Origin of the sequence: Streptococcus parasanguinis CC87K, assembly GCF_000507765.1 — a bacterium.
GTDB lineage: Bacteria > Bacillota > Bacilli > Lactobacillales > Streptococcaceae > Streptococcus > Streptococcus parasanguinis_J.
On the sequence record NZ_KI669404.1, the window covers coordinates 1 to 57,153 of the forward strand.

A 57,153-nucleotide genomic window follows, 5' to 3' on the forward strand; every position below is an offset into this window, starting at 1 on the left:
GCTTTAGATCGGGAAGTAGCTCAGCTTGGTAGAGTACTTGGTTTGGGACCAAGGTGTCGCAGGTTCGAATCCTGTCTTCCCGATATTATGGCGGTGTAGCTCAGCTGGCTAGAGCGTCCGGTTCATACCCGGGAGGTCGGGGGTTCGATCCCCTTCGCCGCTATATTGTTGATCTTGTTGGACCTTTAGCTCAGCTGGTTAGAGCTCTCGGCTCATAACCGAGTGGTCGTAGGTTCAAGTCCTACAAGGTCCATTGTTATATTGGAGGATTACCCAAGTCCGGCTGAAGGGAACGGTCTTGAAAACCGTCAGGCGTGTAAAAGCGTGCGTGGGTTCGAATCCCACATCCTCCTTTTTTAAAATTAACGCGGGATGGAGCAGCTCGGTAGCTCGTCGGGCTCATAACCCGAAGGTCGTAGGTTCAAATCCTGCTCCCGCAATTTGGCTCGGTAGCTCAGTTGGTAGAGCAATGGATTGAAGCTCCATGTGTCGGCGGTTCGATTCCGTCTCGCGCCATTTCTTTTATTAATAAGCGGGTGTAGTTTAGTGGTAAAACTACAGCCTTCCAAGCTGTTGTCGCGAGTTCGATTCTCGTCACCCGCTTTGAACATTAGTTCATTACCAAGTTTTTAACTTGGGCGCGTAGCTCAGGTGGTTAGAGCGCACGCCTGATAAGCGTGAGGTCGGTGGTTCGAGTCCACTCGTGCCCATTTTGGAGAATTACTCAAGAGGCTGAAGAGGACGGTTTGCTAAATCGTTAGGTCGGGTAACTGGCGCGGGGGTTCGAATCCCCCATTCTCCGTATAATTTCGAAGTTTGAGATGTCATCTCAAACTATTTTTTATATTTTTGAAGGTTTTGTCTATGTTCTTGAATCGTTTCTTAAAAGTTTTTAGTTTGGTGTTTGTTTTGACTGTTTCAGGAATTTTATTTCTATTCCCATCTGTTAGAAATGCGATTGTTTCAAATTCTTCCGATCTATTAGCTATTGTTGATAAGGCTGTATCGGTACCATTTGTTCTTGTTGAATCTAAGGCAAATGATTTAAAAAATTTATCTGAATTAAATGATGAAAACCGCTCTTTAAAGTCACGTCTTTATCAAAAGGATATTGACCAGTCAAAACTTAGTCGTTTGGAATCAGAAAATAAGGAATTGAAAGACTTGATCTCAATCAAAAATTCTGCATCTGGTTCTAAACATGTTGTTAGTGAGATTATTGACCGTAATTATAGTTCTTGGGATCAGGAATTTGTAATTGATAAAGGTAGTTTAGATGGAATTACTGATTCTATGTTTGTTCTCTCATCTGGCGGGGTCATCGGTGTAGTAGATAGTACTGAGAAAAATTCTAGTAAAGTGAAATTATTGGTTGAAGATACTATTTCTTCACAACACCTAACGTTTAAAATCGAGAGTCAAGGTCAATCTATTTTTGCTTTATTAAATGGTTATGACGAGAAGACAGGTGAGTTTCGGTTGTTGCAAATTGGAGATCCAGTTGAAATTAAAAAAGGATCTCTGGTTTCAACAAGTGGTTTAGGAAAATATAAGAGTAGTGACTTACCTCTTGGTACAGTGACTTCTACTCAAAAGGCATCTGATCAGTTAGGGCAAGAAATTCGTGTGAAACCAAAGGCTAATTTAGATGTCAATCGTTATGTACTATTGATTGGAGAGTAGTGTGAAAGTAATACGTAAGTACCATTTTTTCCCTTTAATCTTATTCTTATCTTTATTTGTTGATGGGCAGATCTCTTTTCTTATTACTCGTTTTTGTCCAAGCTCCTTTGAACCTACTTCATTTTTATTTCTATATGGTTTTATGTTACTGAGCCTCTATTTCTCGGAGGTAGCTAGTATTTGGTTGGGAATCCTCTTTGGTTTTTGTTTTGATGTGTATTTTTTACGCACTATAGGAATTGCCTTTCTAGTCTTCCCTTTGTTACAGGTTATTTTTTATCGGTGTAATCAGATTATTTTGGTCAATCGATTGACTCGTTTTTTTACATTTTTATTAACGATTCTAATATTTCAGATTTCAACCAATCTTCTTCTGATTATTTTTATTGGTATAAAATTCAACTGGATTACTCTCATTATCCATCAAATTGCGCCTAGTTTAATTTTGAATGTGCTTCTAATGATCGTATTACAGCCTTTACTTGAAAAGATTTATTTATAAACTCGAAATAAAAATGTAACAATAGCGTAATATAAATTTTCAAAAAATTTGTTATACTAGTTAGTGTCTTATTAGAAAGGGAAAATTTATCTAATGAAGAAAAAATTATTTGCCACAATCTTATTGAGTACAGTTGCTTTATCACAAGGTGCTGTTGTAGCAGGTGTATCAGCTGACTCAACAGATGATAAGATTGCTGCTCAAGATAACAAAATCAATAGTATTAATCAACAACAACAAAGTGCACAAGCTCAGGTAGATCAAATCCAAGGTCAAGTATCTGAAATTAAACAACAACAAGAAAATCTTCAAGCTGAAAATGACCGTTTGAATGAAGAATCTGAACGATTGTCAGCTGAGATCGATGAGTTGTCAAAAAATATTGTTGCTCGTCAAGAATCACTTGCAAATCAAGCACGTAGTGCTCAAACAACTGGGACTGCAACAAGCTATATTAATGCGATTGTTAGCTCTGGATCTTTGACAGAAGCTATCTCACGTATTTCTGCTATGAATGAAATTGCAGATGCTAACAACAAAATGTTGCAAGAGCAAAAACGTGATAAAGAAGACATTGCACAAAAACAAAAAGAAAACAACGACGCTATCAATACTGTTATTGCAAATAAACAGCAATTAGAAGATGATGCGCAAGCTTTGTCAACTAAAGAAGCTGAGTTGAAAGTGGCACAATTGAATTTGGCAGCTGAAAAATCATCTGCTGAAAACGAAAAGAACGCTTTGTTGCAACAAAAAGCTGAAGCTGAAAAAGCGGCAGCGGCAGCAGCGGCAGCCGAAGCAGCTTACCGTGCAAAACAAAAGGAACAACAAGCAGCTGTGAAAGCTTCTGCAAATACTACCCTTCAAGCACAAGTTCAGGCAGCAGCACAAACACCTGCTGCAACACCAGCGGCTGCACAAACTCAAGCAGCAGCTCAACCTGCTGTTCAAACTCAAGCAGCAGCAGCACCAGTAGCAACTACTTCTCGTCCAACTTATAGTACATCTGCATCATCTTATCCAGTTGGTGAATGTACTTGGGGTGCAAAAGTCTTAGCTCCATGGGCTGGCGATTACTGGGGTAACGGTGCTCAATGGGCAGCAAGTGCAGCGGCTGCTGGATTCCGTACAGGATCTCAACCACAAGTTGGTGCTATTGCATGTTGGAATGATGGTGGATATGGACACGTAGCAGTCGTCACAGCTGTTCAATCTACAACAAGCATCCAAGTTTCTGAATCTAACTATTTAGGAGTTCGTAGTATTGGAAACTACCGTGGATGGTTTAACCCAGTCAATGCTCAAGGTACTGTTACTTATATCTATCCAAACTAAAAATCATCATGAAGCGGGACAAAGGTTCTGCTTCTTTTATTTTTCAGATTTTTTCTTTTGTATTTTCCATAAATTAATATTTGAATATTTGCTTAAAAAGCGATAAAATGATTACAGGAGAAATTTGTGCTGACTGTACAATATGGTTTTTAGATTTTACTGGAGGAAATCATGTCATTTTCTGATTTAATGCTCTTTGCTTTGTCGTCAAATCAAGAATTGGCTCAACGTGTGTCTCGTGAAATGGGGCTACCGCTTGGAAAGTCAACGGTTCGTCAATTTTCTGATGGAGAAATTCAGGTTAATATTGAAGAATCAATTCGTGGGAAAGATGTTTATATTTTGCAATCCACTAGCTCACCGGTTAACGATAATCTAATGGAAATTTTGATTATGGTAGATGCGTTGAAACGGGCTAGTGCGCAATCCATTAATGTGGTGATGCCATATTACGGCTATGCTCGTCAAGACCGGAAAGCTCGAGCTCGTGAACCAATCACTTCTAAGTTGGTAGCCAATATGCTTGAGGTTGCTGGTGTTGATCGCCTCTTGACAATTGATTTGCACGCCGCTCAGATTCAAGGTTTCTTTGATATTCCTGTTGACCACTTGATGGGTGCGCCTTTGATCGCCGACTATTTTGAACGTCGTGGGATGATTGGGAAAGACTATGTTGTTGTCAGTCCAGACCATGGTGGTGTGACTCGTGCTCGAAAATTAGCTGAATTTTTGAAGACACCGATTGCGATTATTGATAAACGTCGAAGTGTCGATAAGATGAATACGAGTGAAGTGATGAATATCATTGGGAGTGTTGAAGGCAAGACTTGTATTTTGATTGATGATATGATTGATACAGCTGGTACAATCTGTCATGCTGCGGATGCCCTTGCAGAAGCAGGTGCTGTTGAAGTTTATGCGAGCTGTACTCACCCTGTATTATCAGGCCCAGCGATGGACAACATCCAAAAATCAGCCATTAAGAAGTTGGTCGTGTTGGATACGATTTATCTACCAGAAGATCGATTGATTGATAAGATTGAGCAAATTTCGATTGCGAAACTTCTTGCAGAGGCCATTGTTCGCATTCACGAAAATCGTCCGCTTTCCCCTCTGTTTGAAATCGGAAATGCCAAAAAATGTTAACAATAAGGAGGCTGGAGACCAGCCTCTTTTGTATAGGAGGAAATACAGATGGAAATTAGAAAATGGTTGGAAAATCTAAAAAAAGAAAAAAAACGGGGAAAATTGGTTCAAGCAGCTCAAAAATTAGAAAGTAAGGCAGATCCAAGTTTGCCAAAAAAGACTCTGCCCAAAAATCGTGCGGTAAAATAGGAAATGATTGGAGAGGAAAAGAAGAGGGGATTGGTTAAATTAGGGAAGTTCGGTGTATTTCATAGAGAAACGATTGAGTAAAAGTATCCAAAAACTGAATAATTCTAATAGATGAGTATAATATGTTACTAAATCGTAATTTTAGGGATCAAATAGGAAGAAATCTTAAACTTTTTTTAAAAAATTGAAGAAAAACTCTTGACATAGGGAGAATATCCTAGTATACTTATCATAGTTACGAAGTAACGAATATTTTTAAAAATAAAAAGGAGATAAAACAATGAAAAAAGTTTTATTATCATCAGTAGCAGCACTTGCTGTATTTGCAGCAGCAACACCAGTTTTCGCTAACAACCAAGGTTATGTTCATACAGGAGATCTTGACAACAACAAACCTGTTGAAGGAAAAGACTTCTTCGTAGATGACGCATCTAAAGAATTTAGCAATGAACTTACTCCAGCAGCTAAAAACGGTCTTAACAATGTTGATGCTGACTCAACTAAAGATAAAATTAAAGCAGCTGGTGAAACAGTTAAACCTAAATTGGATGAAAATGGTAAACCAATTCCAGGTGAATTCGTAGTTGAAGGTGCAGCTAAAGCTGATGCTAAAGCTGATGCTAAAACTGAAGAAAACAAAGATGCTAAAAAAGACGCTAAAGCTCCAGCAGCTGCAGGTCAAAAAGCTCTTCCAAAAACAAGCGCAGTTAAATAATTTGATTATTAATTAGCTCATAAAAATATCACTGAGTCCTTGGGCTCAGTGATATTTTTTAGAGAAAATATCTAATAGGAGAGTTTATTTTATGAAACGTTCTGCAAAAAAAACATCTTCAGGTGGGAAGATTGTTGGGCTATTTGTCGCTCTTTTAGCAGTTGTTGTGGTGGTTGCCGGATTTTTATTCTTTAATCCATTTGGTGGAAAGGCCTCTAATACGGCTAAGAAAACAAATGGTTCTTCAACCAGTGCTTCATCACAGACTGTAAAGTATGAACCTAGCCAAGAAGAAAAAGATTACCTAAAAAATCGGTTTGAACAATTGACGGCCGTAAACCCTGAAACGATTGCCTATGTTTATGCTCCTGGTACTCAGTTGGATGAGCCGGTAGTACAAACTGGTGATAATGCCACTTATTTGGATAAGACCTTTGATGGTGGCTATCAACCATATTTGGGAACAGTCTTCATGGATACTGATAACAAGAAGAATTTTAGTGACCGTTTGACCTGGCTCTTTGGCCATGCTCGTGGTAGTAAGGTTGCTGATCACCGGATGTTTAATGATGTGAATTTTTATGATAAGCAAGAATTCTTTGATCAACATCCATATGTTGTCATTGAAACACCTGAGCGTAAGTATTATTATGAAGCTATGTGCTTGGTCATTGTTCCTGAAACAACTGCTTTTTATCGTACTAGCTTTAAAGACGATAAAGACTTTACAACTCAGTTGAAGAAGGTTTATGAGGATGGTCAAACCAAGAATCCTAATATTAAGATCAAGGCATCTGATAAGTATTTAGTATTGTCAACTTGTCGTGAAGAGGATGAAACGATTCGTTCTAACCTCTACCTTCGTCAAATTCCTGATTCAGAAATGAAGGATTTTGTGGCAAAACATGCGGATCAATTGAAATATGTGGCAACACGTGGTCAAGAATAATGACTTGAAAGACTTAGCATTGCTAAGTCTTTTTTGCATGGAAGGATTTTTGAAAAGTCCTTTGGAGGTAAGCAAAAGGTGGGGACCTGGCTGTTCTTTTGCGATGGGGTACTATTTATAGTATAATGAATATAAGTGTTTTTGGAGGTGTTCTATGGACTTAACGAAACGTTTTAATAAAAATCTGAATCGGATTGAAGTATCTTTGATTCGTCAGTTCGATCAATCAATTTCTTCCATTCCTGGTGTCTTGCGTTTGACTTTAGGGGAACCGGATTTTACAACTCCTGAACATATAAAAGAAGCAGGAAAGACTGCTATTGATGCGAATTTTAGCCATTACACTGGGATGAGTGGGTTGCTGGCTTTGCGTGAGGCTGCGAGTCAGTTTGTGGCTGATAAATATGGTATTCACTACCGTCCTGAGGATGAGATATTGGTGACGATTGGTGCGACTGAAGCCTTGTCTGCCACCTTGACAGCAATCTTGGAGCCTGGTGATGTAGTGCTATTACCTGCTCCGGCTTATCCTGGTTATGAACCGATTATAAATTTGGTGGGAGCAGATGTTGTTGAAATTGATACGACAGCAGATCGTTTTGTCTTGACGCCTGAAAAGTTGGAAAAGGCGATTTTAGAGCAGGGTGAAAAATTGAAGGCTGTTATCCTTAACTATCCAGCTAATCCAACGGGTGTCACTTATTCGCGCAAACAGATGTCAGAATTGGCTGCTGTCTTGAAAAAATATGAGATTTTTGTCATCTGTGATGAAGTGTATTCAGAGCTGACTTATACAGGGGAAGCACATGTTTCCATGGCAACATTTATCCCTGAGCAGACCATTGTTATTAATGGCTTGTCTAAATCTCATGCCATGACAGGCTGGCGACTTGGCTTTATCTTTGCTCCGGCTGTATTGACAGCTCAACTCATCAAGAGTCATCAGTATTTGGTAACAGCTGCTGGAACGATGAACCAGTATGCTGCGATTGAGGCCTTGACTGCTGGTCGGGATGATGCAGAGCCGATGAAGAAGGAATATGTGAAACGTCGGGATTATATCATCGAAAAGATGTCTGCGCTTGGATTTGAGATGATTAAGCCAGATGGAGCCTTTTATATTTTTGCTAAAATCCCAGCTGGTTATAATCAAGATTCCTTTGCTTTCTTACAAGATTTTGCGCGTGAAAAAGCGGTTGCTTTCATTCCTGGTGCTGCTTTTGGACAATATGGTGAAGGTTATGTGCGCTTGTCGTATGCAGCCAGCATGGAGGTTATCAAGGAAGCTATGAAACGCTTGAAGGAGTATATGGAAGAACATGCTGGAGTCAATTGAGACCCGGGGAATTGTACTGTATAATCGGGAGTTTCGTGAGGATGACAAGCTGGTCAAAATCTTCACGGAGAAGTCAGGTAAGCGGATGTTTTTTGTGAAACATGCGGGGAAATCACGGTTGAATCCCATGTTACAACCATTGGTAACGGCGGATATGTTGCTGAAAATCAATGATGATGGGTTGAGTTATATTGATGATTTTCAAGATGTGCAGGTTTATAAGAAAATCAATGCAGATCTTTTTGCCCTTTCTTATGCGACCTATGTTTTGGCGCTTGCGGATGCCAGTATTCAGGATAATCAGGTGGATCCGGCCTTGTTTACTTTTTTGGAAAAGACCCTGTCTTTGATGGAAGAAGGCTTGGATTATGAGGTTTTGACCAATATTTTTGAGATTCAGATTCTATCGCGGTTTGGGGTTGTCTTGAATCTGCATGAATGCTGTTTCTGCCATCGGGTTGGCCTTCCTTTTGACTATTCCTTCCGGTATAGTGGGGTCCTTTGTCCGGATCATTATGATCAGGATGAGAGACGCGCTCACTGGCATCCAAATGTTCTCTATTTATTGGATCAGTTTCAAGCAGTGCGATTCAGTGAGCTAGAGACGATTTCTCTACAAGCGGAGATGAAAGCAGCTCTACGTCAGGCAATTGATCAGTTGTATGAGGAGTATGTAGGGATCCATTTAAAAGCTAAAAAGTTTATCGATTCCTTAAGTGATTGGGGAGCGATTATGAAAGATTCATCTGGAGGTGAAACATGAAAAAAATTGCAGTAGATGCAATGGGGGGCGATAATGCACCTCAAGCCTTGGTAGAAGGTGTGAATCAAGCTATTCGTGATTTTGATGATATTGAGATTGTCTTGTATGGTGATGAGGCAAAAATTAAAAACTATTTAACCGCTACAGAGCGTGTATCAATTGTTCATACGGAGGAAAAAATCGATTCAGATGATGAGCCGGCACGTGCTATTCGTCGGAAGAAACAGGCCTCTATGGTCTTGGCTGCCAAGGATGTGAAGGCTGGTGAGGTCGATGCCATGCTTTCTGCAGGGAATACAGGTGCTTTGTTGGCAGCAGGCTTCTTTATCGTTGGCCGTATCAAAGGAGTGGAACGCCCTGGATTGATGTCCACACTTCCGACAGTTGATGGTCGCGGGTATGACATGTTGGACTTAGGTGCCAATGCGGAAAATACACCAGAGCACTTGCATCAGTATGCTGTGATGGGGTCTTACTATGCGGAAAACGTTCGTGGGATTCAAAAACCACGTGTGGGTCTATTGAATAATGGGACAGAAGCTAGTAAGGGAGATCCTTTGCGCAAGGAAGCTTACCAATTGTTATCTGAGGATGCGTCGATTCATTTTGTTGGAAATGTGGAAGCGCGTGATTTGATGGATGGTGTTGCAGATGTTGTTGTGGCGGATGGTTTCACGGGAAACGCTGTTTTGAAAACGATGGAAGGAACAGCTTTTGGAATCTTGAAGCAACTGAAACAAGCGATTGCTACTGGAAACTGGAAGGCGAAACTAGGAGCTTTTCTCCTCAAGGACCGGTTGAAATCATTGAAACAAACCTTGGATTTCTCAGATGTTGGAGGAGCGGTTTTATTTGGCCTTCAAGCACCTGTTGTTAAAACGCATGGTTCGAGTGATGCAAAAGCAGTCTATAGTACCATTCGTCAGATTCGGACTATGTTAGAGACAGATGTTGTTGGAAAATCAGTGAAGGAATTATCGAAGGAAGGATAATGTATGAGTAAACAAAACGAAATTTTAGCTACAATTGAGGAATTTCTCAAAGACCGCAAGGGACCTGATTTCCAAGTTTCTTTGAAATCAGATTTGCGTAAGGATTTACAAGCCGACTCTGTTGAATTGATGGAATTTATTATCAATCTTGAGGATGAATACCAATTGGAGATTCCAGACAAGGCTATTGATGACTTTAACACGGTAGGAGATGTCGTTGACTATATCGAAAAACGAACTGCTAGTAACTAGTTTAAAAGGGATCGTTCAGAGATTGTTCTGGATGATCTTTTTTTCTGTCCTTTTCATTCGGTTTCTGCCTATATTGTACGGAAATTTATTGAAAATCCACTTTGTATGTGATAGAATGAAGGTGATAAAATACGAAAGGCGAACAAAGTCATGACCAATCAACTGATTTATACTGGAAAAGCTAAGGATATCTATACTACTGAGGACGAAAATGTGATTAAGTCGGTCTATAAGGATCAGGCAACCATGCTAAATGGGGCTCGTAAGGAGACTATTAAGGGAAAAGGTGTGCTAAATAATCAGATTTCGTCTCTTATTTTTGAAAAATTGAATGCTGCGGGAGTAGCGACGCACTTTATCGAACGTATCTCTGATACCGAACAACTCAACAAGAAAGTGAAAATCATTCCTTTGGAAGTTGTTCTTCGTAATGTTACTGCGGGTTCTTTTTCTAAACGTTTTGGCGTTGAAGAAGGTTTGGATTTGGAAACTCCAATCGTTGAATTTTACTATAAAAACGATGAGTTGGACGATCCATTCATCAATGACGAGCATGTGAAGTTTTTGGATATTGCCAATGATGAACAAATTGCTTATATTAAGGAAGAAACGCGTCGTATCAATGAATTGCTGAAAGATTGGTTTGCACAAATTGGTCTTCGTTTGATTGACTTCAAATTGGAATTTGGTTTTGATAAGGATGGCAAGATTATCTTGGCAGACGAATTCTCTCCAGATAACTGCCGCCTTTGGGATGCGGAAGGGCACCACATGGACAAGGATGTTTTCCGTAGAGATTTGGGCAGTCTAACGGATGTATATCAGGTTGTGTTGGAGAAATTACAAGGCTTGAAGTAATCTTTTTGAAACGGAAAACCTTCGTCTTTCAAGTAAAAGGACTCAGGCTGACAAGGACTACTAGACCTTTTCACTCCGTCGTGATCTTGGTAGCTTGACAGATGTTTATGAAGTTGTATTGGAAAAATTGCAAGGATTGAAGTAGCCTTTTACAAATAGAATACTTGGTCTTCACTACAATCTTTAAGTAGAAATAGATAAAGGAAATAAAATGGATAAACGTATTTTCGTTGAGAAAAAAGCTGATTTTCGTGTGAAATCGGACTCTTTAGTAAAAGAATTACAGCATAATCTTCAGTTGAAAACCTTGAAGGATCTTCGGATTGTTCAGGTTTACGATGTTTTTGGTTTGGCAGAGGACTTGTTTGCGCGTGCGGAAAAACATATCTTCTCTGAGCAGGTGACCGATACTGTTTTGGATGAAGCTGAGGTTAAGGCTGATCTTGAGAAGCATGCTTTCTTTGCCATTGAAAGTTTGCCTGGTCAATTTGACCAACGTGCGGCATCTTCACAAGAAGCTTTGCTTTTGTTGGGTAGTTCAAATGATGTAACGGTGAATACAGCACAACTCTACTTGGTTAACAAGGATATTGATACGAATGAGTTGGAAGCTGTCAAAAACTACCTCTTGAACCCAGTGGATTCTCGTTTCAAAGATATCACTCTTGACATTGCGAAACAGGATTTCTCTGAGTCTGATAAGACCATTCCAAGCTTGGATTTCTTTGAAACTTATACGGCAGAAGATTTTGCACAGTATAAGGCTGAGCAAGGATTGGCAATGGAAGTGGATGACCTTCTCTTCATTCAAGATTACTTCAAATCTATTGGACGTGTACCAACTGAGACTGAGCTTAAGGTGTTGGATACTTACTGGTCTGACCACTGCCGTCATACAACTTTCGAGACTGAGTTGAAGAATATCGACTTCTCAGCTTCTAAATTTGAAAAACAATTGCAAGCGACATATGACAAGTATATTGCCATGCGTGATGAGTTGGGGCGTACCGAAAAACCTCAAACCTTGATGGATATGGCGACTATTTTTGGCCGTTATGAGCGTGCTAATGGTCGTTTGGATGACATGGAAGTGTCTGATGAAATCAATGCCTGCTCAGTTGAAATTGAAGTGGATGTCAATGGTGTCAAAGAACCATGGCTTCTTATGTTCAAGAATGAAACGCACAACCACCCAACGGAAATCGAACCATTTGGTGGAGCGGCTACTTGTATCGGTGGTGCCATTCGTGACCCATTGTCAGGTCGTTCCTACGTTTACCAAGCCATGCGTATCTCAGGTGCTGGTGATATCACGGCTCCAATTTCAGAAACTCGCGCTGGTAAATTGCCACAACAAGTGATTTCTAAAACAGCGGCTCACGGTTATTCTTCATACGGTAACCAAATTGGTTTGGCGACAACTTATGTTCGTGAATACTTCCACCCAGGTTTTGTTGCTAAGCGTATGGAGCTAGGTGCAGTTGTCGGTGCGGCTCCTAAAGAAAATGTGGTTCGTGAAAAACCTGAAGCAGGTGATGTGATTATCTTGCTTGGTGGTAAGACTGGACGTGACGGTGTCGGTGGTGCGACAGGTTCTTCTAAAGTTCAAACGGTTGAATCTGTTGAAACAGCTGGTGCTGAGGTTCAAAAAGGGAATGCCATCGAAGAACGTAAGATTCAACGTCTTTTCCGTAATGGAGAAGTGACCCGTCTGATCAAGAAATCAAATGACTTTGGTGCCGGTGGTGTCTGTGTGGCGATCGGTGAATTGGCAGATGGTCTTGAAATTGATCTAGACAAAGTGCCATTGAAATACCAAGGTTTGAACGGTACAGAAATTGCTATCTCAGAATCTCAAGAACGGATGGCTGTAGTGGTTCGTCCAGAAGATGTAGATGCTTTCGTTGCTGAATGTAACAAAGAAAATATTGATGCTGTTGTCGTTGCAACAGTAACTGAAAAACCAAATCTTGTCATGCACTGGAATGGTGAAACCATCGTTGATTTGGAACGTCGTTTCCTTGATACAAACGGTGTACGTGTGGTTGTAGATGCTAAGGTGGTTGACAAGGATGTCAAGCTTCCAGAAGAACGTCAAACATCTGCTGAAACCCTTGAAGCGGATACTCTTGAAGTCTTGGCTGACCTGAACCATGCCAGTCAAAAAGGTTTACAAACCATCTTTGATAGCTCGGTTGGTCGTTCAACAGTCAATCACCCACTTGGTGGTCGCTACCAAATCACACCAACGGAAGCTTCTGTACAGAAATTGCCAGTCCAACATGGCGTGACAACAACTGCATCTGTTATGGCGCAAGGATTCAACCCTTATGTAGCAGAATGGTCTCCATATCATGGCGCTGCTTATGCGGTCATCGAAGCCACAGCTCGTTTGGTTGCTGCTGGTGCAAACTGGTCTAAGGCTCGTTTCTCTTATCAGGAATACTTCGAGCGTATGGATAAACGAGCAGAGCGTTTTGGTCAACCAGTCTCAGCTCTCCTTGGATCAATCGAAGCTCAGATTCAACTTGGTTTGCCATCTATCGGTGGAAAAGACTCTATGTCTGGTACCTTTGAAGAATTGACAGTACCACCAACCTTGGTTGCTTTTGGGGTAACAACTGCGGATAGCCGTAAGGTTCTTTCTCCAGAATTTAAAGCTGCTGGTGAAAATATATATTACATCCCAGGTCAAGCTTTGGCACAAGAAATTGACTTTGATCTCATCAAGTCTAACTTTGCTCAATTTGAAGCCATCCAAACTAACCACAAAGTGACAGCAACATCAGCTGTTAAATATGGTGGTGTGGTTGAAGCTCTTGCCCTTGCAACATTTGGGAACCATATCGGAGCTAATGTTGAATTAGATAATCTTGACACTAGCTTGACAGCCCAATTGGGTGGATTCGTTTTCACTTCGCCTGAAGAAATTGCAGGTGTTGCTACGATCGGAAAAACAGCAGCTGACTTTACACTTACTGTCAATGGTGTAACGCTTGATGGACATAAACTTGACAGTGCTTTCCAAGGTAAATTGGAAGAAGTTTACCCAACGGAATTTGCACAGGCAACTGAGTTGGAAGAAGTACCAGCTGTGGCATCAGATGCTGTGATCAAAGCTAAAGAAACAGTTGATACACCAGTGGTTTACATCCCAGTATTCCCAGGTACTAACTCTGAGTACGATTCAGCTAAGGCCTTTGAAAAAGAAGGTGCAAAAGTCAACTTGGTACCATTTGTCACACTGAATGAAGAAGCTATTGTCAAGTCTGTTGACACTATGGTTGACAATATCGAAAAAGCTAACATTATCTTCTTTGCAGGTGGCTTCTCAGCAGCGGATGAACCAGATGGATCCGCTAAATTCATCGTGAACATCTTGCTCAATGAAAAAGTACGTGCAGCCATTGATAGCTTCATCGAACGAGGTGGTTTGATCATCGGTATCTGTAATGGATTCCAAGCTCTTGTTAAATCAGGTCTTCTTCCATACGGTAACTTTGAAGATGCAAGTAGCACCAGTCCAACCCTCTTCTACAATGATGCCAACCAACACGTGGCTAAGATGGTTGAAACACGGATTGCCAACACCAACTCACCATGGCTTGCCGGAGTAGAAGTTGGTGACATCCATGCCATTCCAGTATCACACGGTGAAGGGAAGTTTGTCGTGACAGCTGAGGAATTCGCAGAGCTTCGTGACAATGGTCAAATCTTTACCCAATATGTTGACTTCGAAGGTAAACCAAGCATGGATTCAAAATACAATCCTAATGGATCTGTCAATGCGATTGAAGGTATCACCAGCAAGAACGGTCAAATTATTGGTAAGATGGGACACTCAGAACGTTTCGAAGACGGACTCTTCCAAAATATTCCAGGAAATAAAGATCAACATCTCTTTGCATCAGCAGTTCAATACTTTACTGGAAAATAAAAGGTATACAAAATGACATACGAAGTTAAATCTCTTAATGAAGAATGTGGTATTTTTGGGATCTGGGGACACCCAGATGCTGCAAAACTGACTTATTTCGGATTACACAGTCTTCAACACCGTGGTCAAGAAGGGGCAGGGATCCTTTCAAATGATGCGGGTCAACTAAAACGGTATCGTGACACGGGGCTTCTCTCAGAAGTATTTCGAAATCCTGCTAACTTGGATAAGTTGACGGGGACGGGAGCGATTGGCCATGTTCGCTATGCGACAGCTGGGGAAGCTTCGGTGGATAACATCCAGCCCTTCCTCTTTCGCTTTCATGATACCCAGTTTGGACTGGCTCACAACGGGAATTTGACCAATGCCAAGTCCCTCAAACGGGAGTTGGAAAATAACGGGGCGATCTTTAGCTCAACTTCTGACTCAGAAATTTTGGCCCACTTGATTCGTCGGAGCCACAACCCTTCTTTCATGGGTAAGGTGAAAGAAGCCCTGAATACGGTGAAAGGTGGATTTGCTTACCTTCTCATGCTGGAAGATAAGCTGATTGCGGCCTTGGATCCAAATGGTTTCCGTCCTCTTTCGATTGGGAAAATGGCCAATGGCGCTATCGTAGTTTCCTCTGAAACCTGTGCCTTTGAAGTGGTTGGTGCTGAGTGGATCCGCGATGTGAATCCGGGTGAAGTCGTGATCATCGATGATAACGGCATCACTTACGATAACTATACAACGGACACCCAATTGGCTGTTTGCTCAATGGAGTATATCTACTTTGCCCGCCCAGACTCCAATATCCAAGGGGTCAATGTCCATACAGCCCGTAAACGTATGGGGGCTCAATTGGCACGTGAATTCAAACATGAAGCAGATATTGTGGTCGGTGTACCTAATTCATCACTTAGCGCAGCCATGGGATTTGCGGAAGAATCTGGCCTACCAAATGAAATGGGCTTGATTAAAAACCAATATACCCAACGGACCTTTATTCAACCAACACAAGAACTACGAGAGCAAGGGGTTCGGATGAAGCTCTCTGCCGTATCCGGTGTCGTGAAAGGCAAACGGGTTGTCATGATCGATGATTCTATCGTACGTGGGACAACATCACGTCGAATTGTGAAGTTATTGAAAGAAGCAGGAGCTACAGAGGTCCACGTAGCAATCGGTAGCCCAGCCCTTGCCTACCCATGTTTCTACGGGATCGATATTCAAACACGTAAGGAATTGATTGCTGCCAATCACACAGTAGAGGAAACACGCGATATCATTGGTGCAGATAGCTTGACGTATTTGTCAATCGATGGCTTGATTGATTCTATTGGAATTGATACAGATGCTCCAAATGGCGGTCTTTGTGTGGCTTACTTTGATGGAAAATATCCAACGCCTTTGTATGACTACGAAGAACGCTATGTGGAAAGTTTGAAAGAACATACTTCTTTCTATTAAGAGCAGTGCAAAAGAAAAGGAATGAAACAAATGACAAATAAAAATGCTTATGCTCCACGTCTCACTACTGACTAAAAGCTAAAGCATTTGTCAGTAGACGCTTTGCCCTATGGGACCAAAGCTAGAGACCTGACTAGTATTTTTAGATAAAAAAATTGTTTATCAAAAAATACGTCGCACTCTTTCTCAAAAAAAGAAAAGGATTAAAAAATGACAAATAAGAATGCATACGCTCAATCTGGCGTAGACGTTGAAGCGGGTTATGAAGTTGTTGAACGGATCAAAAAACACGTTGCTCGTACGGAACGTGCGGGTGTCATGGGAGCTCTTGGTGGTTTTGGTGGCATGTTTGACCTTTCAAAAACAGGTGTCAAAGAGCCCGTTTTGATCTCAGGTACAGATGGTGTCGGTACTAAGCTGATGCTTGCCATCAAGTACGACAAACACGATACCATCGGTCAAGATTGTGTCGCTATGTGTGTTAACGATATCATCGCTGCAGGTGCGGAGCCCCTTTACTTCCTTGACTATATCGCAACTGGTAAAAATGAACCTGCTAAATTAGAGCAAGTCGTTGCTGGTGTTGCAGAAGGTTGTGTGCAGGCTGGTGCAGCCCTTATCGGTGGGGAAACAGCTGAAATGCCTGGCATGTATGGTGAAGATGACTATGATTTGGCTGGGTTTGCTGTCGGTGTTGCAGAAAAATCTCAAATCATCGACGGTTCAAAAGTAGCTAAAGGGGATGTGATTCTTGGACTTGCTTCAAGCGGAATCCACTCAAATGGTTACTCACTTGTTCGTCGTGTCTTTGCAGATTACACAGGTGAAGAAGTTCTCCCAGAATTGGAAGGGAAGAAACTTAAAGACGTTCTTTTGGAACCAACTCGTATCTACGTCAAAGCAGCTTTGCCACTCATCAAAGAAGAATTGGTGAATGGGATTGCTCACATCACAGGTGGTGGTTTCATCGAAAATGTACCACGTATGTTCTCAGATGACTTGGCTGCTGAAATTGATGAAAGCAAAGTGCCAGTTCTTCCAATTTTCAAAGCCCTTGAAAAATATGGCCAAATCAAACATGAAGAAATGTTTGAAATTTTCAACATGGGGATTGGTCTCATGCTTGCAGTGAAACCAGAAAATGTGGAACGTGTCAAAGAACTTCTTGACGAACCTGTTTATGAAATTGGTCGGATTGTGAAGAAAGATGGCGCAAGTGTGGTGATTAAATAATGGTGCTATCACCATTTTATACGGAGAAATTGTAGAAAGGAGTGTTTAGTTAGCTAGCCTAACTGAACACGGGACTCATTTTCTAGGAAAAAAGAGAAATCATTTTGTGTGCAAGCACCCAGCAATGATTTCCTATTTTTCTACGAAACTGTTCGGCTAGCCGAAACGTCCCTTTGTATCGAATATGAAAATTGCTGTTTTTGCCTCTGGCAACGGCTCAAACTTTCAGGTGATTGCGGAACAATTTCCAGTAGAATTTGTCTTTTCCGATCACCGGGATGCCTATGTCTTAGAACGTGCCAAAAACCTTGGCGTGGTGAGCCATGCCTTTGAACTCAAGGAATTTGATAATAAAGCAGCTTATGAAGAAGCTATCGTTAAACTCTTGAATGAACACCAGATTGACTTGGTTTGTTTGGCGGGTTATATGAAAATCGTTGGCCCAACCTTGCTAGCAGCTTATGAAGGCCGTATCATCAATATTCACCCGGCTTATCTCCCTGAATTCCCTGGTGCTCATGGTATTGAGGATGCTTGGAATGCAGGCGTTGCTGAGAGCGGTGTGACCATTCATTGGGTGGATTCTGGCGTTGATACTGGGAAGGTCATCAAACAAATCCGTGTGCCACGCCTTGAAGGGGATACCCTTGATACTTTTGAAACCCGCATCCACGAAACAGAGTACAAACTCTATCCAGAAGTCTTGGAACGTTTGGGAGTGGAGAGGAGATAAAATATGGATTTTAAAGAAAAGTTGAAAAACTGGGATAAAAATGTCAGTGACTATAATCCATGGAAAAATAATAAAGGTATAAGGTTGATTAATGAATTTCTTGAATGTTTAACAAAACCGAATAATGAATTTTCTTGGATTGAACCTAATAGAAAAAAATACAAACCTGCAACAAGATACATAATCCCTACACATGTTCAAGGAGATTATGAAAACGCGAATTTATATATTTGTTTGTTTAATCCTGGGGTTGCTAAGGCTGTTTGGGATTTGGATAAAATTAATTTTAATAGTTTTGTTAAATCTGCACAAAAAGAAAAGTACATTAAACGAATGTTTCAGGGTAGTGAGACATGGGAAGAAGATGATGTAATTAAGAAAATTGTGCAGAATGAGAATATAATCGATCAAGAAATTAAGATAATCTATAATAATTTTGAAAAGAGACCAAATTTTAAAGAACTAAAACAGTTTATTAATTCGGAGTGTTATTATATTAGAAAATATTATGCAGAATTATTAGGTAAAAATAGGCCTGAGAATTTATTGGTAGATAAAGCTGTTGCTTTCTTGGTAGAAAACTTAGATTGGGAAAATAAAGAAAAGTACCTAAAGTTAGATATATGTAATTTAGAATTGGTTCCTTTTGCTTCGCTGAATAAGAAAGATATTAAATTATCGGATGTCGATGAAAAATTTACGAACTTCACAGTGAGTATTATTTTGAAACGAATTTCAAATTATTTGAAGAATGGTGGAGAAAAACCAGTTTTTGTTTTTAGAAGTAGAAATGAATGGTTTGAAAGGATTAATATATTTATTAATTCAGAATTTGGAATGAAAGAGACTTTTGATATTGAAAATAGTGAATTAATAGATTATTTTTATGAGTTTTCAAGTCAAAATGCAGTTTTATCAAGAAATAATATTCTAAAAGCTAGACGAAAGATAAGAGAAGATGAATTTAACTCAGATTTCCTAAGTCTATTCAAATAAGTAAGGAGAACAAATGACTAAACGCGCACTAATTAGTGTTTCAGACAAAGCGGGTATTGTTGAATTTGCCCAAGAACTCAAAAAAATTGGTTGGGACATTATCTCAACAGGTGGGACTAAAGTTGCCCTTGATAATGCTGGAGTAGACACTATTGCCATTGACGATGTGACTGGTTTCCCAGAAATGATGGACGGTCGTGTGAAGACTCTCCACCCAAATATCCACGGTGGTCTCCTCGCTCGTCGTGACCTCGATAGCCACCTAGAGGCTGCTAAGGACAACAAGATTGAGTTGATCGACCTTGTGGTGGTCAACCTTTACCCATTCAAGGAAACTATCCTTAAACCAGACGTGACTTACGCGGATGCGGTTGAAAATATCGATATTGGTGGGCCATCTATGCTTCGTTCAGCAGCTAAAAACCACGCTAGCGTAACAGTTGTGGTAGATCCGGCTGACTATGCTGTTGTGCTTGACGAATTGGCAGCAAACGGCGAAACAAGTTACGAAACTCGTCAACGGTTGGCAGCGAAAGTCTTCCGCCACACAGCAGCCTATGATGCTTTGATCGCAGAATACTTCACAGCTCAAGTGGGTGAAAGTAAGCCTGAAAAACTTACTTTGACTTATGACCTCAAACAAGCTATGCGTTACGGTGAAAATCCTCAACAAGACGCTGATTTCTACCAAAAAGCCTTGCCAACGGACTATTCGATTGCATCCGCTAAACAGCTCAACGGAAAAGAATTATCCTTCAACAATATCCGTGATGCGGATGCTGCGATTCGTATCATTCGCGATTTCAAAGACCGTCCAACCGTTGTGGCGTTGAAACATATGAACCCATGTGGAATCGGTCAAGCTGACGATATCGAAACGGCTTGGGACTATGCTTATGAATCTGACCCAGTATCGATTTTCGGTGGTATCGTCGTTCTTAACCGTGAAGTGGATGCTGCGACAGCTCAAAAAATGCACGGTGTCTTCCTTGAAATCATCATTGCACCAAGCTACACAGATGAAGCGCTTGAAATTTTGACAACCAAGAAGAAAAACTTGCGGATTCTTGAATTGCCATTTGACGCTCAAGATGCTAGTGAAGTGGAAGCAGAATACACTGGTGTTGTTGGTGGTCTCCTCGTTCAAAACCAAGACGTTGTTAAAGAAAGCCCAGCTGACTGGCAAGTGGTGACCAAGCGTCAACCAACGGAGACAGAAGCAACAGCTCTTGAGTTTGCTTGGAAAGCCATCAAGTATGTCAAATCAAATGGAATTATCGTGACTAATGACCACATGACACTTGGTGTTGGCCCTGGTCAAACAAACCGTGTGGCTTCAGTTCGTATTGCTATTGACCAAGCTAAAGACCGTCTTGACGGCGCTGTTCTTGCGTCAGATGCCTTCTTCCCATTTGCGGATAACGTGGAAGAAATCGCCAAAGCAGGGATTAAAGCGATCATCCAGCCGGGTGGATCAGTCCGTGACCAAGAGTCAATCGAAGCGGCTGATAAATATGGCTTGACTATGGTTTTCACAGGCGTGAGACATTTTAGACATTGATGGGTATTTAAAAATTAGCTCGTTATCAACTATCATGAATGACTGATAGCTAACAAAAAGAGAAGATACAAGTGGTCTTCTCTTTTTGTATGGCTAAAATAATAAGCATTTTAGTTTTAGAAATCATTTTTTCACTTAACTATCCTTCATTCGTTTTATGGTATTCAATGCTGTAGTGACTAACTCGTTAACAGGCATTGTCTGATAATCTCCTTTTAACCATTCATCAAAAATATTGTAGAAACCGCCGGTAATGAATCGACTATCATAAGTGATTTGTTTTTGATTAGTGTTTGTGATGTGCCAAGGTGCCATAACAGTGGTATAAATAGCAGGAAGCTTATCATAAGCCCTTTGCAAGATAAGCACGAGCAGGTTTGCATTCTGCAAGATTTTTAATGACTCAGTGTACTGGCTCCAATAGCGAAAGAAAAAGTTTACTAAATCCTCAAAATTACTCAGTTTTTCTGTTTGAAGTTCAATGATATAGTCTTGGATTAAGCGGTCTAAATAGTTCGTAAGAACCTCCTCTTTTGAATGATAATAACGATAAAACGTGCGCCTAGCAATCTGAGCATGCTCACTGAGTTCTGCAATGCTGATATTATGCAGGGATTTCTTAGTTGCTAATAAATCGAACAAGGCTTCCTCTAGCCATTGCCGTGTTTGATATTCCAAAGTAGTTCTCCTTTCCTGTCACACTTTTGTTCAAACTGTGCCAATTTCACTGAACCTCTTGTTTTTGTAACAGTTTGTCTTTATACTAAAAGTGTTGCGCGCGATGTATGATTATCATTGATGTTTAACATTGTACAATTGTTAGTTGTTATTAAGGAGGTAAAGATATGGGCATTCTTTTTGATGTTTGGATGCTACCTATTTTATTTATTTTACACGATTTTGAAGAAATGATCTTTATGCCCTTGTGGAAAAAACGGTATCGTCAAAAGTTGGTGACTTTTAAGAAATCGTTCTTTGGTTCTGTTACGCAGGGCTCTGCCTTTGCAGTAGGTGTTTTAGAGGAGTTTGTCATTTTGCTGTTTATTTCTGGTCTTTGTCAGATGACTCATAACACAGTACTCTATTTAGCTTTTGTAATAGCTTATACATCTCATTTCATGATCCATTATATCATGTGTCTGCAATTTAGAGGCTATGTTCCCGGGGTCGTCACAGTAACTCTAGAATTGCCCATTGTTTTAATGATTATTTTCCACTATTGGCCTTCTGAGGGTTCTCTGCTGTCAGTCATTGCATATCTTTTCGTAGCGATGGCATTAGCCTATACGAATCTTAAAGTCATGCACCAAATCATGCCGAAAATTCAAATAAGCTTAGAAAAGTATATGAAATAAAAATGATGAATTGAGACCCATTTTTAGCTTCTGAAAGAACAAAATTAAGAAGTGACCAAGAGTCAATCGAAGCGGCTGATAAATATGGTTTGACCATGATCTTTACAGGGGTTCGTCACTTCCGTCATTAATCAAAAACGGCACGCATCAATGGATGGGTGCCGTTTCTGCTGGTCATGAAGCCCTTAATCGGGATAGATATAGGTGACTGTTCCCCAGACGGGATTGGTCGGGTCGAACCAGCCACGGAAGTTGTCGATATAGCGATGGCCGTTGTAGTTAGCCTCCTGGATCTGAATTTTTTGGTCATGTTCGACGTCCGTAACCAAGGCGACATGGCCATATCCCCCATTGTCCCAACAAGCGATGGCACCGACCTCTGGAGTGTCTCCTGTCCGGAATCCCGCAGCGCGTGCACTAGCTGCCCACATGCCGCCATTTCCCCACCAGTTGTGGGCCCAAGGGGCTAATTCTTTGGCTCCCCAGGTGCATTCACCGATCGGATAGGTGTTTCCCGGATGTGTCGCGAGTGGAGTAAGTTTTGGCTTTGCTTTTTCTACTTGAAAGGTAGTGGGGAATAGCCCTTTTAGTTGTCCCTGGCTTTTCTGATAGACATGTAGGTGAAATAACCCGCTTCCCTTGTGTTTTTGAGCCTGAAAGCGCAGTTGGAAGTGTCCAGGTGCAATCTTCTTTGCGGGATACCAGACCAGATCATCCTGCCCATTTTCTTCAGACCAGATGGGGAAGACAATCTCGTCAACGTCTTCGAACAACTTTAGGTCTACCTCAAATTCTTGTGAGGAGATGGGTGTGATCGTGATCTTGGGTTGGGAGGAGGCGAGGTCTTTTTGCTGGACGCTGGTCGTGAGAGGGTAAAGACCGGTTAGCTGTTCATTTGCCTCCACTCCATAGACATGGACATGATAAAGTCCGGCTTGATCAGAATGGTTGGTCAATGGCACTTGTAGGTCAAATCCCTTGTCACTGCGTTCCACAGGATACCAAATGAGGTCATCTTGGCCATTTTGGTCAGACCAGACGGGAACTTGGATCTTTTGATACTTATCCGGGACGTTTCCGAGATGAATCACCAGTTGCCCTTTTTCGGCATAGATAGCATTGGTCGCTTGATCTGCATGGGCAATAGAGGCTTGCATCCCCCATGTCGCACAAGTCAGTACGACAAATTTTTTGATCGTTTGCATAATACTCCTTTTCGTCAATTAGTAGGTCTCACCTATACTATTCGGAAAAAAATGAGAAATAGGAGAAAATAGCAAAAAATGTTTGGATTCTACTGAAAATAGGAGACTTTTGCTGAAATCATTAGAATAAAACGAACGATTATGATATAATTTAATAAAATAATTCGCAAAAGAGGTTCGAGATGAAACTTTTGGTTGTTGGATCTGGTGGTCGTGAGCATGCGATTGCCAAGAAATTGTTGGAGTCTACAGACGTTGAGCAGGTTTTTGTGGCTCCTGGTAATGACGGGATGCTATTAGACGGTCTGGATTTGATCAATATCGGAATTTCCGAACATTCTAAGCTGATTGACTTCGCAAAAGTCAATGATATTGCTTGGACCTTTATCGGTCCAGATGATGCCCTTGCGGCTGGTATCGTGGATGATTTCAATGCAGCTGGTCTTAAGGCTTTTGGTCCGACCAAGGCTGCAGCTGAGCTTGAGTGGTCTAAGGATTTTGCTAAGGAAATCATGGTCAAATACAATGTTCCGACAGCAGCCTATGGCACATTTTCAGATTTCGAAGAAGCCAAGGCCTACATCGAAGAAAAAGGCGCTCCAATTGTCGTCAAGGCAGACGGCTTGGCCCTTGGGAAAGGTGTCGTCGTTGCGGAGACAGTTGAGCAAGCCGTCGAAGCCGCTCACGAGATGCTTTTGGACAATAAATTCGGTGATTCAGGTGCGCGTGTGGTCATCGAGGAATTTCTTGACGGGGAAGAATTCTCACTCTTTGCCTTTGTCAATGGGGATAAGTTCTACATTATGCCAACAGCTCAGGACCACAAACGTGCCTACGATGGTGACAAGGGTCCCAACACTGGTGGGATGGGTGCCTATGCGCCAGTTCCTCACTTGCCACAGAGCGTGGTTGACACAGCGGTTGACACCATTGTCAAGCCAGTTCTTGAAGGCATGATCAAAGAAGGGCGTCCCTACCTTGGTGTCCTTTACGCGGGGCTAATCTTGACAGCTGATGGACCGAAAGTCATCGAGTTCAACTCTCGTTTTGGAGATCCTGAAACGCAAATCATCTTGCCTCGTTTGACATCTGACTTTGCACAAAACATCACTGATATTTTGGATGGCAAAGAGCCAGCCATCACGTGGACGAACAAGGGTGTGACACTAGGCGTGGTTGTGGCCTCAAACGGCTATCCACTCGCTTATGAGAAGGGTGTCAAACTTCCAGCCAAGACAGATGGTGACATCATCACTTACTATGCTGGTGCCAAATTCGCTGAAAACGGGCAAGACCTCCTCTCAAACGGAGGGCGCGTTTATATGCTAGTCACAACAGCAGATACTGTCAAAGACGGCCAAAACATCATCTACAACGAACTCAACAAACAAAACACAGAAGGCTTGTTCTACCGAAACGACATTGGTAGTAAGGCAATAAAGTAGAAGTACAAGAATAGCGCGACGAAGTCGCCAATCCGATAATGGTCGCCGTGGTGAAAAGACCAGAACAGTTTCTGTTCTGGTCGGGGGAAACATTGAGACCTTAGGCTCAATGTTTAGGAATGAAACCGAAGGTTTGCTTCCGTCCCCACCACCTAAGACCATTATCAAAAAAGGAGAAAAAATGAAACCAGTAATTTCCATTATCATGGGCTCAAAATCCGACTGGGCAACCATGCAAAAAGCCGCTGAAGTCCTCGACAACTTCGGTGTCGCTTACGAAAAGAAAGTTGTTTCCGCACATCGGACGCCGGACCTCATGTTCAAACATGCCGAAGAAGCACGTAGCCGTGGCATCAAGGTCATCATCGCAGGTGCGGGTGGCGCTGCTCACTTGCCAGGTATGGTTGCTGCTAAAACAACTCTTCCAGTCATCGGGGTACCTGTCAAGTCTCGTGCCCTTAGCGGTGTGGATTCTCTTTATTCTATCGTTCAGATGCCAGGTGGGGTGCCTGTCGCAACCATGGCGATCGGTGAAGCAGGTGCGACCAACGCTGCCCTCTTTGCCCTCCGTCTTCTTTCAGTAGAGGACCAGGCTATTGCGACAGCGTTAGCGGATTTCGCAGAAGAACAAGGAAAAATCGCAGAGGAGTCTACAAATGAGCTCAACTAAAACCATTGGGATCATCGGTGGTGGCCAGCTCGGTCAGATGATGGCAATCTCAGCTATCTACATGGGCCACAAGGTTATCGCCTTGGATCCAGCAGCGGATTGCCCAGCCTCTCGTGTGGCGGAAATCATCGTGGCCCCTTACGACGACGTAGACGCCCTTCGTCAGTTGGCTGATCGCTGTGATGTTCTCACTTATGAATTTGAAAATGTCGATGCTGACGGTTTGGACGCTGTTATCAAAGAAGGACAGCTCCCACAAGGAACTGACCTGCTTCGCATCTCCCAAAACCGGATCTTTGAGAAGGACTTTCTTTCCAACAAAGCACAAATCACTGTGGCCCCTTACAAGGTCGTAACTTCTAGCAAAGACTTGGCAGATATCGACCTCTCGAAAAATTATGTCCTTAAGACAGCGACCGGTGGTTACGATGGCCATGGTCAGAAGGTTATTCGTTCCGAAGCCGATTTGGAAGAAGCCTATGCACTGGCTGATTCAGCAGACTGTGTCTTGGAAGAATTTGTTAACTTTGACCTGGAGATTTCTGTTATTGTGTCTGGTAATGGCAAGGACGTGACGGTTTTCCCCGTTCAGGAAAATATCCACCGCAACAACATTCTTTCAAAAACCATTGTACCCGCTCGCATTTCAGAAAGTCTAGCTGAAAAAGCCAAGGCCATGGCAGTGCGAATCGCAGAACAACTGAACTTGTCTGGTACACTTTGTGTAGAAATGTTTGCGACAGCTGATGATATCATCGTCAACGAAATCGCGCCACGCCCACATAATTCAGGGCACTACTCAATCGAAGCTTGCGACTTTTCACAGTTTGATACCCATATTCTAGGAGTTCTCGGAGCACCACTTCCTGCTATTCACCTCCATGCGCCTGCTGTCATGCTCAATGTACTCGGCCAACACGTCGAAGCTGCTGAAACATATGTGACAGAAAATCCAAGCGCTCACCTCCACTTATATGGTAAACTAGAAGCAAAGCACAACCGCAAAATGGGACATGTGACCTTGTTTAGTGATGTGCCAGATGAGGTTGAAGAGTTTGGGAAAGGGATTGATTTTTAAGTGAAAATAGCGATTCTAGGACTTGGAGTCATCGGGACTACTTATGCCTACGCCTTTCAAAAAGCAGGCCATCAAGTGGAACACGTACTGAGAGATAGTAAGAAAAGCACTGCTCCGAAGGAGTTGTCGGTTGATCTACTAGATGGTCGCTATCATTCCAAAGGTGAAAACAAACACGACACCTATGAGGTTCATGTGGCGGAAGCTGATTCGGAATATGATTTTATTTTTCTAAGTGTACGTCATGGTTTTGTCAAAGAAGCCGTGGAAACCTTGCGAAAAAATAATATCAAAGGCACCCTCGTTTTCTTCTGCAATTTCTGGAATACACGAAAAGATGTCCAAGAGTGGGCAGGAGATTATGACTATATTCTGGCCTTTCCGACAGCTGGAGGTCACATGCAGGAGGACCATTTGGATGGTGTCTTGTTCGACCATTTAATGCTAGAAGGTGAGCAAAAAGCACACATTTCTAACTATTCTGATTTGACGACTTTACTGACTTCTGCAGATTTGAAGTGGGAAGTGCCTCATGATATGGTCGAGTGGATTTGGATTCACATGGCGATTAATGCGGGTGTTACTTCGACAGCTGCACGTTCGGGAAATCTGGAAAATCCAGAAGAATTGGCTTTGAACTTGATGAATAGTTCATCGGAATTATCATTGGCTATCAAGGCCATTCGAGAAGCCTTGAAAGTTGTAGAAGCGCGTGGCGTGAATTTGAAGCTTTACAAAGCCGAACTCTTGCCCTACAAAATTCCCGCTTGGATAGCTGGCAAAGCCATGAAAGTCATGTTTGCGAAAAATGAGCTGACCCGAAAAATCATGACCTTACACAATGATAAACAGGACATCTTCTATTGTTGTCAAAGTGTTTATCAGACTGGTCAGGAGTTAGGTGTGAAGATGCCTTTTCTGGAAGCAAATATGAAGGGCATTTCGATTTAGGAGGTTTTATGATTCAACTCATTGTCAACGCATTTGTCGAAAAAGAGAAGACTGGGGCAGTCGTCGAAGTCTTGTATGCTAGTAGCGATCACGAAAAAGTGAAAGCTAAGTATGAAGAGCTGACTGCTCAATATCCTGAAAACTATTTAGCCATCTATGATCTGCCGCTGGATACGGATTTGAATACACTGGATCATTATCCGTCAGTGTGGATTGGGAAAGAAGAATTTGAATAAAGTGATTGCCAGTTGCTAACTGATGTAAAACATCAAAAGAAAGGAAAATAAAAACATGATCGAACGTTACTCTCGCCCAGAAATGGCGAACATTTGGACTGAAGAAAATAAATACCGTGCTTGGCTTGAGGTGGAAATCTTGGCTGACGAAGCCTGGGCTGAGTTGGGGGAAATCCCTAAGGAAGATGTGGCTTTGATTCGCGAAAAAGCGGACTTTGACATCGACCGTATTTTGGAAATCGAGCAGCAAACTCGTCACGATGTGGTGGCCTTTACACGTGCGGTTTCTGAAACGCTTGGTGAAGAGCGCAAGTGGGTTCATTATGGTTTGACTTCTACTGACGTGGTAGACACGGCCTATGGTTACCTCTACAAACAAGCCAACGATATCATCCGCAAGGATCTTGAAAACTTCCTCAACATCATCGCTGACAAAGCCAAAGAACACAAGTTCACTATCATGATGGGTCGTACTCATGGTGTGCACGCTGAGCCGACAACTTTTGGTCTTAAATTGGCAACTTGGTACAGCGAAATGAAACGCAACATTGAGCGTTTTGAGCATGCTGCTGCTGGTGTGGAAGCTGGGAAGATTTCTGGTGCGGTTGGTAACTTTGCTAACATCCCACCATTTGTTGAAAAATACGTCTGCGATAAATTGGGTATCCGTGCTCAAGAAATCTCTACACAGGTGCTCCCTCGTGACCTTCACGCTGAGTACTTTGCAGTTCTTGCGAGCATCGCAACTTCGATCGAGCGGATGGCGACTGAAATCCGTGGTCTTCAAAAATCTGAACAACGTGAAGTGGAAGAATTCTTTGCTAAAGGTCAAAAAGGATCTTCAGCAATGCCGCACAAACGTAACCCAATCGGTTCTGAAAACATGACAGGTCTTGCGCGTGTTATCCGTGGTCACATGGTCACAGCTTATGAAAACGTAGCCCTTTGGCACGAACGTGATATCTCTCACTCATCAGCTGAGCGCATCATCGCACCAGACACAACCATCTTGATTGACTACATGCTCAACCGTTTCGGAAACATCGTTAAGAACTTGACAGTCTTCCCAGAAAACATGATTCGCAACATGAACTCTACATTTGGTTTGATCTTCAGCCAACGTGCCATGTTGACTTTGATTGAAAAAGGGATGACACGTGAGCAAGCTTACGACCTTGTTCAACCGAAGACTGCCCAATCATGGGATAACCAAGTAGACTTCAAACCACTTCTTGAAGCAGATCCAGAAGTAACTTCACGTCTCACTCAAGAAGAGATCGACGAAATCTTCAACCCAACTTACTACACCAAACGGGTGGATGAAATCTTCGAACGCATCGGTTTGGGTGACTAATCGCAACGAAAAAGGGAATTTGAAAAATAGACGAAAGAGGCTGGGCAAAAACTGTCCAGCCTTTGATGTTTGATAAGACTAACTGCAAGACGCAGTGGTTGAGTGGGCTCTAATACGCTGATTTCATCAGCTTTTACAGCCCTACTCAACTGTGCGGAGGTGGGACGACGAAATCGAATTCTAACGAATTACCGATTTCTGTCCCACTCTCTTTTTAAACTTTTTATAGCTAAACTATCACTAATTATATATATTTTTAAAGAGGTCTTTAGAAATCGTTTTTAACATGCTATACTGGAGCTATAAAAAAGACCGAGATGTCTCAGTCTTTTTGGTTCTTAGTGATCGCGGTCACAGGAGATGAACTTGATCTTGTAGTAGTCACCGCGTTTATAGGTTTCCGTGTATTCAAGGATTTGGCCAGTCGCTTCTAGCTTGGTCGTCTTCACTTGTTTGACCGTTGGGAAATTTTCATCGATCTTCAATACTTTAGCAATCTTGCTTGGTGTAGGAAAGACGATTTCGTTGACTTCTTCGAAGTGCTCGTCATTCATATGAATGTGGTAGTCTTCTTTGAAGCGATCATAGATAGAGCTGTAGTATTCCAAATTTGGATAGTTTGGATTGATGTATTGTTCAGGAACATAGGTTTGGTGGAAGATATAGGTATCATCCCCTGTCTGGCGAGTCCGTTCGATCTTATAGTAGAATTGCGTTGGGTTGAGGCCTAGTTTGTCTAGGATGCTTAAGGTATTTCCACGTTTAATAGAGAGAACTTTGACTTTGGCCTTTTGGATTGGGAAGGTTTCAACATCTGAAAATTCAACCAGTTTGTGTTTTCGAGCACGAGAAACAAAGGTTCCTTTTCCTTGCTGACGGACAATGTAGCCATCAGCAGCGAGGTCGTTCAAAGCACGGACAACGGTGATAGAGCTGACATCATAAATTTTAATGAGTTCAGCTTCAGTATAAAATTTATCTCCATTTTCAAATTTTCCGGAGATAATTTGCTGCTTCAATTCATCTTTGATGTGTTGGTACTTTGGAATTGCCATAGTGCTACCTCTCTTTAGATTTCTCTTATTTAACCCTATTTTAACATATTTTTTATAAAAGTGTTGACATTTTTTAAATAATTTATTATATTAATAAATGAAAAGGGTTACATATAAGAAAGGGGGGGCGTTTATGGGAGTTTTTGAGATTCGCGATGCTTTCTATTTAAAAGATCAACCCTTCAAGATTTTATCCGGAGCGATCCATTATTTCCGAATTGACCCAGCAGACTGGTATCATTCCTTGTATAATCTAAAGGCTTTGGGTTTTAACACGGTTGAGACCTATGTCCCTTGGAATGCGCATGAACCCCGCAAAGGGCAGTTTGACTTTAGTGGTCGATTGGATCTAGAGCGTTTCATTCAAACAGCCCAGTCCCTAGGACTTTACATGATTGTAAGGCCGTCGCCCTTTATCTGTGCAGAGTGGGAATTTGGTGGATTACCAGCCTGGCTCTTGGAAGAAGACCTGCGAATCCGCTCATCAGACCCAGCCTTTATCGAAGCAGTGGATCGTTATTATGATCGCTTGCTTGGGTTGTTAACACCCTACCAAGTGGATCAGGGTGGTCCAATCCTCATGATGCAGGTGGAAAATGAGTACGGCTCTTATGGAGAAGACAAGGATTATCTTCGTGCCATTCGGGATTTGATGAAGGAAAAAGGCGTGACCTGTCCTCTCTTTACATCAGATGGACCATGGCGAGCAACGCTAAGAACAGGAACCTTGATCGAAGAAGATCTCTTCGTGACGGGAAACTTCGGTTCCAAAGCAGCCTATAACTTCGGTCAGATGCAAGAATTCTTTGACGAATACGGCAAGAAATGGCCCTTGATGTGTATGGAATTCTGGGATGGCTGGTTTACCCGCTGGAAAGAACCTGTGATTCAAAGGGACCCAGAGGAGTTGGCTGAAGCTGTCCATGAGGTCTTGGAGCTTGGCTCCATTAATCTCTACATGTTTCATGGCGGAACCAATTTTGGCTTCATGAATGGTTGTTCAGCTCGGGGGACGCTTGATTTGCCACAGGTGACGTCCTATGACTATGGGGCTTTGCTCAATGAGCAGGGCAATCCGACGGAGAAGTATTATGCCATTCAAAAGATGATGGCGACCTATTATTCGGAATACCCACAGCAAGAACCACTTATCAAAGAGTGTTTACCAGAACAAACCTTGCAATTGGCGGCCAAGACTAGTCTTTTTGGGAATCTGGATAATTTGGCTCAAGTCGAGACCAGCCTTTATCCCGAAAAGATGGAAGAGTTGGGGCAAACCACAGGTTATCTCCTATATGAGACAGACCTTGAGTTGGATGCGGAAGAAGAAAGACTGCGCATCATTGATGGTCGGGATCGGGTACAGATTTACCTGGATGATCAACATGTAGCAACACAATACCAAACAGAGATCGGTGAAGATCTTTTTATCAAAGGAAAAAAGAAAGCGGTTACGAATTTAAAAATCTTGCTTGAAAATATGGGACGTGTCAACTATGGGCACAAGCTCTTAGCTGATAGCCAGCACAAGGGCATTCGCACAGGTGTCTGTGTGGATTTGCACTTCCACCTTCATTGGAAGCAGTACCCACTGGATTTACAAGATCTCAGTCAGCTCGATTTTTCAAAGGAATGGCAGGCAGGTGCTCCAGCCTTTTACCGATATGATTTTCAGCTGGACCACACCCTTGACACTTATCTGGATATGACAGGATTTGGGAAAGGGGTCGTCTTTGTCAATGGCCACAACCTTGGCCGCTTCTGGGAAGTCGGACCGACCACTTCACTTTACGTGCCTCATGGTTTCCTCAAAGAAGGAGCCAATAGCCTGATCGTCTTTGAGACAGAAGGGCGTTACCAAGAGACACTTGAACTTGTTCAACAACCTACATTCAAAGAAGTAAAGGGGGAAAACTTATGACTATTGTAGGATGCCGTATCGATGGACGTTTGATCCACGGGCAGGTAGCCAATCTTTGGACTACCAAACTAAATGTTTCACGTATCATGGTGATCGATGATGAAGTCGCTCAAAATGATATTGAAAAAAGTGGCTTGAAACTAGCGACACCACCTGGTGTTAAGCTCAGTATCTTGCCAGTCGCAAAGGCTGCGGAAAATATCTTGGCTGGAAAATATGATAGCCAACGACTCTTTATCGTAGCTCGCAAACCTGATCGTTTCCTTCGTTTGATCGAAGCAGGCGTTCAGCTTGAAACGCTGAATGTCGGCAATATGTCTCAATCTGATGAGACACGTGCGATTACCCGCTCGATCAATGTGGTGGACGCGGATGTGGAAGACTTCAACAAAATCCACGAAAAAGGTGTAAAGATTACGTCTCAGATGGTGCCAAACGACACTGCAGAAGACTTTATGAAGTTATTAAAGTAAAAGAAAATTTTTAGGAGGAAATTGTCATGATACAATGGTGGCAAATTTTACTACTTACTTTGTACTCAGCTTATCAAATCTGTGATGAGTTGACGATTGTTTCATCAGCAGGCTCACCAGTCTTTGCTGGTTTCATTACAGGACTTGTTATGGGAGATTTAAAGACAGGTCTATTTATCGGAGCTTCTCTCCAATTGACAGTGCTCGGTGTTGGTACTTTCGGTGGAGCTTCTCGTATTGACGCAACATCTGGTGCCGTTCTTGCAACTGCCTTTTCAGTAGCAAAAGGGATTGATCCAGAGATTGCTATTGCTACAATCGCTGTGCCGGTAGCAACTTTGTTGACCTACTTTGATATTCTTGGTCGTATGACTACAACTTACTTCGCTCACCGTGTAGATGCTGCGATCGAACGTTACGACTATAAAGGAATTGAACGCAACTACCTTCTTGGTGCTGTTCCTTGGGCTCTTTCTCGTGCCCTTCCAGTCTTCTTGGCTCTTGCCTTTGGTGGTTCTTTCGTAGAAACTGTTGTTACAGGTCTTGCTAATGTACAATGGTTGGCAAACGGTCTGAAACTTGCAGGTCAAATGCTTCCAGGTCTTGGATTTGCGATCTTGCTTCGTTACCTTCCTGTTCGTCGTAACCTTCACTATTTAGCACTTGGCTTTGGCTTAACAGCAATGTTGACAGTGCTTTATAGCAATGTTCAAAGCCTTGGTGCTGCAGTGTCTAGCATTGTTGGTTCTGATGTGTTCGCTAAACTTCCAAAAGAACAAGCTATTACTTTTGTTAACAACTTCAAGAGTGTATCTATGATTGGTATTGCCATCATCGGTATCTTCCTTGCAGTACAACACTTCAAAAACAGCCAACGTACAGTTGTAGCTGCTCCAGCAAGCAATGTAGAAAGCGGGGAAATTGAAGATGACGAATTCTAATTACAAACTAACAAAAGAAGATTTTAAACAAATTAACAAACGTAGCCTCTTCACCTTCCAATTGGGTTGGAACTACGAACGGATGCAGGCTTCTGGTTACCTTTACATGCTTCTTCCACAATTGCGGAAAATGTATGGAGACGGCACACCTGAATTGAAAGAAATGATGAAATTGCATACGCAATTCTTCAATACTTCTCCATTCTTCCACACTATTATCACTGGTTTTGACCTTGCTTTGGAAGAAAAAGATGGTGTCAAATCAAAAGATGCGGTGAACGGGATCAAGACAGGTCTTATGGGACCATTTGCCCCTCTTGGGGACTCAATCTTTGGATCATTGGTACCAGCTATTATGGGTTCAATCGCAGCAACTTTGGCTATTGCAGGAAACCCAGCCGGTATCTTCTTGTGGATCGCTGTGGCAGTTGCTTATGACATTTTCCGTTGGAAACAGTTGGAATTTGCCTATAAAGAAGGGGTTAACCTCATCAACAACATGCAAAGTACCTTGACAGCTTTGATCGACGCAGCTGCCGTTCTGGGTATCTTCATGGTTGGTGCCTTGATTGCGAGCATGATTGGTGTTGAAGTTTCTTGGACTCCACACATTGGGGACAAAGCGATTGAAATTCAAGATATGCTCAACCTTATCTTCCCACGTTTGGTACCAGCTATCATCACAGGTGTAATCTACTGGTTGCTTGGACGTAAGGGTATGAACTCTACAAAAGCTATCTTGCTCATCATCCTTGCAGCAATCGCATTCTCAGCATTTGGCCACTTCTTCTTTGGAATGGCATAATGGAGTAAGGTATGGCAAAAGAGTTAGTATTGGTCAGCCATGGTCGCTTTTGTGAAGAGCTCAAAGCGAGCACAGAGATGATTATGGGACCACAAGAATCCATCCATACGGTTGCACTCTTACCAGAAGAAGGACCAGAAGACTTTACTGCTAAATTCGAAGCAACAGTCCAAGGTCTAGAAGACTATATTGTATTTGCCGATCTCTTGGGAGGAACTCCTTGCAACACCGTGAGCCGCTTGATCCTTGAAGGACGTGCGATTGACTTATACGCAGGGATGAATCTTCCGATGGTTATCGAATTCATCAATAGTAGCCTGACTGGTAATGAAGGGGACTACCCTGAACGTGCAAAAGAAAGTATTGTCAAGGTCAATGACCTCTTGTCAAACCTTGATGATGATGAAGATGAGTAGGTTGGTATGGGAGTCTGGGAGCATCATCTCAGGCTCCTTTCCCATTTATCAACGTTAGATTGTAGAAAGGAACAACAGGTTCTATGTTAGACTATACAAAAGAAGACTTGCAGGAGCTAGGAGCAGAGATCACAACATGTGAGATTTACCAACAACCAAGTGTTTGGAAAGAAACGGCTCGCTTGTACCAAGAAAGAAAAGCGGAAATCAAAGCTTTCTTAGAAAAGATTGGGCAAGAGCATGACTATATCAAGGTCATCTTGACAGGGGCAGGAACCTCAGCATATGTGGGGGATACCTTGGTTCCTTACTTGCAGGAAGTGCACGATGAACGCCACTGGAATTTTCAATCCATTGCGACGACGGATATCGTAGCTCATCCTCAAACCTATTTGAAAAAAGAGGTTTCGACTGTTTTAGTATCTTTTGCCCGGAGTGGCAATTCGCCAGAAAGTGTCGCCACCGTGCAGTTGGCTCAAGACTTGGTTGATGAGCTCTATCAGATCACCATTACCTGTGCCGAAGAAGGAAAACTGGCCCAGCAAGCCCACGGAGATGAGCGCAATCTCTTGCTTCTCCAACCTAAAGAAACCAATGATGCCGGCTTTGCGATGACCTCTAGCTTTACCTCTATGCTTTTGACAGCTCTCTTGGTTTTTGATCCAAGTGAAGAAGAGATCAAGGAAAAACGAGTAGCAGAGCTGGTTGATCTATCTGAGCAAATCTTGGAGAAGGACCGTGCGGTCAAGGAAGTGGTCGATCTAGACTTTGAGCGCGTGATCTATCTGGGAGCAGGACCTTTCTTTGGCCTAGCCCATGAAGCCCAGCTCAAGATTTTGGAATTAACGGCAGGCAAAATCGCAACCATGTATGAGAGTCCTGTCGGATTCCGTCACGGTCCAAAATCCCTCATCAATGATCAGACCCTCATCTTGGTCTTTGGAGCCATTGATCCTTATACCCGTCAGTATGATCTGGACTTGGTTCGAGAAGTTGCAGGGGATCGGATTGCCCGTCAAGTTGTCCTCTTGACCGATCAAGCTGCAGGGATCGAGCATGTACGGGAAGTGTTGGTGAAAGCATCAGCAGACTCCCTAGATATCTACCGTGCCTTCCCATACATTATCTACGGTCAGTTGATTTCTCTCTTGACTTCGCTCAAGGTGCAAAATCGCCCAGACACGCCATCACCAACTGGTACTGTCAATCGGGTTGTTCAAGGGGTGATCATTCATCCATTTCATAAAGAATAACCACTAATTTTCTATAAAAAGTGGAGTGTTTCTTCTTGTGAAACTGATACAATGGAGAAAAACAGTGAGAGGAGAAGGTTTGTGAAACAGTATCAAGAAAGCGTGTTTGGGGAATGGCAGAATCAAGAGGTTCGGGCTTATCGCCTCGAAAATGACAAGGGTTACCAATTATCTGTCATGACCTATGGGGCGACGATCTTAGAATATGTGACGCCTGATAAAGAAGACCAGTTTACGAATATTATTCTAGGCTTTGATCGCTTTGAGGACTATGTGGGCAATAGCCCTAAATATGGGGCTAGTATTGGCCCGGTAGCGGGTCGGATTGCAGGCGCCAGTTTTGAACTCAATGGAGAGACCTATCACTTGGAAGTTAATAACGGTGCCAACTGCAACCACAGTGGGTCGACGGGTTGGGACAGCGCCTTGTTTAGCGTGGAGTCGGTAACGGATCAAGGAATCACTCTCTATACAGAACGGGCGGATGGGACAGGCGGTTTTCCTGGAAATCTCAAGATCTGGGTGACCTATGGTTTAACGGAAGATGGTGAATTCGAGATTGCTTATCGGGTAGAAACGGATCAAGACACCTTGGTCAACCCGACCAACCACAGCTATTTCAACCTATCAGGCAACTTCACTCAGCCAATTCATGACCATGTCTTTCAGATCAATCATAAAGGGCTTTACCCTATCCACCCAGATGGCGTCCCTCTTCAGACCGTAGATAGAGAAAGTCCAATCGTTCAGCATCTCTACCAAGCCATGCTCTTAGAGGATCTCTTTAAGGATTCAGATCCGCAAATCCGCCTGGTAGAAGGATTGGACCATCCTTTCGCTCTACCAGATGGACATGAAAATGCTGGCTTTCTTTACCATCAGCCGTCTGGGCGCTTTTTGACTTTCAAGTCAGAGGCTTCCGCCTTGGTGGTGTATTCTGCCAATTTCGTAGATGAAACCGTTCGTCTGCAAGGCCAACCAATGGTTCAGCACAATGGCTTGGCGCTCGAATTTCAAACAGTGCCAGATGCCATTCACAGTGACCAGGCTGAGAGGGTCATCCTGAGAGCAGGTCAAGTCTTTATCAGTAAGACTAGCTACCATGCCATCGTAAAAAAATAATAAGAAAAGGGGGAGTGGCCAAACAAGGATGTGAAATCTTTGCCTGAGACCTCCTCTTTTTCTCGAAAAAATTTTTTAGAAAAACTATAAGGAAAGTTTAAGCTTCCTATCGTATACTAATACCATCATCAAAGACCTCCTAACTTTGAATGATAAAACTCCTAAAACTTTTTCATAATAATCTCCCTATAAGAGCCACCAAAACCGGTGGCTTTTCTATATCTCTTAATGAGGTGAACTCAGAGAGTTCAGCCGAATTTAGAGATATTGATGCAGTTTGAGCGAAGCGAAAACTACGTTCCTTATTTTTTACAAACGTTAGCGAGTTTAGGTACGTTGACGCAGTTCGAACAGTAGTGAGAACTACGATCCTTAAAAAGAAACAAGTTATTTTAAGAGGAAAATCGGTTCCGAAAACCGACAATCAATAATTAGTAATATATCGAATAGAATATGATTTTAAATCATCAGAGACGTCATTTTTTGCTATAATAGACTGTATGAGTAGAATTTTAGACAATGAAATCATGGGCGACGAAGAGGCTGTTGAACGGACGCTGCGCCCGCAATATTTACATGAATATATTGGTCAGGATAAGGTCAAGGACCAGCTGAAAATCTTTATTGAGGCGGCTAAGCTTCGGGATGAAGCGCTGGATCATGTCCTTCTTTTTGGCCCTCCAGGCCTTGGGAAAACCACCATGGCTTTTGTCATTGCCAATGAACTGGGCGTCAATCTCAAGCAGACTTCGGGTCCTGTCATTGAAAAGGCTGGTGACTTGGTAGCCATTCTTAATGACCTAGAGCCGGGGGATGTTCTCTTTATTGATGAGATCCACCGTCTTCCTATGTCGGTTGAAGAAGTGCTTTACAGCGCCATGGAAGATTTTTATATCGACATTATGATTGGCGCTGGCGAGAGCAGCCGGAGTGTCCATCTGGACCTTCCTCCTTTCACTTTGATTGGGGCGACGACGCGAGCGGGTATGCTGTCCAATCCCTTGCGCGCTCGCTTTGGAATTACGGGGCATATGGAATACTACGAGCAAGATGATCTGACAGAGATTGTCGAGCGGACCGCCGAGATCTTTGAGATGGAGATCACCCACGAAGCTGCCGAAGAGCTTTCTCTTCGTAGTCGTGGGACTCCTCGGATTGCCAACCGTTTGCTCAAACGGGTGCGTGATTTTGCACAGATTATGGGCGATGGCTTGATTGATGACACCATTACCGACAAGGCCCTTTCCATGCTGGATGTGGATCATGAAGGGCTGGACTATGTCGATCAAAAGATCCTGCGCACTATGATTGAGATGTACGGAGGTGGCCCGGTCGGCCTTGGAACCCTATCGGTCAATATTGCTGAAGAGCGGGAGACTGTAGAAGATATGTATGAGCCTTACCTGATTCAAAAAGGCTTTATCATGCGGACGCGGACAGGGCGCGTGGCAACCCGCAAGGCCTATGAACACCTGGGTTATCCCTATAATGGAGACTAGAAGAAGATGCTGACGGAAGAAGCGATAGTAGAACAGATCCAAGCGGATCAAGAGATGATGGCCGTCTTGACTATTATTCGAGATCTCGACCTGGCAGATGCCTGGTTAGCAGCAGGCGCGGTGCGCAATTTCATCTGGAACCAGCTCTCTGGAAGACCTGAGTTTGATGGGACAACCGATATGGATCTAGTCTTTTATGACCCTGAGATCAGCTATGAGGAGACTCTGCAGATCGAGCAAGAATTAAAGAGGACCTATCCCCAGTACGCTTGGGAAGTCAAAAACCAAGTCTACATGCACCAACATAGCCCAGGGACAGCTCCCTACACTAGTTCTTGCGATGCGGTTTCCAAATACCCCGAGCAGTGTACGGCTCTTGCGGTTCGCTTAAGGAAAGACGATCTGCTAGAGCTCTTTCTCCCTTATGGGACAAGGGATATCGAAGACTTCATCGTTCAGCCGACTCCACATTTTTTAGCCAGTTCAGAGCGTTTAGCGGTTTATACAGAGCGTATGAAAAAGAAAAATTGGCAGAGTAAATGGCCTCCATTAGAGGTTCGTTTTCCAAAATAGAGAAACAGATCAGATTTGAAAAAGGAATCTGATTTTTCTTTAAAATGATGGAGCCACTTTGTCATCTTTCTGTCACATTTTTGTTATAATAGTAATAGTATGCTGGTTTTCCATAGTGGAAAGCCAAGAGCTCAGCTAGGTTGGGCAGTCCGAACAAGGAGTTAGGTGGAATCATGAAAAAAATCGTCTTTGTCTGCTTAGGAAATATTTGTCGGAGCCCCATGGCGGAGTTTGTCATGAAGGATTTGACAGATCAGTATGAGATTGAAAGCCGTGCCACCTCTAGCTGGGAACATGGCAATCCCATCCATCGGGGAACCCAGAGAATCTTTCAAAAATACCAGGTCCCTTATGATCCAGCCAAGACTTCTTTACAGATCAAAGAAGAGGATTTTTACAACTTTGATTTGATTCTAGGGATGGACGAAAATAATGTGGCAGATTTGAAGCAAATGGCTCCTGCGGGGACAGAGCACAAGATTCATCTTTTTGCTGCTGAAAGTGTGCCAGATCCGTGGTATACCGGTGATTTTGAGGAGACCTATTCCAGAGTCCTGAGCGGCTGTAAGGCCTGGTTGGATCAGCTAGCAACTTCCTAAGAGTTTGATATGTGAGAGAATACAGAATATGAAAGAATTTTATGAGACTTATAAGGTCTATCTAACACGAAAAAATTTAGAAATAGCAGCATTAGTCGTGATTATTCTATCTGCTTTGATGGTTTTCCTTTCAGCCATTCCAGGTCAGGGTGTTTTGACCTTGGATAAGGGGGCGATCCGTTACGACGGAAGTTTGGTCCGTGGCAAGATGAATGGCAAGGGAACCGTCACCTTTAAAAATGGGGATACCTATACAGGTAACCTCGTCAACGGCTCTTTTAGTGGCTATGGTAAGTTTAAGTCCAAGGATGGTTGGACCTATGAAGGGCAGTTTGTTAATGGCCAGCCGGAGGGCAAAGGCACCTTAACCACAGAAGCCAACGTCGTATACAAAGGAACATTCAAGCAGGGGATTTATCAAAATGCGCATTAAATGGTTTTCACTAGTCCGTGTTACAGGACTCTTATTGGTATTGCTTTACCATTTCTTCCAAAAGGCCTTTCCTGGAGGCTTCATTGGGGTAGATATTTTCTTCACCTTCTCAGGATTTTTGATTACAGCGCTCTTGATCGATGAATTTGCGCGCAAGCAAGGAATCGACTACCTGGCATTCTTGAAACGGCGCTTTTACCGGATCGTACCACCCCTTGTCTTTATGGTCTTGGTCGTGATGCCCTTTACCTTTATGGTCCAACGGGACTACGTGGCTGGTATTGGGACTCAGATTGCGGCGGTCTTCGGTTTTGTGACTAATTTCTTTGAGATGGCAACGGGTGGTAGTTACGAAAGTAACTTCATTCCGCATCTCTTCCTTCATACCTGGAGTTTGGCTCTAGAAGTGCATTACTATGTGCTCTGGGCACTTTTGGCATGGTTCTTGGCTAAGCGGGCTAAGACGGTTGGAAAGTACCGAGGCATGCTCTTCCTAGCATCCAGCGGGCTCTTTCTCTTCACCTTCTTGTCCATGTTCATCCGTGCCTTTCTGACAGCTAATTTCTCCACCATCTATTTTTCTAGCTTCACTCACATCTTCCCCTTCTTTGCGGGATCATGCCTAGCAACGGTGACAGGGATTGCCAATGTCAGTCCGAACTTTACAAAGCTGGTGCAGTCTTGGAGCATGAAAAAGACCTTGTCGGTCTTGGGTGGAAGCTTTGCCTTCTTGTTCGTGCTCAGTCTTTTCTTACCATTTGATAGCTTGTGGACCTATCTATTTGGCTTTTTAGCAGCGACAATCGCAGCTTGTGCCATGATTCTGTCGGCCCGCATTCTCCATGAAAAGACTCCAGATAAAAAAGAACCAGCCATCCTCAATTTCTTGGCAGATACCAGTTATGGTGTCTACCTTTTCCACTGGCCTTTCTTTATCATCTTCTCTCAACATTTGGGAAATATGATGGCAGCCCTTGTGACGACGATCGTTTCCTTGATTTTAACGGCTCTGTCTTTCTATATTTTGGAGCCAACCATTGCAGGCAAAGAGCCTCGTGTCTTTGGTATGAAGATGGATCTCAGTTTTTTGACCAAACCGATCTTTTACCTCATGATTCCTCTGGCTCTCTTGATGATTGGAATCTCTGCCTTTGCACCAACCGTCGGAGCTTTTGATGAGAGTTTGGTAGTGAGTGGGCTCAATCAAGCAGACAGCAAAATGCAGGTCACACGGACGCAAGTGGACAATGCGACTGCAACAGACTATAACGTCTCAAATGGTGTGACCATGATCGGTGATTCGGTTAACTTGCGAGCGCAGGACTACCTAACCAAAGCGATCCCGGGCATCCAGATCGATGCAGTGGTGAGCCGTCAGTTGGAAAATGGAATGAAGGTCTTTGAGACCGATATCTCCAATAAAGTTCTCCTAAAAAATGTGGTCATTGCCCTAGGAACCAATACTGTAAGCAACTACAAAGAATTGCTGGATCAGTATGTTGAGAAACTTCCAAAAGGCCGTCGCTTGATCCTTGTGACACCATATGATGGGCGCTATGCCAACGATCAGTCCAGTGAATCGGTTCAAACGCGTCTTTATGAGTTGGAACTAGCTAAGAAATACGACTTTATCACCATTGCGGACTGGTACCAAGTAGCAATTGAAAATCCAAACATTTGGGTGGGAACAGACTCTGTTCACTTCAATATGGAAACCAATGGTGGGGAACTCTATGCTCAAACAGTCAAAGAAGCCCTTGATAAGGCCGAAAAGGGTCCGGTCAAGAAGTAACAATGCTTCTCTGAAACTGAAACAAAACAAATCCTAACAAAATAAAACAAAAAGCAACTTTTTACTTGTAAAAAGCTGCTTTTTTTAGTAAGATTAAGAAAACGCTTACAAAAATCAATTGAAAATATCACTTTGTGAAGAAAAAAATTTTTTAATTATTTCTTCACAATTTTGCTAAAGAATTGCTTTCACAGCAATACGATTGATAAAGTTTTCACAAACTTCGAAAAATTCTTTGTGAAAGTTGCTTGGAAGTGTTTACAAAAATCTCAAAATAGAGTACAATTATATTGTGAAATAATTAACAAATCGAAATTTCTTACACTATTCTTGAAAATTTCCGAAAACATGAAAAAGTTCTAGAAAAGGATAAGGGTTTCAAACATTGGAGGAAAGCATCAAATGGCTGATAAAAAAACTCTCTCACCTGAAGAAAAGAAACTCGCTGCTGAAAAACACGTAGACGAGTTGGTGCAAAAAGCGCTGGTGGCGCTTGAAGAAATGCGCAAATTGAACCAGGAGCAAGTGGACTACATTGTAGCGAAAGCATCTGTAGCTGCTCTTGACGCACACGGTGAGCTTGCTCTTCATGCTTATGAAGAAACTGGTCGTGGGGTCTTTGAAGACAAGGCAACAAAAAACTTATTCGCTTGTGAACACGTTGTGAACAACATGCGTCACACCAAGACAGTTGGTGTCATTTCAGAAGATGACGTCACTGGTTTAACTCTGATTGCAGAGCCAGTCGGAGTTGTCTGCGGGATCACTCCTACAACCAACCCTACTTCAACAGCAATCTTTAAAGCCTTGATTTCATTGAAAACACGGAACCCTATCGTCTTTGCCTTCCACCCATCTGCTCAAGAATCATCTGCTCATGCGGCACAAATCGTACGCGATGCGGCAATTGCAGCTGGAGCACCTGAGAACTGTGTGCAATGGATTACCCAACCTTCTATGGAAGCAACTAGTGCCCTTATGAACCATGAAGGAGTTGCTACGATCCTTGCGACTGGTGGTAACGCCATGGTAAAAGCCGCTTATTCTTGTGGAAAACCAGCTCTTGGGGTCGGTGCCGGAAACGTACCTGCTTATGTTGAAAAATCAGCCAATATCCGCCAAGCAGCACACGATATCGTCATGTCTAAATCATTTGACAACGGTATGGTCTGTGCGTCTGAACAAGCGGTTATCATCGATAAAGAAATCTACGATGAGTTTGTTGAAGAATTCAAATCTTACCATACTTACTTTGTCAACAAAAAAGAAAAAGCCCTTCTTGAAGAGTTCTGCTTCGGCGTAAAAGCCAACAGCAAGAACTGCGCTGGTGCGAAATTAAATGCGGACATCGTTGGGAAACCAGCAGCATGGATCGCTGAACAAGCTGGCTTCTCTGTACCAGAAGGAACCAATATCCTTGCGGCAGAATGTAAAGAAGTTGGTGAAAAAGAACCGTTGACTCGTGAAAAATTGTCACCAGTCATCGCTGTTTTGAAATCTGAAAGCCGTGAAGACGGAATTAACAAAGCTCGCCAAATGGTTGAATTCAACGGTCTTGGCCACTCAGCAGCCATCCATACTGCTGATGAAGAATTGACCAAAGAATTTGGTAAAGCAGTTAAAGCCATTCGTGTGATCTGCAACTCTCCTTCGACTTTCGGTGGTATCGGGGATGTTTACAATGCCTTCTTGCCATCATTGACACTTGGATGTGGTTCTTACGGACGCAACTCTGTTGGGGACAACGTTAGTGCCATCAACCTCTTGAATATCAAAAAAGTCGGACGCCGGAGAAATAACATGCAATGGATGAAACTTCCTTCAAAAACATACTTTGAACGTGATTCAATTGAATACCTACAAAAATGTCGTGACGTTGAACGTGTCATGATCGTTACAGACCACGCTATGGTAGAGCTTGGTTTCCTTGATCGTATCATCGAACAGCTTGACCTTCGTCGCAACAAGGTGGTTTACCAAATCTTTGCAGATGTAGAACCAGATCCAGATATCACAACTGTTGAACGTGGTACAGAGATCATGCGTGCCTTCAAACCAGATACTATCATTGCTCTGGGTGGTGGGTCACCAATGGATGCGGCCAAAGTTATGTGGCTTTTCTACGAACAACCAGAAGTGGACTTCCGTGACTTGGTTCAAAAATTCATGGATATCCGTAAACGTGCCTTCAAGTTCCCATTGCTTGGTAAGAAGACGAAATTCATCGCCATCCCAACAACATCTGGTACAGGATCTGAAGTAACTCCATTTGCCGTTATCTCTGATAAAGCAAACAACCGTAAATACCCAATCGCAGACTACTCATTGACTCCAACAGTAGCCATCGTAGACCCTGCCTTGGTATTGACAGTTCCTGGATCTGTTGCAGCAGACACTGGTATGGACGTCTTGACGCACGCGACAGAAGCTTACGTATCACAAATGGCTAGCGACTTCACAGATGGTCTTGCTCTTCAAGCCATTAAACTTGTCTTCGAAAACTTGGAAAGCTCAGTGAAGAACGCGGACTTCCATTCACGCGAAAAGATGCACAATGCGTCAACGATCGCAGGTATGGCCTTCGCCAATGCCTTCCTCGGTATTTCTCACTCAATGGCCCACAAGATCGGTGCGCAATTCCACACCATTCACGGACGGACCAATGCGATCTTACTTCCATACGTTATCCGTTACAACGGTACACGTCCAGCCAAGACAGCTACATGGCCTAAGTACAACTACTACCGTGCAGATGAAAAATACCAAGATATCGCTCGTATGTTAGGACTTCCATGCTCTACACCAGAAGAAGCCGTTGATGCTTACGCAAAAGCTGTATACGAACTCGGTGAACGCTGTGGTATCGAAATGAACTTCAAAGCACAAGGCATCGATGAAAAAGAATGGAAGAAACATTCTCGTGAATTGGCCTTCCTTGCTTACGAAGATCAATGTTCACCAGCTAATCCACGTCTTCCAATGGTAGACCATATGCAAGAAATCATCGAAGATGCTTACTATGGTTACAAGGAACGTCCAGGACGTCGTAAATAAGACGCCAAGGAACAACTGATGTTTATCAGCTATCCCTCACTCGTAAAAGTGGGGGATTTTTGCTATTTGGGTCCAAAACTCGTTTTTTCATAAAAAATTAGACTTTTTTTCAAAAATTGTGTTATTTTTATAGCATTCCGAGCTATTTTATGTTACCCTATAGTGTATGAATCTGCCTGTAGCTGAAGGGTTATGATCCTTTTTCAGTTATAGGAAACGAAAAAATAAATCCAAGAAAGGAGGCCATCTCAAATGGAGTTAGAAGGTGACGTGCAAGGAAGACAAGATCAGGCACAGAAAATTATTGAAATGCCCCAACGAGATCGGGCAACGTCCGCTTCAGAAAATCAGCCATCATCTGCTTCGGTGGTCTCCATGTATGGGCAGGAAAAGCCCAGCATTCCGAGTCTCCATCAGCAATTGGCAGGGGCATCTGGTACCCAGACCATTCGATTACGAGAGGAATTGGTACTGGCAGTAGCACAAAATGCTTCAGCGCAAGCGACGGTCTTTGAGGCCGAGCTCAAAGACCAGCTAGAAGTGGCCAAGGAGACGGTTTCTCATAAGGTCGCTGAGGTGTCTCAAATGGCCCACAGCATGGCCCAATTTTTGACAGACGCAGAAGTGGAGCAACTATTAGGAGAGTTCTCCATGGATACTTGCTGGGACCAAGCGGTCGAGGCGGAAAACCTGGCCCAAGCAAAGGCCTACTCGACACGTCTGTCAGATTTGGCAGGGCAACTGGAGGCTGCATCAGCCCAATTGGTAGACTTGGACAAGGGACAAGCAGCGGCCTTTGATTTTCATAAGTAGGAGAAAAAGATGTTAGAGATCCTGGGAGAGGATAGAGAACGTATTGAGGAGCTCCATCGAGAGATTAAAAAGGAGCAAGAGCGGATTGCAATTCGGAGTTTGATTGCAACGCAAAAAGCTTTGATGATGTTGGAAGGGATGAGTTTGCAGGTGACTTTGAGCGGTCAATCCGAAAAAATGCGCTCTTTTGCTACAACAACTCTAGTTAATGATTTGAAAGATGGATTTACAGGAGGAGCAGCGGACGCGGCAGAAGCAGCACTGAAATCAGTGAAAAAGCCGATTTTATTGAGTCCGATTAAAGGAGGTATGTGATGTACCATTCAGGAAATAGTGAATTAGAACAACTAGAAGATCGACATTACCGCTTCAACCAGAAACTGAGCGAGTTGGAGTGGGATTATGCGGATATGCGTATGGATGTCCGCCAACATACAGAAAATTTAGTAGACTGGCTGAGTGCCCTGCATTTTCAAGCCCCAAGTGCGGAGGCTCAAAGTGGCTTGGAGCGTTTATTTGCCTTGCAAGAAGAGTTTGAGGCAGAACTCAAGCGCTATGAAGAGCGTTTAGAAGAAGAGCGTGAGCGCGAGCAGCAAGAGTACTATAAGCAGCGCCAACAATTAGAACAAGGTGATTGAAACATTCCTCTGGTAGAGATAAGAGGAATGTTTTTGTTTGCTCAAAAAACTTTTAAAAATGTGCTCATAAATTCTTGTAAGCGTTTACTTAATATGTTATAATATTCACAAAGAAACGAAAATAAAATGGTTTTATCAAACCAACAAAGAAAAGGAGTCGCTTATGAAAGCTGCAACCTATGTCTCTGCAGGCAATCTGCAACTGATTGACCAACCAAAACCAGTGATCAAAAACCCAACGGATGCCATTGTGCGTGTCTTGAAGACAACCATCTGTGGGACAGACCTTCATATCCTAGGAGGAGATGTTCCAGCTTGTAAAGAAGGCACGATTTTAGGTCACGAAGGAATTGGGATTGTTGAAGAAGTCGGTGATGCGGTTACCAACTTCAAGGTGGGCGACAAGGTCATTATCTCTTGTGTCACAGCTTGTAACACCTGCTACTACTGTAAACGTAGTCTTCCTTCTCACTGTGAAGATGGTGGTTGGATTTTGGGTCACTTGATCAACGGAACCCAAGCAGAGTATGTCCATATTCCACATGCGGATGGCAGTCTTTATCATGCGCCTGAAACGGTGGATGACGAAGCCTTGGTCATGCTCTCAGACATTCTCCCAACCTCTTATGAAATTGGGGTCCTCCCATCTCATGTGAAACCAGGGGACAATGTCTGTATCGTTGGAGCTGGTCCGATTGGCCTTGCGGCTCTTTTGACCGTTCAATTCTTCTCACCAGCTACGATTATCATGGTGGATTTATCTGAATCTCGTCTTGAAGCAGCTAAGAAATTTGGGGCAACTCACACCATCTGCTCCAGCGATATTGCGGAAATCAAGGCCTTTATCAATGAAGTGACGGATGGCCGTGGGGTTGATATTTCTATGGAATGTGTGGGTTATCCTGCTACCTTTGATGTCTGCCAAAACGTCATCTCTGTCGGTGGTCATATTGCCAATGTCGGTGTTCACGGAAAACCGGTTAGCTTCAATTTGGACGAATTGTGGATCAAGAACATTACCCTTAACACCGGTCTTGTCAACGCCAATACCACTGAAATGTTGCTCAATGTCTTGAAATCAGGCAAGATCGATGCAACCAAGCTTATCACCCATCACTTCAAACTCTCAGAAGTTGAAAAAGCCTATGATGTCTTTAAACACGCGGGTGAAAACCACGCACTCAAGGTCATTATCGAAAATGATATCAGTAAATGAAGTGGCAACTAATATTTGTTCATAGTTTTTTTAGATGGACCAGAGAAATTCTGGTCCTATTTTCAACCCCAAATAGCCGATGATTCCTTGCAAAATAAATTTGATGTCTTATAATATAAGTGCAGAAAACGATTACATAAAGAGAAAGGTGTGATCTTATGAAACGGTTTCGTTATCATCATGAATTCTGGATGGACTTCCATTTCTGGATCTTGGTCTTGCTTTTAGCGGCTGTAGCTTTGATGATGCAGGCTCCGCTTTCGGTAGTTAGCCTAGCTTATCTTGCTTTTGTTGGGATTTTGATTCTGTTGCAGGTCTTTCAACCGCCTGTATCGACACGTCAGTACCCTGAAGGAAGCTACCACTTCAATTGGAACTTCTACCGGGATATCAGACTGTATATCGATCTCTTTGTCTTAGCTGGTCTCTTGGCAGGCCCGATCGCTTCATCGGATATGGTCTATTGGATCTTGCTTGGAGCCGTCGTCGGCTCTATTGGCTTTGTATTTGTCGTAAAGGAAAAAGCGACTCAAAAGATGGCTTAGGGAATCACCATGTCCTAGATCTCTGAAACTAGTTTCAGAGATCTTTTTATTTTCCCATAAAATGTGAAACTATAATCCAATTGCACGATTAATATTGTAAGCGCTTTAAAAATAGATTATAATCAATTTACAAGTACTCGAGTTGCCTTATTATCAAAGGAGAAGGAGTTATGTCAAAGATTACAAAAGATGAACTGATTGAACAAATCAAAGACGGCATCATTGTTTCTTGTCAAGCTCTCCCTCATGAACCGCTCTATACAGAAGCAGGAGGAGTCATTCCTCTCTTGGTCAAAGCGGCTGAGCAGGGTGGAGCTGTCGGAATCCGAGCCAATAGTGTCCGGGATATCAAGGAAATCAAGGAAGTGACCAAGTTACCGATCATTGGGATTATCAAACGCGATTACCCACCTGAAGAACCCTTTATCACGGCTACTATGAAAGAAGTCGATGAGTTGGCAGCTTTGGATATCGCGGTCATTGCGCTTGATTGTACCAAACGTCCACGTCATGATGGACTTTCGATTAGTGACTTTATCCATCAAGTCAAAGAGAAATATCCAGACCAACTCTTGATGGCTGATACCTCTACTCTGGAAGAAGGATTGACAGCTGTCGAAGCGGGAGTAGACTTTGTCGGAACGACCCTTTCGGGCTATACGGACTACAGTCCGAAGGTTGATGGGCCAGATTTTGAACTGATCCATAGCCTCTGTCAAGCAGGAGTGGATGTCATCGCAGAAGGCAAGATCCACTATCCTGATCAGGCCAAGAAAATCCATGACCTTGGGGTTCGCGGGATCGTTGTAGGTGGCGCCATTACCCGACCGAAAGAGATCACCGAGCGCTTTGTCGCAGCCTTAAAATGAGAAAACAAAACAGTAGATTGAAGGAGGAGGAGACCCAATAGAGAGTAGTCGAATTCATTTAATGAGAATGTTTCAGTGAAGGGATAACGATGTAGATTTCAAGAAGGAAGTCATATTTGCTTAACTTTCTGTAACATAAATCTAGTGTTAAAGGAGAAATAGATGATATTTGATGATTTAACAAACATAAAATTGTACAAAGGGATTCATCCTAATCTGGATCAAGCGATTGATTTTCTCTATGAACACCGGAAAGATTCTTTTGAGCTAGGGAGATATGATATCGACGGTGACAAGGTCTTTCTCGTTGTTCAAGAAAACACCCTTAACAAAGATGAAAATAATCGCTTTGAACATCATCGCCGTTATGCCGACCTTCATTTATTAGTTGAAGGGCATGAATTCTCTAGCTACGGTTCCCGTATCCTAGATGAAGCTATTCCATTTGATGAAGCAAGTGATATTGGCTTTGTTCATTGTGAGAAATTCTATCCACTTCATTTGGGCTATCATAATTTTGCAGTCTTCTTCCCTGGTGAACCTCACCAACCAAATGGTTATTCAGGTCAGGAAGAAACAGTCAGAAAATATTTATTCAAAATTGCGATTGATTAGATGTCTTAAATAGAAAATGGAGGAGATAGGCAATATAGTTAGTTTTTTCGGAGAAGTTAAGTCTTCAAAGCGCTGATTACATATTTTGTATTTAAAACAGAAAGAGGAAAACAATGAAAAATAGTAAGAAAATTCTTTTCGCTTTGGTTCTCGCGTTATTCGCATTGTTTGTCACTGCATGTTCATCTTCAAAAAATGATGCAGAAGGAAGTAATAAAACTGGAGAATTATCTGGTGAAATTGTAATGTGGCACTCATTTACTCAGGGGCCTCGGTTAGAAAGTATTCAAAAATCAGCTGATGAGTTCATGAAGAAGCATCCAAAAGTTAAAATCAAGATTGAGACATTTTCATGGAATGACTTCTATACAAAATGGACGACTGGATTAGCAAATGGCAATGTTCCAGATATTAGTACAGCTTTGCCAAACCAAGTTATGGAAATGGTAAATTCAGATGCCTTAGTTCCATTGAATGATACCGTTAAGAAAATCGGAGAAGATAAATTTAATAAAACAGCATTAGATGAAGCGAAGGTTGATGGCAATTTTTATTCTGTTCCTTTGTATTCACATGCTCAAGTCATGTGGGTTCGCACTGATTTATTGAAACAATATAATATTGAAGTTCCAAAAACATGGGACCAGTTGTATGAAGCTTCAAAAAAATTAAAAGAAAATGGAGTTTATGGATTGTCTGTTCCTTTTGGGACAAATGACCTGATGGGTACACGCTTCTTAAATTTCTACGTACGAAGCGGTGGCGGAAGTCTGTTGACAAAAGATTTGAAAGCTAACTTGACAAGCAAGCTGGCCCAAGATGGAATTAAATATTGGGTGAAGATGTACAAGGAATTTTCTCCTAAAGATTCATTGAACTTTAATGTCTTGCAGCAAGCTACTTTGTTCTATCAAGGAAAGACAGCCTTTGACTTTAACTCAGGTTTCCATGTAGGTGGTATTCAAGCAAATAGCCCTCAATTGATTGATGCAATTGACGCCTATCCGATTCCAAAAGTAAAAGAATCAGATAAAGATTATGGTATTGAAACTTCTAATATTCCATTGGTAGTTTGGAAGAATTCCAAACATCCAGAAGTAGCGAAAGCATTCTTAGAATCTTTGTATGAAAAGAAAGATTATATTAGCTTCTTAGATTCAACTCCTGTTGGAATGTTGCCTGCCATCAAAGGAATTAGTGATGATCCAGCCTATAAAGATAATGACGTTCGCAAGAAATTCCAACATGCAGAAGAAGTTATTACAAAAGCAGCAGAAAAAGGTACAGCTATTGGATATGAAAATGGTCCAAGTGTTCAAGCTGGAATGTTAACAAACCAACATATCATTGAACAAATGTTCCAAGATATTATTACAAATGGTAAAGATCCAATGGAGGCTGCTAAGGATGCAGAAAAACAATTGAACGATTTATTCGAAACTGTAGCAGTTGATGTTAAATAATAATAGCAGAGGCTACAATAATGTAGCCTCTGTTTTTAGAGAGGAAAAAGCATATGGTCAAAAATAGAAATTTGACTCGATGGGTGTTTGTGTTACCTGCTATTATCATTGTTGGACTATTATTTGTTTACCCATTTTTCTCCAGCATTTATTTTAGCTTTACAAACAAACATTTGATCATGCCGCGGTATAAATTTGTAGGATTAGCAAATTATAAAGCAGTTTTATCGGATCCTAATTTCTACAATGCCTTCTTCAACTCCCTTAAATGGACAGTCTTTTCTCTTGTGGGACAAGTGCTTGTTGGTTTTGTGTTAGCACTTGCATTGCACAGAGTTAGACGTTTTAAGAAGTTATATAGAACATTGTTGATTGTTCCTTGGGCCTTCCCAACAATTGTTATTGCCTTTTCTTGGCAATGGATTTTAAACGGGGTATATGGTTATCTACCTAACTTGATTGTGAAATTGGGACTGATGAATCATGTTCCTGGATTTTTGACAGAAAGTACCTGGGCCTTTATCTGTTTAGTATTTATTAATATTTGGTTTGGTGCCCCTATGATCATGGTCAATGTTCTATCTGCCTTACAAACGGTTCCGGAGGAACAGTTTGAAGCCGCTAGGATTGATGGAGCTTCCAGTTGGCAAGTTTTTAGATTTGTTATTTTACCTCACATTAAAGTAGTAGTCGGATTACTTGTTGTACTGAGAACAGTATGGATCTTTAATAACTTTGATATTATTTATCTGATTACTGGTGGTGGCCCTTCAAACGCAACAACAACATTGCCAATATTTGCATATAATCTCGGTTGGGGAACAAAACTTCTTGGGCGTGCCTCAGCGGTAACAGTCTTGCTATTTATTTTCTTATTGGCAGTATGTTTCATTTACTTTGGAGTAATTAGTAAATGGGAGAAGGAGGGTAGAAAATGATGAAGAGAAGAACAAATGTACTCCTTGATATTGGGTCACATGTTGTTTTAGTTATTTCAACTATTATCGCAATTTTTCCTTTAATTTGGATCCTTCTATCTTCTGTAAAAGGAAAAGGTGAATTAACCCAGTTTCCAACAAGATTTTGGCCTAAACAGTTTACTCTCGATTATTTTACGCATGTTATTAATGACCTACATTTTATAAATAATATAAAAAATAGCTTATTAATCGCATTAACGACAACTGTCATCGCTATTATTATTTCTGCAATGGCTGCTTACGGTATTGTTCGCTTCTTTCCAAAATTAGGGGCGATCATGTCTCGGTTGCTAGTCATTACCTATATCTTCCCTCCGATCTTGTTGGCAATTCCTTATTCTATTGCTATTGCAAAAGTTGGATTAACCAATAGTTTAATTGGTTTAATGATTGTTTATCTTTCATTTAGTGTCCCTTATGCAGTGTGGTTGTTAGTAGGATTCTTCCAAACCGTTCCAATTGGAATCGAGGAAGCAGCAAAAATAGATGGCGCGAATAAATTTGTTACCTTCTATAAAGTGGTGTTGCCAATTGTTGCACCAGGTATTGTTGCTACAGCGATCTATACCTTTATCAATGCATGGAATGAATTCCTTTACGCACTGATCTTGATCAACGATACAAGCAAGATGACGGTTGCAGTAGCTTTGCGTTCATTAAACGGTTCGGAAATACTGGATTGGGGAGATATGATGGCGGCATCTGTAATTGTGGTATTGCCTTCAATCATCTTCTTCTCAATTATCCAAAACAAAATCGCAAGTGGTCTTTCTGAAGGATCCGTAAAATAGTAAAAATAGAAACAGGAGAAAAACAATGGTTGTAAATTATGGTGTTGTTGGCACAGGATACTTTGGTGCTGAATTGGCAAGATATATGAAAGAAAATGACGGAGCAGTAATTACAGTTGTGTATGATCCAGAAAATGCAGAAGCTGTAGCAGAAGAATTAGGTGCCCGAGTGGCTTCATCACTCGATGAATTGGTTCAAAGTGATGATGTGGACTGTGTGATTGTTGCTTCTCCTAATAATCTGCATAAAGAACCCGTTATTAAAGCTGCTCAGAATGGAAAAAATGTTTTTTGTGAAAAACCGATTGCCCTATCATATGAAGATTGTAAAGAGATGGTAGAAGCATGTAAAGAAAATGGTGTGATTTTCATGGCTGGTCATATTATGAATTTCTTTAATGGTGTTCATCATGCTAAAGAATTGATCAACCAAGGAGTTGTTGGAGATGTTTTGTACTGTCATACAGCTAGAAATGGCTGGGAAGAACAACAACCATCCATTTCATGGAAAAAAATTCGTGAAAAGTCAGGAGGACATCTTTACCACCATATTCATGAGTTGGATTGCGTTCAATTTTTAATGGGAGGGATTCCTGAAACAGTTACGATGACAGGCGGAAATGTTGCTCACCAAGGAGAAAACTTTGGCGATGAAGATGATATGATTTTTGTCAATATGGAATTCCCTGGTAAGCGATTTGCTTTGCTTGAATGGGGCTCAGCCTATCGTTGGGGAGAACACTATGTTCTGATTCAGGGGACGAAGGGTGCTATAAAATTAGACCTATTTAATTGTAAAGGTACTCTGAAAGTAGATGGAAAAGAATCATATTTCTTAATTCATGAATCTCAGGAAGAAGATGATGACCGTACAAGAATTTATCATAGCACGGAGATGGATGGTGCCATTGCCTATGGTAAACCAGGGAAACGAACTCCATTGTGGCTTTCATCTGTTATTGATAAAGAAATGAAATACCTTCATGACATAATGAATGGTGCTCCTGTATCAAAAGAATTTGAAAAACTATTAACCGGAGAAGCGGCGCTAGAAGCAATTGCATCTGCTGATGCTTGTACTCGTTCGATTAATGAGGACCGAAAAGTTAAATTATCAGAGATCATGGGTTAATAACATTACTGATACGACAAAAGGAGAAAAAATGTCAGATTTAAAAAAATATGAAGGAGTCATCCCTGCTTTTTACGCTTGCTATGATGACCAAGGAGAAATTAGCCCGGAGCGGGTGCGAGCGCTGGTAGAATATTTTATCGCGAAAGGTGTGCAGGGCTTGTATGTCAACGGATCCTCCGGCGAATGTATTTACCAGAGCGTGGCCGATCGCAAGCTAGTCTTGGAAGAAGTCATGGCAGTGGCTAAAGGAAAATTGACCATCATCGCTCACGTAGCCTGCAACAATACCAAGGATAGCGTGGAATTGGCACGACATGCAGAAGACCTAGGAGTAGATGCCATTGCGGCCATTCCGCCGATTTACTTCCGCTTGCCAGAGTATAGTGTAGCCCACTATTGGAATGAAATCAGCGCAGCAGCGCCAAACACAAACTTTGTTATCTACAATATCCCGCAATTGGCAGGGGTGGCTTTGACACCGAGTCTTTATAAAGAAATGTTGAAAAACCCACGGGTCATTGGGGTGAAAAACTCTTCGATGCCTGTGCAGGATATTCAAACCTTTGCTTCTTTAGGTGGTGAAGACCACATCGTCTTTAATGGTCCAGATGAGCAATTCTTAGGTGGCCGTCTGATGGGAGCAGGAGCTGGTATTGGAGGTACCTATGGTGCTATGCCAGAGCTCTTCTTGAAACTCAATCAGCTGATTGCTGAGAAAGACTTGGAGACTGCGCGTGACTTGCAGTTTGCCATCAATGACATTATCGGAGTCTTGACGTCTGCTCATGGAAACATGTATGGAGTCATCAAGGAAGTATTGCGGATCAACGAAGGGTTGGAATTAGGATCTGTTCGTTCCCCTTTGACGGCAGTAGTAGAAGCGGATCAAGAAGTGATCCAACGTGCTGCTCAACTCATTAAGGACACAAAAGACAGATTCCTTTGATCAAAGGAGGTCTAGATGAATCCATATGTTGTAATTGATATCGGCGGAACGAGTATCAAATATGGTCTAGCCGATGCAGAAGGGCAACTCATAGAGACCCATGAAATGCCAACAGAGGCCCAAAAAGGAGGACCTCACATTCTTAAGACAACGAAAGAAATCGTAGCCCGTTATTTAAAGAAGCATGCCTTGGCAGGAGTTGCGATTTCCTCAGCTGGGATGGTGGATCCTGATAAGGGAGAAATCTTTTATGCTGGACCACAAATTCCCAACTATGCTGGCACTCAATTCAAAAAGGAAATTGAGGAGGCCTTTCAGCTCCCTTGTGAGATTGAAAATGATGTCAATTGTGCTGGTCTTGCAGAGGTTACCACAGGGCATGCTATAGGATCGAACAATGCTGTTTGCCTGACAATTGGAACAGGAATTGGCGGTTGCCTCCTGTTGGATGGTCAAGTCTTTCATGGCTTTAGCAATTCAGCTTGTGAAGTTGGCTATCTTCATTTGCCAGATGGCGCCTTTCAAGATTTAGCTTCTACAACTGCCTTGGTCGAGTATGTGGCGGCGTGCCATGGCGATCCTTCAGACCAGTGGAATGGTCGCCGTATTTTCAAGCAGGCGACAGAAGGAGATAAGATCTGTATGGCAGGGATTGATCGGATGGTGGCCTACCTTGGAAAAGGATTAGCCAATATCGCCTACGTGGTCAATCCAGAGGTCATCGTTCTTGGAGGGGGGATTATGGCCCAGGAAGCCATCCTCAAACCAAAAATCTATCAAGCTCTGTGCGCCGAACTTGTACCTAGCCTAGCAGATAAAATCCGTTTGGAATTTGCTCACCATCAAAATGCTGCGGGTATGTTGGGGGCCTACTATCACTTTAGACAAAAACATGCAACATAAAACAAGTCGCACAGGCGACTTGTTTTTGCTTCATCATAAAAACCATGAAGGATGAGAGAAGCCCCAACCTTCATGGTTTTTTAAATAGGGAGACCATATTAAGATTTTCGAGAACGTTGACTAGAGAGTTTTTTGTTTTCCCAGTAGCTATTAAAGACGACTTCTTTTTGTTCTCGGTTTTTATTGAGGAAATGGGCATAGACTAAATCCACTACGATGAGGAGAGGGAAAATGGCAGAGATTCGATCGATGTAGGTGCTACTAGGAAGGGGTGCAGCAGGCAATACCTCTGTATATCCTTGGTGGATAGCCGCAGGGTTAGAAGTTATAAGAATCGTCTTGGCCCCTTTTTCCTTGGCTTTTAGAAGACTGTCTGTAATAGAGCTCGTACTTCCTGATAGTGAGAAACCGATGACCAGACAAGAGGAATCGAGAATGCTCGTCGTCCAAGCAAAGCCATCTTGATCTGTCAGAGCCTCACAAACGACGCCCAGTCGCATCAAGCGCAATTTCATTTCTCGAGCTACTAAACCAGAACTACCGATCCCAAAGAAGTAGACCCGGTCCGCTTGGTCGATCAGTTCAGCCACCCGATCCAATTGTGAATCGTTTACTAGGTTTTCAGTGACGTTACTGATATGGTGGTAGCGTTGCAAAACACTGAGAGTAAGTTCGTCATGATCTTGCACTTGTTTTTGATTCTTGGTTTCTTCATTAAAATGATAAACAAACTCCCGATAGCCGGTGAAACCACATTTTTGAGAGAAACGCGTCAAAGCTGCTTTTGAAACATGAAGCAACTCAGTGACACGAGAAGAAGACAGGGAATGCTGTCGCGCTTCTGACGATAAAAAGTATTGGGCAATGTCACGTTCCATATCTGTCAGCTCTGATTCATGACTGGCAATAATCGAGCGTAAATCTTGATCTTGTTTCACAGCAATCCTCCTTCCTCGCAAAATGAAATAACAGGATTCTCCTATAATATATTACACATTATAACATGGCTAACCGCTTTATTCAAGTAAAAGAAATCAAGAAATACTGAAACTAGGAACAGGATATACAAATAAAGAGAACGTTACCAATGTTGAAAAGACGGCCTTAGTGCGTATCCATAATTTTCTGAACATTCTAGATTTAGCCTGAACAAACGATATGAATTGTGGTATAATTTAAGATAATTGTACTGTTGTTGGAAGAACAATGGTTGAATAAGGAGGTGTGACGATGTCGAATGCAACACTTGAAATGATGCAAGAGATCGAACAAGCTGCTCAAGGAGTGATCGCCAGCTATGAAGATCAGGTCGAGCAAATTCGGACGGATTCGCGCGATCGCCTTGCAACAGTGGCGCAGCATTACGATGAGGAAACC

General features: G+C 42.4%; 56 protein-coding genes, 9 tRNA genes and 1 pseudogene (1 of these 66 only partly in view). 62 read left to right on the forward strand and 4 right to left on the reverse strand.

The window, feature by feature from the left end; all coding sequences use genetic code 11:
* Positions 1-9: 9 nt before the first annotated feature.
* The 27 genes from HMPREF1195_RS09230 (at position 10) to purH (ending at position 20,632) form a co-directional block, all read left to right on the forward strand.
* A tRNA-Pro gene (locus HMPREF1195_RS09230) sits at positions 10-83 on the forward strand.
* 6 nt (positions 84-89) lie between these two features.
* Positions 90-163: transfer RNA gene (locus HMPREF1195_RS09235), tRNA-Met, on the forward strand.
* A 16-nt stretch (positions 164-179) separates the two neighbouring features.
* Positions 180-253 (forward strand) — tRNA-Ile (locus HMPREF1195_RS09240).
* Positions 254-263: 10 nt separating this feature from the next.
* Positions 264-353, forward strand: a tRNA-Ser gene (locus HMPREF1195_RS09245).
* A 13-nt stretch (positions 354-366) separates the two neighbouring features.
* Positions 367-440 (forward strand) — tRNA-Met (locus HMPREF1195_RS09250).
* A gap of 3 nt (positions 441-443) precedes the next feature.
* A tRNA-Phe gene (locus tag HMPREF1195_RS09255) sits at positions 444-516 on the forward strand.
* 16 nt (positions 517-532) lie between these two features.
* Positions 533-603 (forward strand) — tRNA-Gly (locus HMPREF1195_RS09260).
* A gap of 33 nt (positions 604-636) precedes the next feature.
* A tRNA-Ile gene (locus HMPREF1195_RS09265) sits at positions 637-710 on the forward strand.
* Positions 711-714: 4 nt separating this feature from the next.
* Positions 715-802: transfer RNA gene (locus HMPREF1195_RS09270), tRNA-Ser, on the forward strand.
* 62 nt (positions 803-864) lie between these two features.
* Entirely contained in the window at positions 865-1,683 is an 819-nt protein-coding gene (mreC, locus tag HMPREF1195_RS09275; RefSeq protein ID WP_023920014.1) for a rod shape-determining protein MreC, read from the forward strand.
* 1 nt (position 1,684) lies between these two features.
* Positions 1,685-2,185 (forward strand): rod shape-determining protein MreD, encoded by a 501-nt coding sequence (gene mreD / locus HMPREF1195_RS09280; protein ID WP_023920015.1) that lies wholly within the window; start codon positions 1,685-1,687, stop codon positions 2,183-2,185.
* A 93-nt stretch (positions 2,186-2,278) separates the two neighbouring features.
* Complete coding sequence (pcsB, locus tag HMPREF1195_RS09285) at positions 2,279-3,520, forward strand: peptidoglycan hydrolase PcsB (RefSeq protein WP_023920016.1); 1,242 nt, start codon at positions 2,279-2,281, stop codon at positions 3,518-3,520.
* Positions 3,521-3,691: 171 nt separating this feature from the next.
* Entirely contained in the window at positions 3,692-4,666 is a 975-nt protein-coding gene (locus HMPREF1195_RS09290; RefSeq protein ID WP_021154183.1) for a ribose-phosphate diphosphokinase, read from the forward strand.
* Between the two features lie 48 nt (positions 4,667-4,714).
* Positions 4,715-4,855 (forward strand): hypothetical protein, encoded by a 141-nt coding sequence (locus HMPREF1195_RS11250; RefSeq protein ID WP_023920017.1) that lies wholly within the window; start codon positions 4,715-4,717, stop codon positions 4,853-4,855.
* Positions 4,856-5,135: 280 nt separating this feature from the next.
* The gene (locus HMPREF1195_RS09295; RefSeq protein ID WP_023920018.1) at positions 5,136-5,570 is read left to right on the forward strand and encodes an LPKTxAVK-anchored surface protein; all 435 of its coding nucleotides are present in this window, start codon (positions 5,136-5,138) and stop codon (positions 5,568-5,570) included.
* A gap of 91 nt (positions 5,571-5,661) precedes the next feature.
* Positions 5,662-6,519, forward strand: a complete 858-nt coding sequence (gene srtB / locus HMPREF1195_RS09300; protein ID WP_023920020.1) for a class B sortase, LPKTxAVK-specific — start codon at positions 5,662-5,664, stop codon at positions 6,517-6,519.
* 154 nt (positions 6,520-6,673) lie between these two features.
* Positions 6,674-7,855, forward strand: a complete 1,182-nt coding sequence (locus tag HMPREF1195_RS09305) for a pyridoxal phosphate-dependent aminotransferase (RefSeq protein WP_023920021.1) — start codon at positions 6,674-6,676, stop codon at positions 7,853-7,855.
* Positions 7,839-8,618, forward strand: coding sequence for a DNA repair protein RecO (recO, locus tag HMPREF1195_RS09310; protein ID WP_023920022.1), 780 nt, complete (start codon positions 7,839-7,841; stop codon positions 8,616-8,618). Before HMPREF1195_RS09305 ends, recO begins: the two co-directional genes overlap by 17 nt.
* Complete coding sequence (gene plsX / locus HMPREF1195_RS09315) at positions 8,615-9,610, forward strand: phosphate acyltransferase PlsX (RefSeq protein ID WP_023920023.1); 996 nt, start codon at positions 8,615-8,617, stop codon at positions 9,608-9,610. The genes recO and plsX overlap by 4 nt, the downstream gene beginning before the upstream one ends.
* Before the next feature lie 3 nt (positions 9,611-9,613).
* Entirely contained in the window at positions 9,614-9,862 is a 249-nt protein-coding gene (locus tag HMPREF1195_RS09320; RefSeq protein WP_023920024.1) for a phosphopantetheine-binding protein, read from the forward strand.
* Between the two features lie 150 nt (positions 9,863-10,012).
* On the forward strand, positions 10,013-10,720 hold the full coding sequence (purC, locus tag HMPREF1195_RS09325) for a phosphoribosylaminoimidazolesuccinocarboxamide synthase (RefSeq protein ID WP_023920025.1): 708 nt from the start codon (positions 10,013-10,015) through the stop codon (positions 10,718-10,720).
* 211 nt (positions 10,721-10,931) lie between these two features.
* Positions 10,932-14,657: a phosphoribosylformylglycinamidine synthase gene (locus HMPREF1195_RS09330; RefSeq protein ID WP_023920026.1), complete on the forward strand. Its 3,726-nt coding sequence runs from the start codon at positions 10,932-10,934 to the stop codon at positions 14,655-14,657.
* 12 nt (positions 14,658-14,669) lie between these two features.
* Positions 14,670-16,109 carry an amidophosphoribosyltransferase gene (gene purF, locus HMPREF1195_RS09335; protein WP_003009289.1) on the forward strand — a complete coding sequence of 480 codons (1,440 nt, stop codon included), beginning with the start codon at positions 14,670-14,672 and terminating at the stop codon, positions 16,107-16,109.
* 210 nt (positions 16,110-16,319) lie between these two features.
* Positions 16,320-17,342, forward strand: coding sequence for a phosphoribosylformylglycinamidine cyclo-ligase (gene purM, locus HMPREF1195_RS09340; RefSeq protein ID WP_023920029.1), 1,023 nt, complete (start codon positions 16,320-16,322; stop codon positions 17,340-17,342).
* 184 nt (positions 17,343-17,526) lie between these two features.
* Positions 17,527-18,075 carry a phosphoribosylglycinamide formyltransferase gene (gene purN, locus HMPREF1195_RS09345; RefSeq protein WP_023920031.1) on the forward strand — a complete coding sequence of 183 codons (549 nt, stop codon included), beginning with the start codon at positions 17,527-17,529 and terminating at the stop codon, positions 18,073-18,075.
* A gap of 3 nt (positions 18,076-18,078) precedes the next feature.
* The gene (locus HMPREF1195_RS09350) at positions 18,079-19,071 is read left to right on the forward strand and encodes a hypothetical protein (protein ID WP_023920033.1); all 993 of its coding nucleotides are present in this window, start codon (positions 18,079-18,081) and stop codon (positions 19,069-19,071) included.
* A 13-nt stretch (positions 19,072-19,084) separates the two neighbouring features.
* Positions 19,085-20,632, forward strand: a complete 1,548-nt coding sequence (gene purH / locus HMPREF1195_RS09355; RefSeq protein WP_023920035.1) for a bifunctional phosphoribosylaminoimidazolecarboxamide formyltransferase/IMP cyclohydrolase — start codon at positions 19,085-19,087, stop codon at positions 20,630-20,632.
* A gap of 135 nt (positions 20,633-20,767) precedes the next feature.
* On the opposite strand, the gene HMPREF1195_RS09360 is transcribed toward purH, so the two are convergent.
* Complete coding sequence (locus HMPREF1195_RS09360) at positions 20,768-21,310, reverse strand: TetR/AcrR family transcriptional regulator (RefSeq protein WP_023920037.1); 543 nt, start codon at positions 21,308-21,310, stop codon at positions 20,768-20,770.
* Between the two features lie 167 nt (positions 21,311-21,477).
* Between HMPREF1195_RS09360 and HMPREF1195_RS09365 the strand changes: the two genes are divergently transcribed.
* The gene (locus tag HMPREF1195_RS09365; RefSeq protein ID WP_023920038.1) at positions 21,478-21,987 is read left to right on the forward strand and encodes an HXXEE domain-containing protein; all 510 of its coding nucleotides are present in this window, start codon (positions 21,478-21,480) and stop codon (positions 21,985-21,987) included.
* A gap of 53 nt (positions 21,988-22,040) precedes the next feature.
* Positions 22,041-22,118, forward strand: a pseudogene (locus HMPREF1195_RS11440) (IMP cyclohydrolase); the annotation flags it as partial.
* Between the two features lie 54 nt (positions 22,119-22,172).
* On the opposite strand, the gene HMPREF1195_RS09370 reads toward HMPREF1195_RS11440, so the two are convergent.
* Positions 22,173-23,192, reverse strand: a complete 1,020-nt coding sequence (locus HMPREF1195_RS09370) for a GBS Bsp-like repeat-containing protein (RefSeq protein WP_023920041.1) — start codon at positions 23,190-23,192, stop codon at positions 22,173-22,175.
* A gap of 182 nt (positions 23,193-23,374) precedes the next feature.
* Here HMPREF1195_RS09370 and purD point away from each other — a divergent pair, with 182 nt between their 5' ends.
* The 6 genes from purD (at position 23,375) to purB (ending at position 28,926) form a co-directional block, all read left to right on the forward strand.
* A complete protein-coding gene (gene purD / locus HMPREF1195_RS09375) occupies positions 23,375-24,637 on the forward strand; it encodes a phosphoribosylamine--glycine ligase (protein ID WP_023920043.1) in 1,263 nt (420 codons plus the stop codon).
* Between the two features lie 181 nt (positions 24,638-24,818).
* Positions 24,819-25,307 carry a 5-(carboxyamino)imidazole ribonucleotide mutase gene (purE, locus tag HMPREF1195_RS09380; protein WP_003015335.1) on the forward strand — a complete coding sequence of 163 codons (489 nt, stop codon included), beginning with the start codon at positions 24,819-24,821 and terminating at the stop codon, positions 25,305-25,307.
* Positions 25,294-26,385 (forward strand): 5-(carboxyamino)imidazole ribonucleotide synthase, encoded by a 1,092-nt coding sequence (gene purK / locus HMPREF1195_RS09385; RefSeq protein ID WP_023920045.1) that lies wholly within the window; start codon positions 25,294-25,296, stop codon positions 26,383-26,385. The genes purE and purK overlap by 14 nt, the downstream gene beginning before the upstream one ends.
* Positions 26,386-27,336 carry a ketopantoate reductase family protein gene (locus HMPREF1195_RS09390; protein ID WP_023920047.1) on the forward strand — a complete coding sequence of 317 codons (951 nt, stop codon included), beginning with the start codon at positions 26,386-26,388 and terminating at the stop codon, positions 27,334-27,336.
* Positions 27,337-27,344: 8 nt separating this feature from the next.
* On the forward strand, positions 27,345-27,572 hold the full coding sequence (locus tag HMPREF1195_RS09395; protein ID WP_009731968.1) for a hypothetical protein: 228 nt from the start codon (positions 27,345-27,347) through the stop codon (positions 27,570-27,572).
* A 55-nt stretch (positions 27,573-27,627) separates the two neighbouring features.
* Positions 27,628-28,926 carry an adenylosuccinate lyase gene (gene purB / locus HMPREF1195_RS09400; protein ID WP_003013885.1) on the forward strand — a complete coding sequence of 433 codons (1,299 nt, stop codon included), beginning with the start codon at positions 27,628-27,630 and terminating at the stop codon, positions 28,924-28,926.
* Positions 28,927-29,264: 338 nt separating this feature from the next.
* Here purB and HMPREF1195_RS09405 read toward each other — a convergent pair whose 3' ends face one another.
* The gene (locus HMPREF1195_RS09405) at positions 29,265-29,981 is read right to left on the reverse strand and encodes a GntR family transcriptional regulator (protein WP_023920049.1); all 717 of its coding nucleotides are present in this window, start codon (positions 29,979-29,981) and stop codon (positions 29,265-29,267) included.
* A 133-nt stretch (positions 29,982-30,114) separates the two neighbouring features.
* On the opposite strand from HMPREF1195_RS09405, the gene HMPREF1195_RS09410 reads away from it, so the two are divergent.
* The 26 genes from HMPREF1195_RS09410 (at position 30,115) to HMPREF1195_RS09535 (ending at position 55,776) form a co-directional block, all read left to right on the forward strand.
* A complete protein-coding gene (locus HMPREF1195_RS09410; RefSeq protein ID WP_023920051.1) occupies positions 30,115-31,902 on the forward strand; it encodes a glycoside hydrolase family 35 protein in 1,788 nt (595 codons plus the stop codon).
* The gene (locus tag HMPREF1195_RS09415; RefSeq protein WP_003009322.1) at positions 31,899-32,375 is read left to right on the forward strand and encodes a PTS sugar transporter subunit IIB; all 477 of its coding nucleotides are present in this window, start codon (positions 31,899-31,901) and stop codon (positions 32,373-32,375) included. Before HMPREF1195_RS09410 ends, HMPREF1195_RS09415 begins: the two co-directional genes overlap by 4 nt.
* Positions 32,376-32,401: 26 nt before the next feature.
* The gene (locus HMPREF1195_RS09420) at positions 32,402-33,316 is read left to right on the forward strand and encodes a PTS mannose/fructose/sorbose/N-acetylgalactosamine transporter subunit IIC (RefSeq protein ID WP_023920053.1); all 915 of its coding nucleotides are present in this window, start codon (positions 32,402-32,404) and stop codon (positions 33,314-33,316) included.
* Positions 33,303-34,121, forward strand: a complete 819-nt coding sequence (locus HMPREF1195_RS09425; RefSeq protein WP_023920055.1) for a PTS system mannose/fructose/sorbose family transporter subunit IID — start codon at positions 33,303-33,305, stop codon at positions 34,119-34,121. Before HMPREF1195_RS09420 ends, HMPREF1195_RS09425 begins: the two co-directional genes overlap by 14 nt.
* Positions 34,122-34,132: 11 nt before the next feature.
* Positions 34,133-34,537 carry a PTS sugar transporter subunit IIA gene (locus tag HMPREF1195_RS09430; RefSeq protein ID WP_003002366.1) on the forward strand — a complete coding sequence of 135 codons (405 nt, stop codon included), beginning with the start codon at positions 34,133-34,135 and terminating at the stop codon, positions 34,535-34,537.
* A gap of 83 nt (positions 34,538-34,620) precedes the next feature.
* Positions 34,621-35,790: an SIS domain-containing protein gene (locus HMPREF1195_RS09435; protein ID WP_023920058.1), complete on the forward strand. Its 1,170-nt coding sequence runs from the start codon at positions 34,621-34,623 to the stop codon at positions 35,788-35,790.
* An 81-nt stretch (positions 35,791-35,871) separates the two neighbouring features.
* Complete coding sequence (locus HMPREF1195_RS09440; RefSeq protein ID WP_023920060.1) at positions 35,872-36,912, forward strand: aldose epimerase family protein; 1,041 nt, start codon at positions 35,872-35,874, stop codon at positions 36,910-36,912.
* Between the two features lie 500 nt (positions 36,913-37,412).
* Positions 37,413-38,411 carry a Holliday junction branch migration DNA helicase RuvB gene (gene ruvB, locus HMPREF1195_RS09445; protein WP_021154208.1) on the forward strand — a complete coding sequence of 333 codons (999 nt, stop codon included), beginning with the start codon at positions 37,413-37,415 and terminating at the stop codon, positions 38,409-38,411.
* A 6-nt stretch (positions 38,412-38,417) separates the two neighbouring features.
* Positions 38,418-38,984: a nucleotidyltransferase family protein gene (locus tag HMPREF1195_RS09450; protein WP_023920062.1), complete on the forward strand. Its 567-nt coding sequence runs from the start codon at positions 38,418-38,420 to the stop codon at positions 38,982-38,984.
* Between the two features lie 173 nt (positions 38,985-39,157).
* Positions 39,158-39,583: a low molecular weight protein-tyrosine-phosphatase gene (locus tag HMPREF1195_RS09455; protein WP_023920064.1), complete on the forward strand. Its 426-nt coding sequence runs from the start codon at positions 39,158-39,160 to the stop codon at positions 39,581-39,583.
* A gap of 28 nt (positions 39,584-39,611) precedes the next feature.
* The gene (locus tag HMPREF1195_RS09460) at positions 39,612-40,016 is read left to right on the forward strand and encodes an MORN repeat-containing protein (RefSeq protein ID WP_004219557.1); all 405 of its coding nucleotides are present in this window, start codon (positions 39,612-39,614) and stop codon (positions 40,014-40,016) included.
* Complete coding sequence (locus tag HMPREF1195_RS09465) at positions 40,006-41,808, forward strand: acyltransferase family protein (RefSeq protein WP_023920066.1); 1,803 nt, start codon at positions 40,006-40,008, stop codon at positions 41,806-41,808. Before HMPREF1195_RS09460 ends, HMPREF1195_RS09465 begins: the two co-directional genes overlap by 11 nt.
* A gap of 402 nt (positions 41,809-42,210) precedes the next feature.
* Positions 42,211-44,862, forward strand: a complete 2,652-nt coding sequence (gene adhE / locus HMPREF1195_RS09470; protein ID WP_023920068.1) for a bifunctional acetaldehyde-CoA/alcohol dehydrogenase — start codon at positions 42,211-42,213, stop codon at positions 44,860-44,862.
* Positions 44,863-45,114: 252 nt separating this feature from the next.
* On the forward strand, positions 45,115-45,675 hold the full coding sequence (locus HMPREF1195_RS09475; RefSeq protein ID WP_023920070.1) for a hypothetical protein: 561 nt from the start codon (positions 45,115-45,117) through the stop codon (positions 45,673-45,675).
* Between the two features lie 9 nt (positions 45,676-45,684).
* Positions 45,685-45,990, forward strand: coding sequence for a hypothetical protein (locus HMPREF1195_RS09480; protein ID WP_023920072.1), 306 nt, complete (start codon positions 45,685-45,687; stop codon positions 45,988-45,990).
* A complete protein-coding gene (locus HMPREF1195_RS09485) occupies positions 45,990-46,313 on the forward strand; it encodes a hypothetical protein (RefSeq protein WP_003009394.1) in 324 nt (107 codons plus the stop codon). The genes HMPREF1195_RS09480 and HMPREF1195_RS09485 overlap by 1 nt, the downstream gene beginning before the upstream one ends.
* A 163-nt stretch (positions 46,314-46,476) precedes the next feature.
* Entirely contained in the window at positions 46,477-47,529 is a 1,053-nt protein-coding gene (locus HMPREF1195_RS09490) for a zinc-dependent alcohol dehydrogenase family protein (protein WP_023920074.1), read from the forward strand.
* Between the two features lie 158 nt (positions 47,530-47,687).
* Entirely contained in the window at positions 47,688-48,074 is a 387-nt protein-coding gene (locus HMPREF1195_RS09495; RefSeq protein WP_023920076.1) for a hypothetical protein, read from the forward strand.
* A gap of 170 nt (positions 48,075-48,244) precedes the next feature.
* Positions 48,245-48,943: an N-acetylmannosamine-6-phosphate 2-epimerase gene (locus HMPREF1195_RS09500; RefSeq protein WP_009731987.1), complete on the forward strand. Its 699-nt coding sequence runs from the start codon at positions 48,245-48,247 to the stop codon at positions 48,941-48,943.
* A 162-nt stretch (positions 48,944-49,105) separates the two neighbouring features.
* A complete protein-coding gene (locus tag HMPREF1195_RS09505) occupies positions 49,106-49,558 on the forward strand; it encodes a NanQ anomerase/TabA/YiaL family protein (RefSeq protein ID WP_023920078.1) in 453 nt (150 codons plus the stop codon).
* Between the two features lie 113 nt (positions 49,559-49,671).
* Positions 49,672-51,021 (forward strand): ABC transporter substrate-binding protein, encoded by a 1,350-nt coding sequence (locus tag HMPREF1195_RS09510; protein WP_023920080.1) that lies wholly within the window; start codon positions 49,672-49,674, stop codon positions 51,019-51,021.
* 53 nt (positions 51,022-51,074) lie between these two features.
* Positions 51,075-51,959 (forward strand): carbohydrate ABC transporter permease, encoded by an 885-nt coding sequence (locus HMPREF1195_RS09515; protein WP_023920083.1) that lies wholly within the window; start codon positions 51,075-51,077, stop codon positions 51,957-51,959.
* Entirely contained in the window at positions 51,959-52,792 is an 834-nt protein-coding gene (locus HMPREF1195_RS09520; RefSeq protein WP_037599884.1) for a carbohydrate ABC transporter permease, read from the forward strand. Before HMPREF1195_RS09515 ends, HMPREF1195_RS09520 begins: the two co-directional genes overlap by 1 nt.
* A 25-nt stretch (positions 52,793-52,817) precedes the next feature.
* On the forward strand, positions 52,818-53,924 hold the full coding sequence (locus HMPREF1195_RS09525) for a Gfo/Idh/MocA family protein (RefSeq protein ID WP_023920087.1): 1,107 nt from the start codon (positions 52,818-52,820) through the stop codon (positions 53,922-53,924).
* Between the two features lie 31 nt (positions 53,925-53,955).
* Entirely contained in the window at positions 53,956-54,873 is a 918-nt protein-coding gene (locus HMPREF1195_RS09530) for a dihydrodipicolinate synthase family protein (RefSeq protein WP_023920089.1), read from the forward strand.
* Positions 54,874-54,888: 15 nt separating this feature from the next.
* Positions 54,889-55,776, forward strand: coding sequence for an ROK family protein (locus HMPREF1195_RS09535; RefSeq protein WP_023920091.1), 888 nt, complete (start codon positions 54,889-54,891; stop codon positions 55,774-55,776).
* A 98-nt stretch (positions 55,777-55,874) separates the two neighbouring features.
* Here HMPREF1195_RS09535 and HMPREF1195_RS09540 read toward each other — a convergent pair whose 3' ends face one another.
* Complete coding sequence (locus HMPREF1195_RS09540; RefSeq protein ID WP_023920093.1) at positions 55,875-56,714, reverse strand: MurR/RpiR family transcriptional regulator; 840 nt, start codon at positions 56,712-56,714, stop codon at positions 55,875-55,877.
* 292 nt (positions 56,715-57,006) lie between these two features.
* On the opposite strand from HMPREF1195_RS09540, the gene HMPREF1195_RS09545 reads away from it, so the two are divergent.
* Positions 57,007-57,153, forward strand: partial view of a hypothetical protein gene (locus HMPREF1195_RS09545; protein ID WP_023920095.1) — the start only. Its footprint extends 177 nt past the window's final position; 147 of the gene's 324 nt are visible here — the first part of the coding sequence; the start codon lies at positions 57,007-57,009; its stop codon lies off the right edge, out of view.

What these genes read in the sequence shown, in the direction of transcription:
- purK (WP_023920045.1), top strand. Translation starts at nt 25,294, where the DNA reads ATGAGCTCAACTAAAACCATTGGGATCATCGGTGGTGGCCAGCTCGGT.
- HMPREF1195_RS09330 (WP_023920026.1), top strand. Translation starts at nt 10,932, where the DNA reads ATGGATAAACGTATTTTCGTTGAGAAAAAAGCTGATTTTCGTGTGAAA.
- HMPREF1195_RS09480 (WP_023920072.1), top strand. Translation starts at nt 45,685, where the DNA reads ATGTTAGAGATCCTGGGAGAGGATAGAGAACGTATTGAGGAGCTCCAT.
- adhE (WP_023920068.1), top strand. Translation starts at nt 42,211, where the DNA reads ATGGCTGATAAAAAAACTCTCTCACCTGAAGAAAAGAAACTCGCTGCT.
- HMPREF1195_RS09465 (WP_023920066.1), top strand. Translation starts at nt 40,006, where the DNA reads ATGCGCATTAAATGGTTTTCACTAGTCCGTGTTACAGGACTCTTATTG.
- mreC (WP_023920014.1), top strand. Translation starts at nt 865, where the DNA reads ATGTTCTTGAATCGTTTCTTAAAAGTTTTTAGTTTGGTGTTTGTTTTG.
- HMPREF1195_RS09370 (WP_023920041.1), bottom strand. Translation starts at nt 23,192, where the DNA reads ATGCAAACGATCAAAAAATTTGTCGTACTGACTTGTGCGACATGGGGG.
- HMPREF1195_RS09510 (WP_023920080.1), top strand. Translation starts at nt 49,672, where the DNA reads ATGAAAAATAGTAAGAAAATTCTTTTCGCTTTGGTTCTCGCGTTATTC.
- HMPREF1195_RS09290 (WP_021154183.1), top strand. Translation starts at nt 3,692, where the DNA reads ATGTCATTTTCTGATTTAATGCTCTTTGCTTTGTCGTCAAATCAAGAA.
- purB (WP_003013885.1), top strand. Translation starts at nt 27,628, where the DNA reads ATGATCGAACGTTACTCTCGCCCAGAAATGGCGAACATTTGGACTGAA.
- ruvB (WP_021154208.1), top strand. Translation starts at nt 37,413, where the DNA reads ATGAGTAGAATTTTAGACAATGAAATCATGGGCGACGAAGAGGCTGTT.
- HMPREF1195_RS09425 (WP_023920055.1), top strand. Translation starts at nt 33,303, where the DNA reads ATGACGAATTCTAATTACAAACTAACAAAAGAAGATTTTAAACAAATT.
- HMPREF1195_RS09365 (WP_023920038.1), top strand. Translation starts at nt 21,478, where the DNA reads ATGGGCATTCTTTTTGATGTTTGGATGCTACCTATTTTATTTATTTTA.
- purN (WP_023920031.1), top strand. Translation starts at nt 17,527, where the DNA reads ATGAAAATTGCTGTTTTTGCCTCTGGCAACGGCTCAAACTTTCAGGTG.
- HMPREF1195_RS09420 (WP_023920053.1), top strand. Translation starts at nt 32,402, where the DNA reads ATGATACAATGGTGGCAAATTTTACTACTTACTTTGTACTCAGCTTAT.
- HMPREF1195_RS09450 (WP_023920062.1), top strand. Translation starts at nt 38,418, where the DNA reads ATGCTGACGGAAGAAGCGATAGTAGAACAGATCCAAGCGGATCAAGAG.
- HMPREF1195_RS09430 (WP_003002366.1), top strand. Translation starts at nt 34,133, where the DNA reads ATGGCAAAAGAGTTAGTATTGGTCAGCCATGGTCGCTTTTGTGAAGAG.
- HMPREF1195_RS09405 (WP_023920049.1), bottom strand. Translation starts at nt 29,981, where the DNA reads ATGGCAATTCCAAAGTACCAACACATCAAAGATGAATTGAAGCAGCAA.
- HMPREF1195_RS09525 (WP_023920087.1), top strand. Translation starts at nt 52,818, where the DNA reads ATGGTTGTAAATTATGGTGTTGTTGGCACAGGATACTTTGGTGCTGAA.
- HMPREF1195_RS09435 (WP_023920058.1), top strand. Translation starts at nt 34,621, where the DNA reads ATGTTAGACTATACAAAAGAAGACTTGCAGGAGCTAGGAGCAGAGATC.
- srtB (WP_023920020.1), top strand. Translation starts at nt 5,662, where the DNA reads ATGAAACGTTCTGCAAAAAAAACATCTTCAGGTGGGAAGATTGTTGGG.
- HMPREF1195_RS09500 (WP_009731987.1), top strand. Translation starts at nt 48,245, where the DNA reads ATGTCAAAGATTACAAAAGATGAACTGATTGAACAAATCAAAGACGGC.
- HMPREF1195_RS11250 (WP_023920017.1), top strand. Translation starts at nt 4,715, where the DNA reads ATGGAAATTAGAAAATGGTTGGAAAATCTAAAAAAAGAAAAAAAACGG.
- purM (WP_023920029.1), top strand. Translation starts at nt 16,320, where the DNA reads ATGACAAATAAGAATGCATACGCTCAATCTGGCGTAGACGTTGAAGCG.
- HMPREF1195_RS09320 (WP_023920024.1), top strand. Translation starts at nt 9,614, where the DNA reads ATGAGTAAACAAAACGAAATTTTAGCTACAATTGAGGAATTTCTCAAA.
- HMPREF1195_RS09475 (WP_023920070.1), top strand. Translation starts at nt 45,115, where the DNA reads ATGGAGTTAGAAGGTGACGTGCAAGGAAGACAAGATCAGGCACAGAAA.
- HMPREF1195_RS09410 (WP_023920051.1), top strand. Translation starts at nt 30,115, where the DNA reads ATGGGAGTTTTTGAGATTCGCGATGCTTTCTATTTAAAAGATCAACCC.
- HMPREF1195_RS09305 (WP_023920021.1), top strand. Translation starts at nt 6,674, where the DNA reads ATGGACTTAACGAAACGTTTTAATAAAAATCTGAATCGGATTGAAGTA.
- recO (WP_023920022.1), top strand. Translation starts at nt 7,839, where the DNA reads ATGCTGGAGTCAATTGAGACCCGGGGAATTGTACTGTATAATCGGGAG.
- purF (WP_003009289.1), top strand. Translation starts at nt 14,670, where the DNA reads ATGACATACGAAGTTAAATCTCTTAATGAAGAATGTGGTATTTTTGGG.
- HMPREF1195_RS09455 (WP_023920064.1), top strand. Translation starts at nt 39,158, where the DNA reads ATGAAAAAAATCGTCTTTGTCTGCTTAGGAAATATTTGTCGGAGCCCC.
- HMPREF1195_RS09520 (WP_037599884.1), top strand. Translation starts at nt 51,959, where the DNA reads ATGAAGAGAAGAACAAATGTACTCCTTGATATTGGGTCACATGTTGTT.
- HMPREF1195_RS09530 (WP_023920089.1), top strand. Translation starts at nt 53,956, where the DNA reads ATGTCAGATTTAAAAAAATATGAAGGAGTCATCCCTGCTTTTTACGCT.
- HMPREF1195_RS09395 (WP_009731968.1), top strand. Translation starts at nt 27,345, where the DNA reads ATGATTCAACTCATTGTCAACGCATTTGTCGAAAAAGAGAAGACTGGG.
- HMPREF1195_RS09295 (WP_023920018.1), top strand. Translation starts at nt 5,136, where the DNA reads ATGAAAAAAGTTTTATTATCATCAGTAGCAGCACTTGCTGTATTTGCA.
- plsX (WP_023920023.1), top strand. Translation starts at nt 8,615, where the DNA reads ATGAAAAAAATTGCAGTAGATGCAATGGGGGGCGATAATGCACCTCAA.
- HMPREF1195_RS09505 (WP_023920078.1), top strand. Translation starts at nt 49,106, where the DNA reads ATGATATTTGATGATTTAACAAACATAAAATTGTACAAAGGGATTCAT.
- HMPREF1195_RS09495 (WP_023920076.1), top strand. Translation starts at nt 47,688, where the DNA reads ATGAAACGGTTTCGTTATCATCATGAATTCTGGATGGACTTCCATTTC.
- purD (WP_023920043.1), top strand. Translation starts at nt 23,375, where the DNA reads ATGAAACTTTTGGTTGTTGGATCTGGTGGTCGTGAGCATGCGATTGCC.
- purE (WP_003015335.1), top strand. Translation starts at nt 24,819, where the DNA reads ATGAAACCAGTAATTTCCATTATCATGGGCTCAAAATCCGACTGGGCA.
- HMPREF1195_RS09535 (WP_023920091.1), top strand. Translation starts at nt 54,889, where the DNA reads ATGAATCCATATGTTGTAATTGATATCGGCGGAACGAGTATCAAATAT.
- purC (WP_023920025.1), top strand. Translation starts at nt 10,013, where the DNA reads ATGACCAATCAACTGATTTATACTGGAAAAGCTAAGGATATCTATACT.
- HMPREF1195_RS09460 (WP_004219557.1), top strand. Translation starts at nt 39,612, where the DNA reads ATGAAAGAATTTTATGAGACTTATAAGGTCTATCTAACACGAAAAAAT.
- purH (WP_023920035.1), top strand. Translation starts at nt 19,085, where the DNA reads ATGACTAAACGCGCACTAATTAGTGTTTCAGACAAAGCGGGTATTGTT.
- HMPREF1195_RS09490 (WP_023920074.1), top strand. Translation starts at nt 46,477, where the DNA reads ATGAAAGCTGCAACCTATGTCTCTGCAGGCAATCTGCAACTGATTGAC.
- HMPREF1195_RS09415 (WP_003009322.1), top strand. Translation starts at nt 31,899, where the DNA reads ATGACTATTGTAGGATGCCGTATCGATGGACGTTTGATCCACGGGCAG.
- pcsB (WP_023920016.1), top strand. Translation starts at nt 2,279, where the DNA reads ATGAAGAAAAAATTATTTGCCACAATCTTATTGAGTACAGTTGCTTTA.
- HMPREF1195_RS09515 (WP_023920083.1), top strand. Translation starts at nt 51,075, where the DNA reads ATGGTCAAAAATAGAAATTTGACTCGATGGGTGTTTGTGTTACCTGCT.
- HMPREF1195_RS09350 (WP_023920033.1), top strand. Translation starts at nt 18,079, where the DNA reads ATGGATTTTAAAGAAAAGTTGAAAAACTGGGATAAAAATGTCAGTGAC.
- HMPREF1195_RS09485 (WP_003009394.1), top strand. Translation starts at nt 45,990, where the DNA reads ATGTACCATTCAGGAAATAGTGAATTAGAACAACTAGAAGATCGACAT.